Origin of the sequence: Methylobacterium gossipiicola, from assembly GCF_900113485.1 — a bacterium.
Taxonomy (GTDB): domain Bacteria; phylum Pseudomonadota; class Alphaproteobacteria; order Rhizobiales; family Beijerinckiaceae; genus Methylobacterium; species Methylobacterium gossipiicola.
This window is the reverse complement of record NZ_FOPM01000002.1, coordinates 57,672-111,826: the sequence shown is the minus strand read 5'-3', so window position 1 is coordinate 111,826 and position 54,155 is coordinate 57,672. Positions and strand designations below refer to the sequence as shown.

At 69.2% G+C, this 54,155-nt stretch carries 58 protein-coding genes (1 of these 58 only partly in view); 36 read left to right on the top strand and 22 right to left on the bottom strand.

Annotated features, from left to right (window positions below):
* Positions 1-339 precede the first annotated feature (339 nt).
* The 4 genes from queE to BM249_RS02065 all read left to right on the top strand — a co-directional run bounded on the left by queE (position 340) and on the right by BM249_RS02065 (position 3,887).
* On the top strand, positions 340-978 hold the full coding sequence (gene queE / locus BM249_RS02080) for a 7-carboxy-7-deazaguanine synthase (RefSeq protein ID WP_091968497.1): 639 nt from the start codon (positions 340-342) through the stop codon (positions 976-978).
* A 5-nt stretch (positions 979-983) separates the two neighbouring features.
* Positions 984-1,367 carry a 6-carboxytetrahydropterin synthase QueD gene (queD, locus tag BM249_RS02075; RefSeq protein ID WP_091968495.1) on the top strand — a complete coding sequence of 128 codons (384 nt, stop codon included), beginning with the start codon at positions 984-986 and terminating at the stop codon, positions 1,365-1,367.
* Complete coding sequence (gene queC / locus BM249_RS02070) at positions 1,364-2,071, top strand: 7-cyano-7-deazaguanine synthase QueC (RefSeq protein WP_091968493.1); 708 nt, start codon at positions 1,364-1,366, stop codon at positions 2,069-2,071. Before queD ends, queC begins: the two co-directional genes overlap by 4 nt.
* Before the next feature lie 139 nt (positions 2,072-2,210).
* Positions 2,211-3,887, top strand: a complete 1,677-nt coding sequence (locus BM249_RS02065) for a methyl-accepting chemotaxis protein (RefSeq protein WP_091968491.1) — start codon at positions 2,211-2,213, stop codon at positions 3,885-3,887.
* Between the two features lie 94 nt (positions 3,888-3,981).
* Here BM249_RS02065 and BM249_RS02060 read toward each other — a convergent pair whose 3' ends face one another.
* The 3 genes from BM249_RS02060 to BM249_RS02050 are packed head-to-tail and all read right to left on the bottom strand — an operon-like array spanning position 3,982 to position 7,357.
* A complete protein-coding gene (locus BM249_RS02060) occupies positions 3,982-4,452 on the bottom strand; it encodes a secondary thiamine-phosphate synthase enzyme YjbQ (protein ID WP_091968489.1) in 471 nt (156 codons plus the stop codon).
* The gene (locus tag BM249_RS02055) at positions 4,449-6,320 is read right to left on the bottom strand and encodes a cisplatin damage response ATP-dependent DNA ligase (protein WP_091968487.1); all 1,872 of its coding nucleotides are present in this window, start codon (positions 6,318-6,320) and stop codon (positions 4,449-4,451) included. The genes BM249_RS02060 and BM249_RS02055 overlap by 4 nt, the downstream gene beginning before the upstream one ends.
* On the bottom strand, positions 6,317-7,357 hold the full coding sequence (locus BM249_RS02050; RefSeq protein WP_091968830.1) for a ligase-associated DNA damage response exonuclease: 1,041 nt from the start codon (positions 7,355-7,357) through the stop codon (positions 6,317-6,319). Before BM249_RS02050 ends, BM249_RS02055 begins: the two co-directional genes overlap by 4 nt.
* A gap of 50 nt (positions 7,358-7,407) precedes the next feature.
* Between BM249_RS02050 and BM249_RS02045 the strand changes: the two genes are divergently transcribed.
* Complete coding sequence (locus tag BM249_RS02045) at positions 7,408-8,397, top strand: class I SAM-dependent DNA methyltransferase (RefSeq protein ID WP_091968485.1); 990 nt, start codon at positions 7,408-7,410, stop codon at positions 8,395-8,397.
* A 143-nt stretch (positions 8,398-8,540) separates the two neighbouring features.
* On the top strand, positions 8,541-9,278 hold the full coding sequence (locus tag BM249_RS02040; protein ID WP_091968483.1) for a YoaK family protein: 738 nt from the start codon (positions 8,541-8,543) through the stop codon (positions 9,276-9,278).
* A gap of 125 nt (positions 9,279-9,403) precedes the next feature.
* On the opposite strand, the gene arfB is transcribed toward BM249_RS02040, so the two are convergent.
* Positions 9,404-9,826 carry an alternative ribosome rescue aminoacyl-tRNA hydrolase ArfB gene (gene arfB / locus BM249_RS02035; protein ID WP_091968482.1) on the bottom strand — a complete coding sequence of 141 codons (423 nt, stop codon included), beginning with the start codon at positions 9,824-9,826 and terminating at the stop codon, positions 9,404-9,406.
* A gap of 15 nt (positions 9,827-9,841) precedes the next feature.
* The gene (locus BM249_RS02030) at positions 9,842-10,117 is read right to left on the bottom strand and encodes a BolA family protein (RefSeq protein ID WP_091968480.1); all 276 of its coding nucleotides are present in this window, start codon (positions 10,115-10,117) and stop codon (positions 9,842-9,844) included.
* Between the two features lie 148 nt (positions 10,118-10,265).
* On the opposite strand from BM249_RS02030, the gene BM249_RS02025 reads away from it, so the two are divergent.
* The 4 genes from BM249_RS02025 (at position 10,266) to cobT (ending at position 14,559) form a co-directional block, all read left to right on the top strand.
* Positions 10,266-10,916, top strand: coding sequence for a J domain-containing protein (locus BM249_RS02025; protein WP_091968478.1), 651 nt, complete (start codon positions 10,266-10,268; stop codon positions 10,914-10,916).
* A gap of 233 nt (positions 10,917-11,149) precedes the next feature.
* Positions 11,150-12,133, top strand: coding sequence for a cobaltochelatase subunit CobS (gene cobS / locus BM249_RS02020; protein WP_091968476.1), 984 nt, complete (start codon positions 11,150-11,152; stop codon positions 12,131-12,133).
* Between the two features lie 22 nt (positions 12,134-12,155).
* Positions 12,156-12,647 carry a DUF29 domain-containing protein gene (locus BM249_RS02015; protein ID WP_091968474.1) on the top strand — a complete coding sequence of 164 codons (492 nt, stop codon included), beginning with the start codon at positions 12,156-12,158 and terminating at the stop codon, positions 12,645-12,647.
* Between the two features lie 7 nt (positions 12,648-12,654).
* Positions 12,655-14,559, top strand: a complete 1,905-nt coding sequence (gene cobT, locus BM249_RS02010) for a cobaltochelatase subunit CobT (RefSeq protein ID WP_091968472.1) — start codon at positions 12,655-12,657, stop codon at positions 14,557-14,559.
* Positions 14,560-14,656: 97 nt separating this feature from the next.
* Here cobT and BM249_RS02005 read toward each other — a convergent pair whose 3' ends face one another.
* The 7 genes from BM249_RS02005 to BM249_RS01975 all read right to left on the bottom strand — a co-directional run bounded on the left by BM249_RS02005 (position 14,657) and on the right by BM249_RS01975 (position 19,750).
* Complete coding sequence (locus tag BM249_RS02005) at positions 14,657-15,208, bottom strand: TetR/AcrR family transcriptional regulator (RefSeq protein ID WP_091968471.1); 552 nt, start codon at positions 15,206-15,208, stop codon at positions 14,657-14,659.
* On the bottom strand, positions 15,205-15,678 hold the full coding sequence (locus tag BM249_RS02000; protein WP_091968469.1) for a nuclear transport factor 2 family protein: 474 nt from the start codon (positions 15,676-15,678) through the stop codon (positions 15,205-15,207). The genes BM249_RS02005 and BM249_RS02000 overlap by 4 nt, the downstream gene beginning before the upstream one ends.
* Before the next feature lie 89 nt (positions 15,679-15,767).
* Positions 15,768-16,088 (bottom strand): HPr family phosphocarrier protein, encoded by a 321-nt coding sequence (locus BM249_RS01995; RefSeq protein ID WP_091968467.1) that lies wholly within the window; start codon positions 16,086-16,088, stop codon positions 15,768-15,770.
* A gap of 120 nt (positions 16,089-16,208) precedes the next feature.
* Entirely contained in the window at positions 16,209-16,610 is a 402-nt protein-coding gene (locus tag BM249_RS01990) for a PTS sugar transporter subunit IIA (protein WP_091968465.1), read from the bottom strand.
* 125 nt (positions 16,611-16,735) lie between these two features.
* The gene (locus tag BM249_RS01985) at positions 16,736-17,230 is read right to left on the bottom strand and encodes an HPr kinase/phosphorylase (RefSeq protein WP_091968463.1); all 495 of its coding nucleotides are present in this window, start codon (positions 17,228-17,230) and stop codon (positions 16,736-16,738) included.
* Between the two features lie 4 nt (positions 17,231-17,234).
* Positions 17,235-18,953, bottom strand: coding sequence for a sensor histidine kinase (locus BM249_RS01980; RefSeq protein WP_244528535.1), 1,719 nt, complete (start codon positions 18,951-18,953; stop codon positions 17,235-17,237).
* Between the two features lie 86 nt (positions 18,954-19,039).
* The gene (locus BM249_RS01975) at positions 19,040-19,750 is read right to left on the bottom strand and encodes a response regulator transcription factor (RefSeq protein WP_091968459.1); all 711 of its coding nucleotides are present in this window, start codon (positions 19,748-19,750) and stop codon (positions 19,040-19,042) included.
* Positions 19,751-20,032: 282 nt separating this feature from the next.
* On the opposite strand from BM249_RS01975, the gene BM249_RS01970 reads away from it, so the two are divergent.
* The 7 genes from BM249_RS01970 (at position 20,033) to BM249_RS01940 (ending at position 27,775) form a co-directional block, all read left to right on the top strand.
* Positions 20,033-20,824: a HugZ family pyridoxamine 5'-phosphate oxidase gene (locus BM249_RS01970; protein WP_091968457.1), complete on the top strand. Its 792-nt coding sequence runs from the start codon at positions 20,033-20,035 to the stop codon at positions 20,822-20,824.
* 99 nt (positions 20,825-20,923) lie between these two features.
* Positions 20,924-21,619, top strand: coding sequence for a hypothetical protein (locus BM249_RS01965; protein ID WP_143103666.1), 696 nt, complete (start codon positions 20,924-20,926; stop codon positions 21,617-21,619).
* A gap of 220 nt (positions 21,620-21,839) precedes the next feature.
* Positions 21,840-23,645 carry a translation elongation factor 4 gene (gene lepA / locus BM249_RS01960; RefSeq protein WP_091968453.1) on the top strand — a complete coding sequence of 602 codons (1,806 nt, stop codon included), beginning with the start codon at positions 21,840-21,842 and terminating at the stop codon, positions 23,643-23,645.
* 135 nt (positions 23,646-23,780) lie between these two features.
* Positions 23,781-24,077, top strand: coding sequence for a hypothetical protein (locus tag BM249_RS01955; RefSeq protein ID WP_091968451.1), 297 nt, complete (start codon positions 23,781-23,783; stop codon positions 24,075-24,077).
* 417 nt (positions 24,078-24,494) lie between these two features.
* Positions 24,495-25,331, top strand: a complete 837-nt coding sequence (locus tag BM249_RS01950; RefSeq protein ID WP_091968448.1) for a formate/nitrite transporter family protein — start codon at positions 24,495-24,497, stop codon at positions 25,329-25,331.
* 45 nt (positions 25,332-25,376) lie between these two features.
* A complete protein-coding gene (locus BM249_RS01945) occupies positions 25,377-27,116 on the top strand; it encodes a bifunctional protein-serine/threonine kinase/phosphatase (protein WP_091968446.1) in 1,740 nt (579 codons plus the stop codon).
* Positions 27,117-27,571: 455 nt separating this feature from the next.
* The gene (locus BM249_RS01940) at positions 27,572-27,775 is read left to right on the top strand and encodes a hypothetical protein (RefSeq protein WP_091968444.1); all 204 of its coding nucleotides are present in this window, start codon (positions 27,572-27,574) and stop codon (positions 27,773-27,775) included.
* A 57-nt stretch (positions 27,776-27,832) separates the two neighbouring features.
* Here BM249_RS01940 and BM249_RS01935 read toward each other — a convergent pair whose 3' ends face one another.
* From BM249_RS01935 to BM249_RS01920, 4 genes are all read right to left on the bottom strand, one after another.
* Positions 27,833-28,255, bottom strand: a complete 423-nt coding sequence (locus BM249_RS01935; protein WP_091968442.1) for a hypothetical protein — start codon at positions 28,253-28,255, stop codon at positions 27,833-27,835.
* A 231-nt stretch (positions 28,256-28,486) separates the two neighbouring features.
* Positions 28,487-28,864, bottom strand: coding sequence for a hypothetical protein (locus BM249_RS01930; RefSeq protein WP_091968440.1), 378 nt, complete (start codon positions 28,862-28,864; stop codon positions 28,487-28,489).
* 69 nt (positions 28,865-28,933) lie between these two features.
* Positions 28,934-30,784, bottom strand: a complete 1,851-nt coding sequence (locus tag BM249_RS01925) for a methylmalonyl-CoA mutase subunit beta (protein ID WP_091968438.1) — start codon at positions 30,782-30,784, stop codon at positions 28,934-28,936.
* Positions 30,785-30,950: 166 nt separating this feature from the next.
* Positions 30,951-31,754 carry an undecaprenyl-diphosphate phosphatase gene (locus BM249_RS01920; RefSeq protein WP_091968436.1) on the bottom strand — a complete coding sequence of 268 codons (804 nt, stop codon included), beginning with the start codon at positions 31,752-31,754 and terminating at the stop codon, positions 30,951-30,953.
* Positions 31,755-32,000: 246 nt separating this feature from the next.
* Here BM249_RS01920 and BM249_RS01915 point away from each other — a divergent pair, with 246 nt between their 5' ends.
* From BM249_RS01915 to BM249_RS01905, 3 genes are read left to right on the top strand one after another with little or no spacing between them, the layout of a single operon-like run.
* On the top strand, positions 32,001-32,693 hold the full coding sequence (locus BM249_RS01915) for a glutathione S-transferase family protein (protein ID WP_091968434.1): 693 nt from the start codon (positions 32,001-32,003) through the stop codon (positions 32,691-32,693).
* A gap of 11 nt (positions 32,694-32,704) precedes the next feature.
* Positions 32,705-33,877 (top strand): tRNA epoxyqueuosine(34) reductase QueG, encoded by a 1,173-nt coding sequence (gene queG, locus BM249_RS01910; protein ID WP_091968432.1) that lies wholly within the window; start codon positions 32,705-32,707, stop codon positions 33,875-33,877.
* Positions 33,878-33,896: 19 nt separating this feature from the next.
* Positions 33,897-34,760 (top strand): SDR family oxidoreductase, encoded by an 864-nt coding sequence (locus BM249_RS01905; protein ID WP_091968430.1) that lies wholly within the window; start codon positions 33,897-33,899, stop codon positions 34,758-34,760.
* A gap of 101 nt (positions 34,761-34,861) precedes the next feature.
* Here BM249_RS01905 and BM249_RS01900 read toward each other — a convergent pair whose 3' ends face one another.
* The 3 genes from BM249_RS01900 to BM249_RS01890 all read right to left on the bottom strand — a co-directional run bounded on the left by BM249_RS01900 (position 34,862) and on the right by BM249_RS01890 (position 37,667).
* Positions 34,862-35,980, bottom strand: a complete 1,119-nt coding sequence (locus tag BM249_RS01900; protein WP_091968428.1) for an acyltransferase family protein — start codon at positions 35,978-35,980, stop codon at positions 34,862-34,864.
* Positions 35,981-36,048: 68 nt separating this feature from the next.
* Positions 36,049-37,077, bottom strand: coding sequence for a l-ornithine N(alpha)-acyltransferase (gene olsB, locus BM249_RS01895; protein WP_091968426.1), 1,029 nt, complete (start codon positions 37,075-37,077; stop codon positions 36,049-36,051).
* Positions 37,078-37,277: 200 nt separating this feature from the next.
* The gene (locus BM249_RS01890; RefSeq protein ID WP_091968424.1) at positions 37,278-37,667 is read right to left on the bottom strand and encodes a DUF2267 domain-containing protein; all 390 of its coding nucleotides are present in this window, start codon (positions 37,665-37,667) and stop codon (positions 37,278-37,280) included.
* Between the two features lie 165 nt (positions 37,668-37,832).
* Between BM249_RS01890 and BM249_RS01885 the strand changes: the two genes are divergently transcribed.
* The 15 genes from BM249_RS01885 (at position 37,833) to BM249_RS01815 (ending at position 51,518) form a co-directional block, all read left to right on the top strand.
* The gene (locus BM249_RS01885) at positions 37,833-39,368 is read left to right on the top strand and encodes a helicase HerA-like domain-containing protein (RefSeq protein ID WP_091968422.1); all 1,536 of its coding nucleotides are present in this window, start codon (positions 37,833-37,835) and stop codon (positions 39,366-39,368) included.
* A 217-nt stretch (positions 39,369-39,585) separates the two neighbouring features.
* On the top strand, positions 39,586-39,900 hold the full coding sequence (rplU, locus tag BM249_RS01880) for a 50S ribosomal protein L21 (RefSeq protein ID WP_091968419.1): 315 nt from the start codon (positions 39,586-39,588) through the stop codon (positions 39,898-39,900).
* Between the two features lie 38 nt (positions 39,901-39,938).
* Positions 39,939-40,205: a 50S ribosomal protein L27 gene (gene rpmA / locus BM249_RS01875; protein WP_091968416.1), complete on the top strand. Its 267-nt coding sequence runs from the start codon at positions 39,939-39,941 to the stop codon at positions 40,203-40,205.
* A 150-nt stretch (positions 40,206-40,355) separates the two neighbouring features.
* Positions 40,356-40,847: a hypothetical protein gene (locus BM249_RS01870; protein WP_143103665.1), complete on the top strand. Its 492-nt coding sequence runs from the start codon at positions 40,356-40,358 to the stop codon at positions 40,845-40,847.
* 81 nt (positions 40,848-40,928) lie between these two features.
* Positions 40,929-41,963, top strand: coding sequence for a GTPase ObgE (gene obgE / locus BM249_RS01865; protein ID WP_091968412.1), 1,035 nt, complete (start codon positions 40,929-40,931; stop codon positions 41,961-41,963).
* Between the two features lie 26 nt (positions 41,964-41,989).
* A complete protein-coding gene (proB, locus tag BM249_RS01860) occupies positions 41,990-43,108 on the top strand; it encodes a glutamate 5-kinase (protein ID WP_091968410.1) in 1,119 nt (372 codons plus the stop codon).
* Between the two features lie 96 nt (positions 43,109-43,204).
* Positions 43,205-44,500: a glutamate-5-semialdehyde dehydrogenase gene (locus BM249_RS01855; protein WP_091968829.1), complete on the top strand. Its 1,296-nt coding sequence runs from the start codon at positions 43,205-43,207 to the stop codon at positions 44,498-44,500.
* Between the two features lie 33 nt (positions 44,501-44,533).
* Positions 44,534-45,145: a nicotinate-nucleotide adenylyltransferase gene (locus tag BM249_RS01850; RefSeq protein WP_091968407.1), complete on the top strand. Its 612-nt coding sequence runs from the start codon at positions 44,534-44,536 to the stop codon at positions 45,143-45,145.
* Between the two features lie 73 nt (positions 45,146-45,218).
* Positions 45,219-45,662, top strand: a complete 444-nt coding sequence (rsfS, locus tag BM249_RS01845) for a ribosome silencing factor (RefSeq protein WP_091968405.1) — start codon at positions 45,219-45,221, stop codon at positions 45,660-45,662.
* 21 nt (positions 45,663-45,683) lie between these two features.
* Positions 45,684-46,181 (top strand): 23S rRNA (pseudouridine(1915)-N(3))-methyltransferase RlmH, encoded by a 498-nt coding sequence (gene rlmH, locus BM249_RS01840; protein ID WP_091968402.1) that lies wholly within the window; start codon positions 45,684-45,686, stop codon positions 46,179-46,181.
* On the top strand, positions 46,181-47,560 hold the full coding sequence (locus BM249_RS01835) for a murein hydrolase activator EnvC family protein (protein ID WP_091968399.1): 1,380 nt from the start codon (positions 46,181-46,183) through the stop codon (positions 47,558-47,560). The genes rlmH and BM249_RS01835 overlap by 1 nt, the downstream gene beginning before the upstream one ends.
* On the top strand, positions 47,560-48,879 hold the full coding sequence (locus BM249_RS01830; RefSeq protein ID WP_091968397.1) for a S41 family peptidase: 1,320 nt from the start codon (positions 47,560-47,562) through the stop codon (positions 48,877-48,879). Before BM249_RS01835 ends, BM249_RS01830 begins: the two co-directional genes overlap by 1 nt.
* Before the next feature lie 123 nt (positions 48,880-49,002).
* On the top strand, positions 49,003-50,223 hold the full coding sequence (locus tag BM249_RS01825; RefSeq protein WP_091968395.1) for a divergent polysaccharide deacetylase family protein: 1,221 nt from the start codon (positions 49,003-49,005) through the stop codon (positions 50,221-50,223).
* Positions 50,224-50,288: 65 nt separating this feature from the next.
* A complete protein-coding gene (locus BM249_RS01820; protein WP_091968392.1) occupies positions 50,289-50,846 on the top strand; it encodes an RNA pyrophosphohydrolase in 558 nt (185 codons plus the stop codon).
* 42 nt (positions 50,847-50,888) lie between these two features.
* Positions 50,889-51,518 (top strand): DUF2939 domain-containing protein, encoded by a 630-nt coding sequence (locus tag BM249_RS01815; RefSeq protein WP_091968390.1) that lies wholly within the window; start codon positions 50,889-50,891, stop codon positions 51,516-51,518.
* Here BM249_RS01815 and BM249_RS01810 read toward each other — a convergent pair.
* The 3 genes from BM249_RS01810 to BM249_RS01800 all read right to left on the bottom strand — a co-directional run bounded on the left by BM249_RS01810 (position 51,515) and on the right by BM249_RS01800 (position 53,575).
* Entirely contained in the window at positions 51,515-52,618 is a 1,104-nt protein-coding gene (locus BM249_RS01810; RefSeq protein WP_091968388.1) for an ROK family protein, read from the bottom strand. The two genes, BM249_RS01815 and BM249_RS01810, sit on opposite strands and share 4 nt — an antisense overlap.
* 143 nt (positions 52,619-52,761) lie before the next feature.
* Entirely contained in the window at positions 52,762-53,118 is a 357-nt protein-coding gene (locus BM249_RS01805; protein ID WP_091968385.1) for a photosystem reaction center subunit H, read from the bottom strand.
* A 22-nt stretch (positions 53,119-53,140) separates the two neighbouring features.
* The gene (locus BM249_RS01800) at positions 53,141-53,575 is read right to left on the bottom strand and encodes a response regulator (RefSeq protein ID WP_091968383.1); all 435 of its coding nucleotides are present in this window, start codon (positions 53,573-53,575) and stop codon (positions 53,141-53,143) included.
* 168 nt (positions 53,576-53,743) lie between these two features.
* Between BM249_RS01800 and BM249_RS01795 the strand changes: the two genes are divergently transcribed.
* Positions 53,744-54,155, top strand: the 5' portion of a protein-coding gene (locus BM249_RS01795) for a YoaK family protein (protein ID WP_091968381.1). Its footprint extends 254 nt past the window's final position; 412 of the gene's 666 nt are visible here — the first part of the coding sequence; its start codon is at positions 53,744-53,746; the stop codon falls past the right edge of the window.

The following is a 54,155-nucleotide window of genomic DNA, read 5'->3' as shown; positions in this document are numbered from 1 at the left end:
AGAGAATTAGGGCAACGGCTAAGCTTCGGCGAGACGGGCGTGCGACCGTCGACGATCTGTGGCGCACAAACCCCGTTTCCGTGGCGAGAGCATGGCGGCGGGCGCCCCGCTCCGCGTTTCGGCATGCCCCGTGTCCGTTTCGGGGTGTAGCCTCGCGGACGCGGCGGGCTTATGGGCTGGGCGGAACGTTCGAATGATCCCTTTTCGGATGATCCCCGCGGTCTGTCACGGGCGCGGGTCCTTCTTCTGACAGGGGGGGCCCGCCGCATCTCCTCGAGGCGAGGCGATCGCGCGGACATCGTAGAATTCAGTCCCGCCTGGCGGGCGCCCCGGAACAGCATGGCTTACGCGGTCAAGGAACTCTTCCACACGCTCCAGGGGGAGGGGGCGCAGGCGGGCCGCGCGGCGGTGTTCTGTCGCTTCGCCGGCTGCAACCTGTGGTCCGGTCGCGAGGAGGATCGCGCCACGGCGGCCTGCCGGTTCTGCGATACGGATTTTGTCGGCCTCGACGGCGAGGGCGGCGGCCGGTTCGCCACCCCGGAGGATCTGGCCGAGGCCATCGCGGCAGCCTGGGAGGGCGGGCCGCGCAATCACTACGTGGTGTTCACCGGCGGCGAGCCCCTGCTTCAACTCGATCCTGCCCTGATCGCGGCTGTGCATGCCCGAGGCTTCGAGATCGCGGTGGAGACCAACGGCACGCTTGCCGCCCCCGAGGGGATCGACTGGATCTGTGTCAGTCCGAAGGCCGGCAACCCCCTGGTGCAGATCACCGGCCACGAGCTGAAGCTCGTCTATCCGCAGGTCGAAGCCGAGGCCGATCCGGCGCGCTTCGCCGATCTCGCCTTTCGGCACCATTGGCTCCAGCCCATGGACGGGCCGGAGCGCCTCGCCAACACGCAAGCGGCCGTGGCCTATTGCCGGAGTGACGCGCGCTGGCGGCTCTCGCTCCAGACCCACAAGATCATCGGAATCCCGTAACGCCCATGAAGATCACCCAAGCCTTCACCTTCGAGGCGGCGCATCGCCTGCCGAACGTACCCGAGACCCATCGCTGCCATCGCATGCATGGGCATTCCTATCGGGTCGAACTCACCCTCACGGGCGCCGTCGATCCGCAGACCGGATGGGTGGTGGATTTCTTCGACGTCGAGCACGCCTTTGCCCCCGTGCTGCTTCAGCTCGACCATTACTGCCTCAACGACATTCCGGGCCTCGAGAACCCCACGGCCGAGCATATCGCCGCCTGGGTCTGGACCCGTATCAAGGGGGCACTGCCGGCGCTGTCCTCCGTGAAGGTCTACGAGACGCCCATGTCCTGGGCCGAATACGAGGGTGAGGGGGCGCCGAAGGGCGGCGGGCACCCGTGAGCGACAACCGCGCCCTGGTGCTGTTCTCCGGCGGGCAGGATTCGGCCACTTGCCTCGCCTGGGCCCTCGATCGCTTCGCCAAAGTCGAGACCCTCGGGTTCGATTATGGTCAGCGCCACCGCATCGAACTCAACGGCCGCGCCGCCCTGCGGGCCGGCATGACGGCCCTGAACCCGGCCTGGGGCCGGCGCCTCGGTCCCGATCACACCCTCGACCTCGCGGCCCTCGGCGCCGTTTCCGACACGGCGCTTACCCGCGACACGCAGATCGCCTTCGCGGCGGACGGCCTGCCCAACACCTTCGTGCCGGGCCGCAACCTCCTGTTCCTCACCTTCGCGGCGGCCCTGGCCTATCGCCGGGGCCTACGCCACATCGTCGGCGGCATGTGCGAGACGGATTATTCGGGCTATCCCGATTGCCGCGACGACACCATCAAGGCGCTCCAAGTGGCGCTCAATCTCGGCATGGACCGCCGCTTCGTCCTCCACACCCCTCTCATGTGGATCGACAAGGCCAACACGTGGCGCCTCGCGGAGGAGCTCGGCGGGCGCCCCCTCGTCGATCTCATCGTGGAAGCGAGCCACACCTGCTACCTCGGCGAGCGCGGCGCGCGGCATGCCTGGGGCTATGGTTGCGGCGCGTGCCCGGCCTGTGAATTGCGGGCCAAGGGATATTCGGCGTTCGTGGCGGACACCACGGGTTGAGGAGGGTTCGAACATCGCGGGTGCGCGAGGGACTCACTCGCGTAGAGAGAGCATTTTAACCGCCGGGGTGGACACTCGCCGGATCGCAGGCTGGCGGGCGCATTCTTGCCCCCGAGGTGATGCGGACGAGATGCCACCGATGTTCAAGCTCAATCTGCCCCGCAAGCTGTACCTGCTCGTCGCCGTGGCGGGGCTCTGCTTCCTCGCCCTGGGCGGGCTTGTGCTGGACTACCAGTACAAGGCCATGCTGGAGCAGCGCCTGGCGCGCGTTGGCGTTCTCACCGACGCGGCCATGGGCGTGATCGGCCGTTATCAAAACCTCGCCGCGAAGGGCGAGATGACCGAAGCGGCCGCCCGCGCCGCCGCCCTCGGCGACATCGCGGCCATGCGCTACGGCACCGACGGCTATTTCTTCGTCCTCGACGAGAACGCCGTCTTCCTCAGCCATCCGACCCCCAGCATGATCGGCCGCGATTACAGCCAGCAGGCCGACGCCGATGGCTTCCGGTTCATCGCCGACGTGCTGCCTCGGGCGCGCCGCGACGGGCAGGCGAATGTCCGTTACGTTTGGGTCAAGGCCGGTGAGACGGCGCCGAGCCCGAAGGTCAGCGTCTTCCGCTACGACAAGTCCTGGGGGCTCTTCGTCGCGACGGGCCTCCACATCAGTGACCTGACCACCATGGTCTGGGTTCAGGCCGGGCGTCTCGCGATCTTCGGAGCGCTGATTCTGCTCGTCCTCGGCGGCGTCTCGTTCCTCATCATCCGCTCCATCCTGCGGCCGATGGATCGTCTGAACCAGGCCATGGGCGCCCTCGCGACCGGGCGGACCGACCTCGAACTCCCCGAGGCGGAGCGCTCCGATGAGGTCGGCGCCATGGCGCGTGCGGTCCTGGTGTTTCGCGACAACGCCATCGCCCGTGAGCAATTGCAGGGCGAACAAGAGGCGGAGCGGGCCCGAACCCAGCGCCGGGCCGAGGCCCTCGGCGGTCTGATCCAGGGGTTCGAGGAATCCATCACCCATGTGGTGGCGGGGATCGGCGGAGCCGCGACGCAATTGGAGACCACCGCCCGGACGATGACCGCGACGGCGACGCAGACGGCGGCCAAATCCTCCACCGTGGCGACGGCAGCCGAAGCGGCGGCCTCGAACGTCAATACCGTCGCGGCCGCCGCCGAGGAACTCGGTTCTTCCGTGTCGGAGATCGGCCGTCAGGTCGACGGTTCGGCCAATCTCGCGGGCCTTGCCGTGCGCGAAGCCGCCCAGACCGGTTTGCTGGTTCGGGAACTGAGCGCCGCGGCGTCGCGGATCGGCGACGTGGTGGCGATGATTTCGTCCATCGCCGGCCAGACGAATCTGCTGGCCCTCAACGCAACCATCGAGGCGGCGCGGGCCGGTGAGGCGGGCCGGGGCTTCGCCGTGGTGGCGGCCGAGGTGAAGGAGCTCGCCACCCAGACGGCGCGGGCGACACAGGAGATCGGCGAGCAGATCACCCGCATCCAGACTTCGACGGAGCAGGCCGTGACGGCCATTGGGACGATCACCACGCGCATCGAAGAGATCAGCGGCGTCGCCACCTCCATCGCGGCCGCCGTCGAGCAGCAGGGTGCGGCGACCCAGGAAATCGTCCGCAACGTGGCTCAGGCCGCGACGGGCACGGGTGATGTGACCGCCAACATCGCCGGCGTGGCCGACACCGCCGAGACCACGGGCGCCGCCGCCGGACAGGTGCTTACTTCCGCCTCCGACCTCGCGCGCCAATCCGCGACGCTTCAGGGTGAGGTGGTCCGTTTCCTCGCCACGGTCCGGGCGGCCTGAGAGTCGCAACGCCATGGTGTCCCCGATTTCCGATCATGGGACGCCGATAATTTTCACATGAAACACTTCGTTCAGCATAAGCGCCGCCGGGCGGCTATGCGCCCACCACTGCCAGGACGACCTCCCGCCGATGCGGGCGGTCGCGGTGCTCCATGAGGTAGATCCCCTGCCAGGTTCCGAGGGCGAGGCGCCCGCCGACGAGGGGGATGGACAGGCTCGAATCGGTCAGCAGGGTGCGAATATGGGCCGGCATGTCATCCGGGCCCTCGATCCCGTGGACATAGGCGCCGTGGCGGGGGGCGAGGCCGTCGAGCGCCGTCATCAGGTCGGTGCGGACATCCGGATCGGCGTTCTCCTGAATGGTCAGGGAGGCCGAGGTGTGCCGGCAGAACACCGTCAGCACGCCTTCCGTCACCCCGCTGCGCGCCGCGAACGCGGCGACAACGCGGGTGAGGTCGGTGAAGCCGGGGCCCGGCGTCGCCACCGTGAGGCGGGCGCTCGCCTGTCGGGCGACGGGGCCGGACTGAAAATTGTCGAGGCTGCCGATCTTCGCGTCGCGCGTCATGCCGGGTCTCCCAAGGTGGCACCCGGCGCGATCTCCCGCTCCCCTCGGGCCAGGATAGTCTCCAGCGCCGCGATGCCATCGGCCTCCGCCGCCGGCTTGTCCCAGCGGATGCGGTGGACACGGGGGAAGCGCAGGGCGACGCCGGACTTGTGCCGCGTCGAGCGCTGCACGCCCTCGAAGGCGATCTCCAGCACCAGCCCCTCGTCGGGGCCGTAAGCGACCTCGCGCACAGGGCCGAAGCGCTTGGTGGTGTGGTTCCGGACGTAGCGGTCGAGCTTCTGCAACTCGGCGTCGGTGAAGCCATGATAGGCCTTGCCCACGGGCACGAGTTCGGGGCTCCCGTCCTCGCGTTCGCGCCAGACCCCGAAGGTGTAGTCCGAGTAGAACGACGAGCGCTTCCCGTGGCCGCGCTGGGCGTACATCATCACGGCATCGACGAGGTGGGGCTCGCGCTTCCACTTCCACCACGGCCCCTTGGGGCGGCCGGGGAGATACGGGCTGTCGCGGCGCTTGAGCATCACGCCCTCGATGGCGTCGGCGTCCTCCCCCGCGCCCACGGCGGCGGGATCGGCGCGGGCCTCGGCGAGGTCGTCCCAGGTCGTGAAGGGAACGACGGGCGAGAGGTCGATTCGGGCATGGTCGAGGGCGCCGACGAAGGTCTCAAGCCGCGCCCGCCGCGCGTCGAAGGGCAGGGCGCGCAGGTCCTCGCCCTCGGCCGTGAGGAGGTCGTAGGCCCGGACATGGGCGGGAAACTCCTCCAGCAGCTTTCCCGTCACCGCCTTGCGGTTGAGCCGCTGCTGCAGGACGTTGAAACTCTGCACGCGGGCGTCCCGCAGGATCAGCAACTCGCCGTCCAGCGTCCCGTCGAACGTGATGGCCTCGGCGAGATCCGGGAACGCGTGGGTGATGTCCTCGCCCGTGCGCGAATAGACGCGCGCCACCTGGGTGCCCGCCTCGTCGCGGCCCCCTGAGAGTTGGACGCGGATGCCGTCCCATTTCCACTCGCCCGAGAACGCCGCCGGGTCGAGCTTGTCGAAGTCCCCGGCCTCGTCGATGGGGTGGGACAGCATCGGCGGCCGGAACGGCGCCGGGTTGCGGGTGGTGGGGCGTTCCCCCCGGCCCTCGACCCAGGCGAACAGGTCGCGATAGGGCGGCACCATCCCGTGCCACACCTCCTCGACGGCATCGGCCTCGTGGCCACCGAGCGCCCCCACGGCCGTCTTGGCGAGGCGTGCCGAGACGCCGACCCGCAGGGACCCGGTGATGAGCTTCAGAAGCGCCCAGCGCCCGGTCTCGTCGAGGGCATCGAGCCACCCGGCGATGTGGCCGGGGAGATCGGCCTTGCGGATGGTCGCGAGGGTTTCGACCACATCCGCCAGGGTCGGGATGTGGGGCGGCGGGTTGTTGTGGCCGAGGGACGGCGGCGGACGCTTCGAAGCGGGCTCTTCCGTGCCGGGAGACGCGACGGTCTCCCTCTCCTGGAAGGAGAGGGCTGGGGTGAGGTGTGTGACCCCTCCGGATGCGGCACCCACCTCACCCTGTCCCTCTCCTTTCAGGAGAGGGGACCCGCCCTGCCCACCCGCATCTCCATTCGTCGGCGCCGGCCAGATCAGCGCCGTGGTCTCGGCGAGATCGCCGACGTAGTTGTGCGACAGGGCGAACAGCACCGGATCGACCCGCGCCTCCACCAGACCCCGGATCATCGCGGGCTTGGCTTCGCGAAAGGTGAGGTTGCCCGTCATGGCCGCGAGGGCGTAGCCGCGCTCCGGATCGGGGGCCTTGGCGAAATAATCCTGCAGCAGGCGCAGCTTGGCGTTGCGGCGCGGCTCGTAGGCGAGGCGGTCGAGGAGGTGGGCGAAGTCGTTCATGCCGCGGCCTCCTCGGCGGCCGGCTCCGCCTCGCCGTCATCGCCGTAGCCGAGGAGATGCAGGGGCTTGGCCTTGATGCCTTGCGTCCCGCACCAATGCACCAGGGCGTCCTCCTGCCCGTGCGTGACCCAGACCTCGCCGGCGCCGGTGTCTCGGATGGTGCGGCACAGGTCGGGCCAATCGGAATGGTCCGAGATACAGAGCGGAAGTTCCGCGCCCTTCTGGCGGGCGCGCGCCCGCACCCGCATCCAGCCCGACGCGAAGGAGGCCACGGGATCGGGGAATTTGCGCGACCACACGTCCTGGATGGCGGAGGGCGGGCACAGCACGATGGCACCGTGGAGTTTTGCCCGTTCCGTCGGGATCACCTTGGGGGTCTCGCCGAGCGGGACCCCCTCGCGCTTGTAGAGCTCCGTCAGCTTCTCCATGGCGCCGTGGAGGTAGATCGGCCGGTCGTAGCCGGCCTTCCGCAGCAGGGCCATCACCCGTTGGGCCTTGCCGAGCGCGTAGGCGCCGACGATGTGGGCGCGTTCGGGGAACAGGGCGACCGAATCGAGGAGCTTCTGAACCTCGTCGCCCGTGTCGGGCATCCGGAACACCGGCAGGCCGAAGGTCGCCTCGGTGATGAACACGTCGCATGGCACCACCTCGAACGGTAGGCAGGTCGGGTCGGGCGCGCGCTTGTAATCGCCCGAGACCACGACGCGCACGCCCCGCGCCTCGATGGCGATCTGGGCCGAGCCGAGGACGTGGCCGGCGGGGGCGAAGCGCACGGTGACGTCGCCGATGCGGATGGCCTCGCCGAGCGTGGCTTCCTGCCGGCTTCGACAAAAATCCTCGCCGTAGCGCACGGCCATGATCCGCAGGGTCTGGCCCGTGGCGAGCACGTGCCCGTGGCCCGCGCGGGCATGGTCGGCGTGGCCGTGGGTGATCAGGGCCCGGGGCACCGGCCAGGTCGGATCGACGTGGAAGCCGCCCAGGGGGCAGTACAGGCCCTCGCGGGTGAGGGTGAGGAGATCGCTGGCGCTGAAGGTCATCGACGCGGCATATAGGGCGCCCACGTTCCGAACGAAGCCGCACACCTGCGATGTCGCGCCTCCTGTCCCTGTCGCGTTCCTCCGGCTCCGGCGATCTCCTGGCCGACAGGCGCTACGCTTATGCGCAAGCCTGTCTCGCGGAGGGCGAGACCCAAGCGGCCGTCGAGATGGCCGAGCAGGCCCTGGAGATCGCGCCGCGTTACGCCCCGGCTTGGTTCCTCCTCGGACAGGCGCGGGAGGCGCGCCATCGCGCCGGGGGCGATCCGGCCGACCACCACGGCGCCCTGCGCGCCTACGCGGCGGCCCTCGACCTCGACCCCGACGACGCCCAGGGCGCCCGGATGGCGCTAGCGCGGAACGGCGCGGGCGAAGTCCCGGGGGCGATCTCGCCGACCTATATCCGCGCCCTGTTCGACGCCTACGCCCCGCGCTTCGAGCGCCACCTCGTGGACGATCTCGGCTACCGGGCGCCCGAACAGATCGTGGCGGCCCTCGACGCCCTGCCGGAGGGATCGGGCGCCTACGACCATGTGTTGGATCTCGGCTGCGGCACCGGCCTCGTGGCGGCGGCCCTCGGCCCCCGCGCCCGACGCCTCACGGGCATCGACCTCTCGCCACTGATGTTGGCGGAAGCCGCGAAGGGCAACCGCTACGCCCGCCTCGTGGAGGGCGATCTCGTCGCGCGCCTCGCAGACGAACCGGCGGCGAGCGCCGACCTCGTCACCGCCGCCGACGTGATGATCTATGTCGGCGCCCTCACGGGCGTCGTGGACGGCGCGGCGCGGGTGCTGCGCCCCGGCGGGCACCTCGCCTTCAGCGTCCAGAGTCACACGGGCGACGGCCTCATCCTCGGGACGGATGCCCGCTACGCCCACGGCGATGCCCTGGTGCGGGACGCAGTGGCGCGGGCCGGTCTGACACTCCTGTGCCTCGAATCGGCGACCCTGCGGCACGAGGCGGGCCGAGCGGTGCCGGGGCGGATCGTCGTCGCCCGAAAGCCACTGTCGAAACCGTGTCCGGATTTCATCCCGGCCGACTGAACCGGAACGTCGCACAGGTGTTGCATGGCACGTCGCGGGACCAATCCGCGATGCCCACGCACCCGTTCGCGAGCCCCGCGCGTAAGGGGTTGGGCGCGACTCGACCTGGGCGGTTTGGCCCGGGTCCGATCTTTGGAGACCTCATGGCAGACCCGCAGAACAAGGCTTTTCCCGCCAGCTCGCGAACACGCATCCCGTTCGCCCTCGCCCTTTCGGCCGTGGCAGGCTGCGCCGATTCCATCGGCTTCCTCGAATTCTCGCAGCTGTTCATGTCGTTCATGAGCGGGAACACGACGCGGTTCGGCGTCTCCGTGAGTCTGTTCGATTGGGAGAGCGCGTCGCGCGTCGCCTCCGTCATCATCCTGTTCTGCTTCGGCGCCTTCGCCGGCACTCTCATCGCCGCCTGGGTCGGGCGCTGGCGCCTTTCGGTCCTGCTGCTGCTCCAGGCGGTGCTGCTCACCGTTGGGCTCATGGTGCCGCACGGCACCTTCGCGTTCCCGCTTCACGCCTATCCCATCGTCATCGCGCTGGGGCTCCAGAACGCCACCCTGCAGGACGAGGGCGGCCGCAGCCTCGCGCTGACCTACGTCACCGGCGCCGTGGTGCGCTTCGGGACCGGTCTCGCGAATCTGCTCCTCGGCGTCGTGGCGCCGTCGTTCTGGATTCAGGCACCCCTGTGGGCGGCCCTGACCGCGGGCGCGATCCTCGGCGGCGTGCTGCAGCAGCGCTATGGTGAGGATGCGTTCCTGTTCCCGGCGGCCGTCGCGGCGCTGCTCGCGGTGATTGCCCTTGTCCTCACCATCGCCAAGCCCGGCAGCCGTTACGTCAGTGGCTACGTCGAGCACCATCCGCCGGACGGCGCGGCCGCTCCGAAGCTGTGACCCCAGCCTGGGTTCACGGGGCTAACCCTTCGCGGGGCCGGGGCAGAGCCCCGTGAAGACGGTGTCGGGCTCCGCCCGACACCCGCCGAAGGGCCGAGCCGTTTGGGCGTCCGGGATTTTGGACGTCACCCGTCGCCGCGGTCGCCCCGCATCCGCTTGACGTCGCCGCGCTTCGATTTTTCGTCGAGGCGCCGCTTCTTCGAGGCCAGGGTCGGGCGCGTCGCCCGGCGCGGAGTCGGCGGCACGGCGGCTTCCGCCACCAGGGCGGCGAGGCGCTCGCGGGCATCGGCCCGGTTGCGGTCCTGCGTCCGGAACTGCTGCGCCGAGATGACGATGACCCCGTCGAGGGTCAGGCGCTTGCCGGCCAGACGCATCAGCCGGATCGCCACGGCGTTGGGCAGGGACGGTGAGCGCCGCGCGTCGAAGCGCAACTGCACGGCGGTGGACAGCTTGTTGACGTTCTGCCCACCCGGCCCAGAGGCGCGAACGAAGGTCTCGTCCAGCTCCGCCTCGTCGATGGCGATCTCGGGCGTGCACTGAAGCGCCATGGCCACGGGCTCCGGTCAGCCGGCCTCGGCCGGCGTCCTGGCACGGACCGCGAGGGCGTGGAGCCCGCGCTTGAACGCCGGCTCGAGGGCGCCGTTGACGAGGCGGTGACGCTCCACCCGGCTCTTGCCGTCGAAGGCCGCCGAGACGACATCCACCCGGAAATGCGTTTCCCCTTCCGGCCGCGCCCCGGCATGGCCGGCATGGAGGTGGGATTCGTCGATCACGTCGAGATGCGTCGGCGCGAACGTGGCCCGCAGGGCCTCGTCGATCCAGTTTCTCAACCCCGTCATGGTGTGGTCTCCCAGCCCGTTCCCGGGACGTGTCTGTGGCGCCGTGTTCGAGGTCGGGACGCGGGTCCCGTCAACCCCCGCCCATCGCATGCGGCATCAGGCCCGATGCTCTTGTGTCTGCGATCCGCCCTCTCATAATCGCCCGATCATGGATCTCAACTCGCCCCTGTTCGACAGCATCCGCATCAAGCCCACCTGCGACGACCCCAAGAAGGCGTCGGGCAAGGGGTCGGGACAGGCGTCCGTGCAGGTCTGCGAAACGCCCGGCTGCCAGAATCCCGGCCTCCACCGCGCTCCGAAGGGCCGCAAGGCGGAAGGGCAGTACTGGCACTTCTGCATCGACCACGTGAAGGCCTACAACGCCACCTACAACTACTTCGACGGCATGAACGACGCCGCCGTGCAGGCTTTCCAGAAGGACGCCATCATCGGCCACCGCCCGACCTGGGCCATGGGCGTGAACCCCGCCACGGCGGCGGGGAAACCGAAGCCCGAGGCGACGCGCGACTGGGCCTATGTCGATCCCCTCGACATCCTGCGGGCCGAGGGCGTCGGCGAGACCGCCCGGCGCAAGCGCGAGCCGGAGGTCCGCCGCCCGCGCCATTCGGCGGCCACCCTCAAGGCCCTCGATGTCCTTGGGTTGGACGAGAACGCCGACGCGGCCGCCATCAAGGCGCAGTACAAGGTGCTGGTGAAGCGCTTCCATCCGGACGCGAATGGCGGCGACCGCTCGTTCGAGGAGCGCCTGCGCGACATCATCCGAGCCCACGATGCCCTGCGCGCCGCCGGCCTGTGCTGAGCCGAGCGGAAATCCCGCGTTGATTCGCGCCGCCGGCCCGGAGGGGGCGGCAATCGGCGCGCGGGCGCCCTATATCGTGCGTTCTCACGCCCGCTATCCTGCATCTCCCCCTTGGCGTCTCCCAGCGCAGTCCCCTAGATGACGCGACGAACGCGGCCCGAACCGCGACGCCCTCTCGCCCGACACAGCCCCGCGCGGTCCGGCCCGGCCGGCCCCGCCCCGACGAGGTCCTTATGCTCTCTGACGTCTCGCCCAGCTCGCAGCCCGACCGGACCGTTTCCGTGCGCGAGGTCTTCGGCATCGACCTCGACCTCATGGTGCCTGCCTTCTCGAAGACCGATGAGCATGTGCCGACCCTCGACCCGGACTACATCTTCGATCGCGAGACCACTCTGGCGATCCTGGCGGGCTTCGCCCGCAACCGCCGCGTCATGGTCACGGGCTATCACGGCACCGGCAAGTCGACCCATATCGAGCAGGTCGCCGCCCGCCTGAACTGGCCCTGCATCCGCATCAACCTCGACAGCCACGTCTCGCGTATCGACCTCGTCGGCAAGGACGCCATCGTTCTTCAGGACGGCAAGCAGGTCACGGCCTTCCAGGACGGCATCCTGCCCTGGGCGCTCCAGAACAACGTCGCGCTGGTGTTCGACGAGTACGATGCCGGCCGCCCCGACGTGATGTTCGTGATCCAGCGGGTGCTGGAGCTCTCGGGCCGTCTCACCCTCCTCGACCAGAAGCGGGTGATCTCGCCCCATCCGGCCTTCCGCCTGTTCGCCACCGCCAACACGGTGGGCCTCGGCGATACCTCGGGCCTCTATCACGGCACCCAGCAGATCAACCAGGGCCAGATGGACCGCTGGTCCATCGTCACGACGCTCAACTACCTGCCCCACGACCGCGAGGTCGATATCGTGCTCTCGAAGGCGCAGCACTACCAGCGCGACGGCGGCCGCGAGATCGTGAGCAAGATGGTGCGTGTGGCAGACCTCACCCGCAACGCCTTCATGAACGGCGATCTCTCGACCGTCATGAGCCCCCGCACGGTCATCACCTGGGCCGAGAACGCCGACATCTTCCAGGATATCGGCTTCGCCTTCCGGGTGACGTTCCTGAACAAGTGCGACGAGCTCGAGCGCACCCTGGTGGCGGAATTCTACCAGCGCGCCTTCGGCAAGGATCTGCCGGAGAGCGCCGCCAACGTGGCCCTGAGCTAGGGATCTCTCGACGGAGAACGCAATGGGCGAGCCGGCTCTGAAGGGCGAACCGGGGGAGGGCGGGGCATCCCGCCCTGCTCCGACGCGCTACGGAGACGACCTCTACGGTTGGGTCGAAGAACAGGTCGCGCTGCTGCGCGAGGGCGCCATCGCGTCCCTCGACCTGACCAACATCGCCGAGGAATTGAGCGACGTGGGAGCGGAGCAGTACAACAAGCTCGAAGGGGCTTTGGAAGTTCTCCTCCTTCACATGCTCAAGTGGGATCACCAGGCCGCCAAGCGCTCGCGAAGCTGGGCTCTCAGCATCGAGGAGCATCGCCTCCGCGCGGAGAAGCAGCTCCGGAAGAACCCGAGTCTCAGATCGCGCCTGGACGAGGCGATCGAGGACGGGTTCCGGTTGGGACGCCTCCGGGCGGCGCGCGAGATGCGCGTCTCCGCCAAATCCCTGCCGGTCGCTTGTCCGTACGACTGGACCACCATCATGACCCGCCCGTTCGCACTAGACGGTGACTGATCCAAGCATGTCGATCTCCAACCGCAAATCCGGCGACCGTCGCGAGCCCGTCGCCGAGCCCCTGAAGCGTTCGGTGGCCGGGTGCCTGCGCGCCGTCGCCCGGCGCGCCGAGGTCGAGGTGGTCTATGCCAGCGACCGGCCGGCCCTCACCGGCGACAAGGCGCGTCTGCCCGAGCCGCCGCGCAAGCTGACGGCGGCCGATGTGGCGATCCTGCGCGGCAACGCCGATTCCATGGCGCTTCGTCTCGGCTGCCACGATGTGGCCGTCCATCGCCGCCTCGCGCCGGAGAATTCCGGGGCACGGGCGGTGTTCGATGCCGTGGAACAGGCCCGCGTCGAGGCCATCGGCGCGCGCCGGATGCAGGGCGTGGCCGACAACCTTTCGGCCATGCTGGAGGACCGCTATCACCGCGGCGGCAAGTACGAGGCGATCACCGACCGGGCCGACGCCCCCATGGAGGACGCCGTCGCCCTCATGGTGCGCGAGCGCCTGACCGGGCAGGCCCCGCCGCCGGCGGCGCAGAAGATCGTCGACCTGTGGCGCGCCCATGTCGAGGAGAAGGCCGGGCCGAATCTCGACGGGCTGCTGGGCGCCATCGAGAACCAGCGCACCTTCGCGCGCTCCGTGCGCGACCTCCTCACCTCCCTCGATATGGCCGACGAGACGCCGTTCGATCCCGAGGACGACGACAACGACGAGGATGAGGGCGAGGCCCAGGACGACGAGCAGAGCCCGAGCGAAGGCGAGGCCGAGGAGCAATCCCAGGGGGATCGTTCCGAGATGGAGGTATCGGAGGAAGCCTCCGACGATCTCCAGGAGGGGGCGACGGAATCCGCCGACGCGCCCTCAGGCGAATTGCCGGAGGAGGCCGAGGACGCCGAATCCGAGGAGGCGTCCGAGGCGTGGCGCCCACCGACCAACCGGGGCAACGAGGCCCGCGGCCCGGACTACAAGGTATTCAATCCGCGCTTCGACGAGGTGATCCACGCCGAGGAACTCTGCGACGCCGAGGAACTCGCGCGCCTGCGCAGCTACCTCGACAAGCAGCTCGCCCATCTCCAGGGCGTGGTCGGGCGCCTCGCCAACCGGCTGCAGCGCCGCCTGCTGGCCCAGCAGAACCGCGCCTGGGATTTCGACCTCGAAGAAGGCCAGCTCGATCCCGCCCGCCTCGTGCGCGTGGTCACCGATCCGTTCCAGCCCCTCTCCTTCAAGCAGGAGAAGGACACGAACTTTCGCGATACGGTGGTGACCCTGCTCCTCGACAATTCCGGCTCCATGCGCGGCCGGCCGATCACGGTGGCGGCCACCTGCGCCGATATCCTGGCGCGGACGCTGGAGCGCTGCGGCGTCAAGGTCGAGATTCTGGGCTTTACCACCCGGGCCTGGAAGGGCGGCCAGTCGCGGGAAGCCTGGCTGGCTGCGGGCAAGCCGACCACGCCGGGTCGCCTCAACGACCTGCGCCACATCGTCTACAAGTCCGCCGACGCCCCGTGGCGCCGGGCGCGAAAGAACCTCGGCCTGATGATGCGCGAGGGCCTGCTCAAGGAGAACATCGACGGCGAGGCCCTCGACTGGGCGCACAAGCGCCTCGTCGCCCGGCCCGAGCAGCGCAAGATCCTGATGGTGATCTCCGATGGCGCGCCCGTGGACGATTCGACCCTGTCGGTCAATCCGGGCAACTATTTGGAGCGCCACCTGCGCTGGATGATCGAGGACATCGAGACCCGGTCTCCCGTTGAACTCCTCGCCATCGGCATCGGCCACGACGTCACCCGCTATTACCGCCGCGCCGTCACCATCATCGACGCCGAGGAACTCGGCGGCGTCATGACGGAAAAGCTCGCCGAATTGTTCGAGGAAGATGCCCGTGGCGGTGGCACCGCGCGCAGGTCGGCGGGCGGACGGCGCTAGGGTTCGATAGCCCATCGGCCGTCCATTCAAACGCGCGTCACCCTCTCCCCACAGGCGGGGACAGGTGGGCGCGCACGCATGGTTCGCGGTTCCCCGATCAGCCGTTCAACCGCGTCTCCAAACGCGCGAGCAGACGCCCGAACACCATCGGATCGTCCAGGGCGCGGGCGAGGACGAGGCCGCCCTGAATCGCCAGGACCGTGTCCTCGGCGAGGGCCGCCGCGTCGTCGCGGCCGGCGCGGCGCAGGGCATCGGCCAGGGCGTCCCGCCACGCCCTGAAGTAATCGGCGATGCGCGTGGCGAAGCGGTCGCGGTCGTCCGACAGGGCGAAGGCGCCGACGAGACAGGCGCGCCGGCCCGATTGGAAATAGCCTTTCACGGCATGAAACATCCGGCCGATGGCCGCGTGGGGGTCGGGCTCCTCCCGCAGGGGCGCGTAGAGTTCCGCCTCGAACCAAGCTCCGATGGCATCGAGCACTGCCTCCGCCATCTCGGCCTTGCCGCCTGGGAAGGCGTGATAGAGGCTGCCTTTGCCGAGACCGGCGCGGGCACAGAGGAGCGCCAGGCTCGCCCCCGCATAGCCGTGCTCGCGAAACACTTCTGCGAGGGCCGGGATCGCGGCCTCTCGCACCCCGGCCGGCTTCGTCACAGGCCGAGGTCGGTGAGACCGGGATGATCGTCGGGGCGCGGGCCCGGCGCGTCCCAGCGGAACAGGCGCTCGCCCTCGCGAATCGCGACATCGTTGATGCTGGCGTGGCGGGTCCGCATCAGGCCGTTGCCGTCGAATTCCCAGTTCTCGTTGCCATAGGCCCGGAACCATGCGCCGTCCGCATCGTGGAACTCGTAGGCGAAACGCACGGCGATGCGATCCTCGGTGAACGCCCACAATTCCTTGATCAGGCGGTATTCGTGTTCGCGGGCCCACTTGTCCGTGAGGAACGCCACGATGGCGGGGCGGCCGGTGAGGAAGGTCGAGCGGTTCCGCCAACGGCTGTCGGGCGTGTAGGCCAACGCGACCTTCTGGGGATCGCGGCCGTTCCAGCCGTTCTCGGCGGCGCGGACCTTTTGGATCGCGGTCTCGCGGGTGAAGGGCGGCAGGGGCGGACGGACGTCGGACATGCGGGCTCCTACGCGCCCCGGATTTGGGCGCTGTACCGATCGGTACAGAGGGCGGCCGGCACGGTCAATCGTCCGGTTCGGACGCGGTCCTACTCGTCTTCGCCGAACTTATTCGCCAGGAGGTCGGTGATGGCCTGGAGGCTGGCTTCGGCGTCAGGACCCGAGACCACCACCGCAATGGAGGTGCCCTGAGCGGCGCCGAGGGTCAGCAGGCCCATGATCGAACGGCCGCCCACGCTCTCGCCCGCGCGGGTGACGGTAACGGTGGCGTCGTAGCGCTCCACCGTCTGGACGAATTTCGCCGACGCCCGGGCGTGCAGGCCGCGCCGGTTGACGATGGGCAGTACCCGCAAGAGCCCGCCCTCGGGAACCGGCGGAAGAGTCTCGTCGGAATCGTCGTCGTCGATCATGCGCGTCCGCCATCCCCGAACCGGCCGTCGGTGCCTTACGGCCCCCACCTCCATGGCGTGTAAGCCGTCGCGGCGGCGTTAGGAAGGTGTGAGCGCCCTCACATCCCGGTCACCGGCCGGTCACTTGCCCGCCAGGACCCGCGAGGCGACGTTGATGTACTTGCGGCCCGCCTCCTGGGCATGCAGCACGGCGTCCGCGAGGGGTTCGGCGTCGCGCACGCTGGCGAGCTTGATCAGCATCGGCAGGTTGATGCCCGCCACCACCTCGACTTGGCCGCCGTTCATACAGGAGAGGGCGAGATTCGAGGGCGTGCCGCCGAACATATCGGTGAGCACCACGACGCCCTCGCCGGAATTCACCCGACCGACGGCGTTCATGATGTCGAGCCGCCGCAATTCCATGTCGTCCTCGGGGCCGATCGTGATCGTCTCGATCTGCTTCTGCGGCCCGACGACGTGTTCAAGGGCAGCCTTGAACTCCGTCGCGAGCAGCCCGTGGGTGACGAGCACCATTCCAATCATCGACGCGGATTCCAACGCCCTGTGAGCGGAGCCGCCATCTTGTGCACCGCAAGGTCGAGCGCAAGACGATCGGGACATTTTATGGGCCCGCACGTCTTGATCATGCCACGATGGTGGCCCCCGCGCTACGGTCGCTCGGCCTCCGGCAGCGCGAGAATCCCCCGGTGCGCCCCCCCGGCCACGCCGCCCAGGGCATCGAGGACGAGGCGAGGCCCGAGGCCGGCGCGCAGCATCCGCCGGTCGAGGACGAGGCGCGGCACGGCAAGGCCGAGGAGGAGGGCGGGGTCTGGTGTGTCGGGCAGGCGCGGGCGACGCGCCACGAGATCGACCACGAGGCGGACCGGCGCCGCTTCCACCACCGCGAGGGCGCGACAGAGGCCGAGGCCGCGCACTTCCAGGGTGCCGCCGAGGGCCGGATGCGACCGGGCGATGAGGTCCGTGCCCTCCCGCGCGAGGCGGATGCGGTCGTCGCCCACCAGGGCCGCCGGCAGGGCGAGGGTGTCCGCCCGGTCGAGGAGCAGAAGGGCGAGGGTCGATTTGCCGGCCCCGGAATCCCCCCGGAGGATGACGCCCGCTCCCACGAGCGAGACGGCCGTGGCGTGGATCGTCTCCCACGGCACCCGTTCAGCGCGCCGCCGGCAGACGCACGATGAAACGGGCACCGCGCACGGTGGGCTCGCCGTCCTCGTCGGCGGGTCCGGGGCGGTTCTCGGCCCGGATGGTGCCGCGATGGGCCTGGACGATCTGGCGCGAGATCGAGAGGCCGAGGCCGGAATTCTGGCCGAAGCCCTGTTCCGGCCGGTCGGTGTAGAACCGCTCGAAGATCCGCTCCAGGGCGTGTTCGGGGATGCCCGGCCCCTCGTCTTCCACCACGAGTTCGACATCGCCCCGCACCCGGCGCAGGGCGACCCGGACCTTGGCGTCGGGCGGCGAGAACGAGCGGGCGTTGTCGAGGAGATTGTTGACCACCTGACCGAGGCGGCTGTCGTGTCCGAAGATCGTGAACGGCGCCTCGATCTCGGCGATCGGCTGCGCGATGTCGAGGAGGATCGGGGCGTCCTTCGGACGCCGCCGTTCGTTGGCCACCGACACCACGGTGGTCATGAGCTTGTGCATGTCGACCTTGCGCGCCTCGGCGCGGGCCAACTCCGCGTCGAGGCGGGAGGCGTCGGAGATATCCGAGATGAGACGGTCGAGGCGCTTCACATCGTGCTGGATGATCTGGAGCAGGCGCCCGCGCGAGTCGTCGGATTTCGCCAGCGGCAAGGTCTCGACGGCGCTGCGCAGGGACGTGAGGGGGTTCTTCAATTCGTGGGAGACGTCGGCCGCGAAGCTCTCGATGGCGTCGATGCGCCGGTAGAGGGCCTGGGTCATGTCACGCAGCGCCCCCGAGAGGTGGCCGATCTCGTCCGTACGCCCGGTGAAATCCGGAATTTCCTCGCGGGACTTGATGCCCAATCGCACCTTCTCGGCGGCGTCGGCGAGGCGCCGCACCGGCCCCGCGATGGTGCCGGCGAGCAGGATCGACAGCACCAGCATCACGATGGCGGCGATGAGGAACACCTGCAGCAGGCCGAAGCGCTCCGAGGCGATGACCCGGTCGATGTCGCCGCCCTGCGTCGAGAGCAGCAGGGCGCCGCGCACGACGTTGCCGCGCTGGATCGGCACCGCCACGGACACGATGGTCTCGCCGGCCTCGTTGCGGCGCACGATGGTGCCGCGCGAGCCCCCGAGCGCCACCTGCACCTCCTTGAGGCCGTGGCCGCTCGTCGGGCCGACCTCTTCGGCCGGGATCGGGCGCGGGCTGCCGAAGAGGCGGCTCTGCACGAAGTCGAAGGCTTGCTCCAGAGGAGTGCGCCTGCGCTCGCGCAAGGTCGTGTCGCCGCGGCCGCTGTCACTCCGCGCCGACAGGGTACGGGAATCGAACAGCAGGCCGCCATCGCCGTCATAGACCCGGGCACGGTTGCCGGTCGGGGTGATGAGACGGCGCAGGAGCGGCGCCACCCGCTCGGGGTTGAGGGAGAAGGCGAGCGGCGAGGGCGTCTCGTCGGTCTCGCCCGCCTGGAGTTCGAGGAGCTTGTCGGGGTCGATGCGGATCGCCCCGGTGTCGCCGGACGCCGAGGCCGAGGCCGCGATGGCGCCCGCGATGATCTCGCCCTGGATCAGCAGGCTCTGCACCCGGGCCTGGATCAGTCCCTGGCGGAACTGGTTGAGGTAGAGAAAGCCGAACAGCAGGGCGAACAGCCCCACGAGGTTGAGCACGACGATGCGCCGCGTCAGGCTCGACGAGGCGCGTTGGCCGATGGCGTTCCACAGGGTGCGCGGCCAATCGAGCACGCGCAAGGGTCGGTCTTCGGCTGGATCTGAGGTCGCCACGTCGGTCCGGTTCGGTGGGGGCTGCGAAAGGGGGCGGGCCGCTCGGCGGCGGTTCAGCCTTCCTTGAAGCGATAGCCGACGCCGTAGAGCGTTTCGATCATGTCGAAGCTTGCATCCGTCACCTTGAATTTCTTGCGCAGGCGCTTGATGTGGCTGTCGATGGTGCGGTCGTCGACATAGACCTGATCGTCATAGGCCGCGTCCATGAGGGCGTTGCGGCTCTTCACGACGCCGGGCCGGTGGGCCAGCGCCTGCAGGATCAGGAATTCCGTCACCGTGAGGGTCACGGGCTCGCCCTTCCAGGTGCAGGTGTGGCGCTCGGGATCCATCATCAGCAGGCCGCGCTCGAGGGAGCGGGCTGCGGCGTCGGCCTCGCGGGTGACGGCGCCCGGCCCGTCCTTCGGGGCGAAGCGGCGCAGGACGGCCTTCACACGCTCCACGAGCAGGCGCTGCGAGAACGGTTTGTGGATGAAATCGTCGGCGCCCATCTTGAGGCCGAACAATTCATCGATCTCCTCGTCCTTCGAGGTGAGGAAGATCACCGGCAGGTCCGATTTCTGCCGCAGACGCCTGAGAAGCTCCATCCCGTCCATGCGCGGCATCTTGATGTCGAAGATCGCGAGATCGGGCGGCGAGTGCTTCAGGCCGTCCAGCGCCGAGGCGCCGTCGGTGTAGGTCTGGATGCGGTACCCTTCCGTTTCCAACGCGATGGATACGGAGGTGAGGATGTTTCGGTCGTCGTCCACGAGGGCGATGGTCGGCATGCGCGTTCCTAAGGCTCCGATACGGGCCGAGGCGGCCGCTCGCGCGCCCGCTCCGTCCGCAATCCACCCCGCGAGCGGGGCCGGCGAAAACGCGCTGGCGGCCTGCCGTGGGGGCGGGTCGCTTTCGCGCGGAGAGTCAGGCTGTGTAAAGGGTCCCCGGATAAAAAGCGAGCGGGGACGCATTGCGGCTTGACTGAGGCCAACGGGCCGCACTCGGGCGGACTCGCGAAACTGCCCGTTTCCTCGCTATCATGGGATAAACGACAGCCAGGAGGGGGGATCATGGACGCGGAAGCGGAGACGACAGGCGCGCGGCGCGGACCGGCGGCGCCGCTTCCGGCGGCTGAAGCGGGGTTCGACGCCATCGGGCTCGCCCGCCACCTCCTGCGCACGATCCGGTCGGGGGCGCTGGCCACCCTCGATCCCCAGGACGGCACGCCGTTCGTCTCCCTTGTGACCGTCGCGACAGACACGGACGGCACGCCCCTGATGCTGCTGTCCCGGCTCTCGGCCCACACCCGCAACCTGCTTGCCGATCCCCGCGCCTCCCTGCTGTTCAGTGCCGGTGGCAAGGGCGATCCCCTGGCGCATCCGCGCCTGACCGTAACGGGGCGGGCGATCCAGAGCGCCGAGCCGCGCCACCGCGCTCGCTTCCTCGCCCGCCACCCCAAGGCGGCGCTTTACGCGGATTTTCCCGATTTCGGTTTCTTCGCCCTGGAGCCGGGCGCCGGACATCTCAACGGCGGTTTCGCCAAGGCGGCGGTCTTGAGAACCGACGAACTGCGTCTCGATCTCGCCGGGGCCGAGGCCCTGGTCGCGGGCGAGGCCGGCGCCGTGGAGCACATGAACGCCGACCACCTCGACGCCCTGGCGCTCTACGCCGCCGGCACGGGCGCCGAGCCCGGTCCATGGCGTCTCACAGGCCTCGACCCGGAAGGGATGGATCTCCTCGCCGCCGACCGCACGGCGCGCGTGCTCTATCCGGAGCCGGTGCGGGAGATGGGGGCGCTGCGCAAGGTTCTCGTCGCCATGGCGGCGCGGGCGCGGGCGGGTGAGGGATCGGATCCGGCCTGAGGGCTTCGACGCCGACAGGGGCATGGTTGACGCTTCGGTAAGCCGGTGCGTGTACGGCGGTGGGTGTCCAATCCTCACGGGTGCCTGACGATGACGACGGTGACCGCAGCTTCCACACCGTCCGCCAGCCGCGCCGCGCCGGCCGCGAACCCCGCCGTCAAGGCGGGAAAGCAAGCCCAGCCGGCCGGTGCCGCCGTGACCGTCGATGTCGGCGCCGCCGCGCGCCGGCAACTCGCTGGCTTGGTGGCGTCCGCGCCCGCATCCGCGACCAATGTGATCGGCCAGGCCGACGACAACGCCGTCAAATCCTTCGACGCGATGGTCGCCGGCCGCACCAAGGCCCTGAGCGAGACCCTGAGCGACCGGTTCACCCGCTTGGGGATTCCCCTGGACGAGCCCATCACCCTGAAGCTCGACACCGTCGGCAATGTCACGACCGACAGTCCCTACAGGAAGAAGATCGAGAAGCTGTTCGAGGAAGATCCGGAACTGGTGAAGAGCTTCAAGGACGTCGCCTCGCTCCATTCGATGCGGGCGGCGCGGAAGGCCCTCGATGCCTTCCAGGAGGCACGCCGCGCCGCCAAGGACGACGACGCCCGCGATGCCGCCCAGGGCCTCTACACGGCCCGGATGATGCAGTCGCAGGCCCTGTCGGGGATCATGACCCTCGATGACGGGACGCTTCGCTCCGCGAGCATGGATTTCGTGACGAAGTCCATCGGTGAGATCGAGCCGCCGAAGGCCAGCGTGAAGGCCGAACAGGCCGCCGCCCGCCGGCTGTCGCTGACGGTGTAGACTCTCACGGCGTCGCTCCGGGGATTATCGATCCCGAGCGGCGGCGCGGCGGTCGTTCCGCCAGAGGCGTTCAGCCTTCGGCGCCGTGCCCGACCCCCGCGCTTGGCGCCGGGGGCCCGCACTGCTATCTCGCGGGCGAACCGTCTTTTCACCCGTCAGAACCGTGCACCGCGTCCGCCCTCGAAGCGGCGGGCCGCGCGCGCCGGAGATCACAGCCTCGATGACCACGTCTCCCATCGACTCCATCCGCAACTTCTCCATCGTCGCGCATATCGATCACGGCAAATCGACGCTGGCCGACCGTCTGATCCAGACCACCGGCACCGTGGCCCTACGCGACATGAGCGAGCAGATGCTCGATTCCATGGACATCGAGAAGGAGCGCGGCATCACCATCAAGGCGCAGACCGTGCGCCTCGAATACAAGGCCCAGGACGGCAAGACCTACATCCTCAACCTCATGGACACCCCCGGCCACGTCGATTTCGCGTACGAGGTCTCGCGGTCGCTCGCCGCCTGCGAGGGCTCGCTGCTGGTGGTGGACGCGTCCCAGGGCGTCGAGGCGCAGACCCTGGCCAACGTCTATCAGGCGCTGGACGCCAACCACGAGATCGTGCCCGTCCTCAACAAGATCGACCTGCCGGCCGCCGAGCCCGAGCGCATCCGCGCCCAGATCGAGGAGGTGATCGGCATCGACGCCTCCGACGCCGTGGCGATCTCGGCCAAAAGCGGCCTCAATATCGAGGCGGTGCTAGAGGCCATCGTCACCCGCCTGCCGCCGCCCAAGGGCGACCGCGACGCGCCCCTGAAAGCCCTCCTCGTCGATTCCTGGTACGACGTCTATCTCGGCGTCGTGGTGCTGGTGCGCATCGTCGACGGCGTGCTGAAGAAGGGCATGAACATCCGCATGATGGGGGCGGATGCCGTGCATGGCGTCGACCGCATCGGCGTGTTCCGGCCGAAGATGCAGGATATCGGCGAGCTCGGCCCCGGCGAGGTCGGGTTCTTCACCGGCTCCATCAAGGAAGTGGCCGCCACCCGCGTGGGCGACACCCTCACGGAGGACAAGCGTCCCTGCCAGGAGATGCTGGCGGGCTTCAAGGACGTGCAGTCCGTGGTGTTCTGCGGGCTCTTCCCCGTCGATGCGGCCGAGTTCGAGACCCTGCGCAGCGCCATGAGCAAGCTGCGCCTCAACGATGCGAGCTTCTCCTACGAGATGGAGACCAGCGCGGCGCTGGGCTTCGGCTTCCGTTGCGGCTTCCTCGGCCTCCTGCACCTCGAGATCATCCAGGAGCGCCTGGAGCGCGAGTTCAACCTCGACCTCATCTCGACGGCCCCCTCCGTGGTCTACCGCCTGCAGATGTCGGACGGGACGATCAAGGAGCTGCACAACCCGGCCGACATGCCGGACGTGATGAAGATTGCGGCCATCGAGGAGCCGTGGATCCGCGCCACGGTGCTGACCCCGGACGAGTATCTCGGCGGCGTGCTGAAGCTGTGCCAGGACCGGCGCGGCATCCAGGTCGATCTCAACTACGTCGGCAAGCGCGCCATGGTGGTGTACGATCTGCCGCTCAACGAAGTGGTGTTCGACTTCTACGACCGCCTGAAGTCGATCTCCAAGGGCTACGCCTCGTTCGACTACCACATCTCCGACTATCGCGAGGGCGACCTCGTGAAGATGTCGATCCTCGTCAACGCCGAGCCCGTGGACGCCCTGTCGATGCTCGTCCACCGCTCCCGCGCCGAGCATCGCGGCCGCGCCATGTGCGAGAAGCTCAAGGATCTCATCCCCCGCCACCTGTTCCAGATCCCGGTCCAGGCAGCTCTGGGCGGCAAGATCATCGCCCGCGAGACCATCAAGGCCCTCTCCAAGGACGTGACCGCCAAGTGCTACGGCGGCGACATCTCGCGCAAGCGCAAGCTCCTCGACAAGCAGAAGGAGGGCAAGAAGAAGATGCGCCAGTTCGGCAAGGTCGAGATCCCGCAGGAGGCGTTCATCGCCGCCCTGAAGATGGACGATTGAAGCTTGGCGTTTACGGGAAGACGTTCCGTGCGGACGGTCAGATCTTTTGATCGCGATTGGCCCGAAATAGCATTGAACGACATCCCGTCCCGATGCGTTGACCCCGCAACACAGACACACCGGAGGCAACGCACCATGCGCAAGACCACCCTGACCCTCGCGACCACCCTCGTCCTCTCCCTCACGGGCGCGGCCTTCGCCCAGGCCCCGGCCGGTGGCGGCAGTGCCACGGGCAACATGAACAACCCCGGCAGCGTGAAGAGCAACGGCGAGAAGATGAACGAGATGACCACCGGCTCCACCATGAAGGGCACGGCGGGCGCGCCCGGCGCGGTCGGCGGTTCGGGCAACATGGGCGGCGGCACCGGGGCGAGCTCCAACACCGGCGTCGGTCTCGGCGCGGCGGGCAACACACAGGCGCCGCGCCAGTAATTCCTTTCGTCAGCGCGGATCGAAGGGCCGGGGTTTCCCCGGCCCTTTTCGTTTGAGCTCAGGCCTTCATCCGCGAGGCGAGGTGGAGGGACGCCACCAAACCCGATGTCGAGGAGCACCCTGGACCAGAGCTGGGACCCGCCTCAACCGCCCGTTCGGCGGCGGTCTCGACCCGGAGGGTTCGTTCGGGCCTGCAACCCCTCCGCGACTGAGCCACGGCGAGAGCCGCCCGCGACGACGGCGCCACGTCCCTCATTCCCAAAAGGCACGGGTCTTGCTGATTGGTTCGGCGATGGGTGGCGTGCGCAAAGCGGACGTCCCCGGCTGCGAGCCGCGCAACGAGGCGCGGCCGGAGGTGGGGCCTCGGCTCCGGCTCCGGCGAGCTCCGCAGAGGCTCCAACCCGTAAAGGACCCGACATGGCTTACCTCGCCCCTGCTGAGTTCGTCACCAAGATGGTGGATGCAGGCGAATCCAAGATCTTCATGTCGACCCGCGACACGGTCATCCGCGCCTACATGGCCGGCGCGATCCTGGCCCTCGCCGCCGTCTTCGCCGTCTCCATCACCCAGCAGACGGGCATTCCCATCCTCGGGGCCGCCCTGTTCCCCGTCGGCTTCTGTATGCTCTACCTCCTGGGGTTCGACCTCCTCACGGGGGTATTTGTCCTGGCGCCCCTCGCCCTCCTCGATCGTCGGCCGGGCGTGACCTGGAGCGGGGTGATGCGCAATTGGGGGCTCGTTTTCCTCGGCAACTTCCTCGGCGCCCTGACGGTGGCCTTCATGATGGGCTTCGTGTTCACCTTCGGCTTCACGGCGCCGCCCGAGAAGGTCGGTGAGTTCATCGCCCATATCGGCGAGAAGCGCACCGTGGGTTATGCCTCGCACGGCGTCGGCGGCTGGTTCACGATCTTCCTCCGCGGCATGCTGTGCAACTGGATGGTCTCCACCGGCGTCGTCGGCGCCATGATCTCGACCACGGTCAGCGGCAAGGTGATCGCCATGTGGATGCCGATCATGCTGTTCTTCTACATGACCTTCGAGCATTCGGTGGTGAACATGTTCCTGTTCCCCTTCGGCCTGCTCATGGGTGGTCAGTTCTCGGTGGCCGACTACTTCTTCTGGAACGAGATCCCCACCGTTCTCGGCAACCTCATCGGTGGCCTCGCCTTCACCGGCCTGACCCTGTACACGACCCATGTCCGCACGGCCCCGAAGCGCGCCGCCGTCGTCATGGAGCGCCGTCAGGCCGCCTGATCGCTGCCTCGGGCGGTCGGGTCTCCCGACCGCCGGAAATCATCCATGCCCGCGACCCTGACGCTCTCCCTCGGCCAGCACAGCGAGCGCGGGCGCAAGGACACCAACCAGGACTTTCACGGCGCCCGCCTCCCCGAGGGCGCCGCCCTGGCCCTGCGGGGCTGCGCCCTCGCCATCGCGGACGGCATCGGCAGCAGCCCCGTCAGCCATGTCGCCAGCGAGATGGCGGTCCGGAGCTTCCTGTCGGATTACTACGAGACTCCGGATTCGTGGTCGGTGAAGACGGCGGCGAGCCGCGTCGTCGCCGCGACCAATTCCTGGCTCCATGCCGAGACCCGGCGCAACCGCCACCTCCACGATCCCGAGGGTGGGCAGGACCGGGGCTATGTCACCACCTTCAGCGCCCTCGTGCTGCGGTCGCGCACCGCCCACATCTTCCATGTCGGGGATGCCCGCATCGGCCGTGTGGTCCAACGCTCCCTCGAAGCCCTGACCGAGGACCACCGCGTCGTCCTGTCGGCGAGCGAATCCTATCTCGGGCGTGCCCTGGGGGCCGCCGCCCATGTCGAGATCGACCACACCACCGTCGCCCTCGAAGCCGGCGATGTCTTCGTGCTGACGACGGACGGCGTGCATGAATCCGTGGCCCCGGAGGCCATCGTCGCCGAGATCACCCGGCACGGTGACGATCTCGACGGTGCTGCCCGAGAAATCGCCCGTCTTGCCTACGAGAACGGCAGCGGCGACAATCTCACCGTTCAGATCGTACGCGTCGATGCCTTGCCGGACGGCAACCCCGAGGAGATCACGGGCCGCCTCGACGCCCTGCCGCCGGCGCCCCTCCTCGAACCGCCGACCGCGTTCGACGGCTATCGCGTGCTACGCACCCTGCATGCGAGCCACCGCAGTCACGTCTACCTTGCCGTCGATGACGACACCGAGCGCCGGGTCGCCCTCAAGGTCCCGTCGACGGATCTTCATGTCGATCCGGCCGGCCTGCAGCGGCTCATGATGGAGGAGTGGATCGCCCGGCGCATCGACAGCCCGCACGTGCTGAGCGCACCGCCCCGGACACGGCGGCGGAGCCACCTCTACACGGTGATGGACTACGTCGAGGGCCGGACCCTGGCGCAATGGCTGCGCGACAATCCGGAGCCGGACCTCGAGACGATCCGGGACATCGTCGCCCAGATCGCCGCCGGCCTGCGTGCCTTCCATCGCCGCGAGATGGTGCACCGGGACCTGCGCCCCCACAACGTTCTCATCGATGCCGCCGGCACCGTCCGGATCATCGATTTCGGCGCCACCCGCATCGCCGGCCTCGCGGAGGACGACCCGAGCATCGACGCCACGGTGCAGGGCACCGTTCAGTACACGGCCCCCGAATGCCTCGCGGGCTGGCCTGCGACGCCACAGGCGGACATCTTCTCCTTGGGTGTCATCGCCTACCAGATGCTCACCGGACGCCTGCCCTATGGCACCCAGGCGGCGCAGGCCTTCAGCGAGGCCCGCGCCCGTCGGCTCCATTACGTCTCGGTCGCGGCGGCGCGTGTCGGCGTGCCGACCTTCGTCGATGCTGCCCTGCGCAAGGCGGTGCATCCCAATCCCGCCCAGCGCTACGATGTCCTCTCGGCCTTCGTCCACGACCTGCGCCACCCGAACCCCTCCCTGCCGGGCCTCCGGCGGGCGGCGCTCCTCGAGCGCGATCCGGTGCTGTTCTGGAAACTCGTCTCCCTCGCCCTCGCGGTGACGGTGGCCGTCCTGCTCGCGCGCGGGGCACGATGATCGAGCGCCCATGTGGCGCGCCGAGCTAAGCGCATCCTTTTGACCGCACGCACATGGGGACGGGTTTCGAGAAAGCAGCCGCGATGATGGAGCAAGCCGATGCGGGCGAGGCCGCGTTCCGATCCGGCGAGATCGCCAGGGTGGGAGGTCGTGAGCCTGCGCCGACCAATCGGGGGGCAATGGGTCGGCGCAGGCGGTCCGGCACCGAATGCCTTCAGTGCGGATAAGCCACCGTCGCATCGCCCACGGCTGGGAGCATTCACCTAAATGGATTTCAGCACGATTTTCGTGCGCAGAGGTTGGAATTTTGGTCTGGGCGCCGGATCGTTTCGGGTGATGTCGTGGAAGGGGCCAAAGAAATCGCCTCGCGGAGTCGGGAGATTCTGCCGCAGGCTCTTTGCTGCGTCCCCGACGTTGCCTGCTGCCGACACACGTCACCGCAAGCGGAAGTTCCCATGGCAGCCAAAGACACCGCCACCACCTACACCCTCAAACAGGCCATCGCCGCCAAGGTGGACGATCACGTGGAGATCGCCGTCGAGGCCGAGGACGGCACCCGGTTCAAGATCGTCGCCACGGCCGAGCAGCTCGACGTGCTGACGGGCGATCTCGAATCGATCCTCGACGCCGACGATGCCGCCGCCGAAGCGGCGGAGTAAGCGACGGCAGGCGCCGGCCGGTGGACGATCCATCCATCGGCCGGCGTCGGCGCGGGATCACTCGGCCGGAGGCGCCGTCTCGGTCCGGTCGGCGGCCGGCTCGGCGCTGGCAACATCGTGGCGCTGGAGCAGCGGTTGCAGGCGCCCGGCGAGTTGTTCGCCGAGGTGGCGGGCATAGGCGGTGCGGAAGTAGCGCCCACCGGTCCCGCGTCCGTGCAGGTCGTCATAGGCTCGCACCATGGCGTCCACCTCCGGGCGGCACAGGAAGCCCGTCACCCCGGCGGCCTCGTACCAGCGCCCGGCCCGGGCATGTTTCGTGGCGGTGGGGTTGGCCAGGATCGTCTCGGCGAAGCAGGCCGTGGCCGCGGATTCCAGCGGCGCCATCACCGGATGCGGCCGGCCCGGTGTCCGGCCGGCGGCCTGAGCCTCGGCGCCGAGACTGGCGATAACCACGATCGCACCGAGCAGCCCATTCTTCATCGCCTGACGCTCCGATCGAATCCGCTTCGAATCTGAACGAGTATTCAGCGAGAAATCCGGCGGGAACAGGGCTGCGAGGGCGCGGTGCGTGGTTTCACCGCTCCTGTGCCCGCCGCATCACAACCGGGGCGGGCTCGCCCCGATCGACTTTGGGCTGGCGGGGTTCGGTAGTCCTCGGGTGCCCCACGGGCCTGCCCATCCGGGCACCGCGTTCATCGCGCGGATGCCGTATCAGCCCCGCCGCTCGGCGTTCCAGCGTCCGCTGCAGCCGATGAGGCCCGTGGTGTTCCAGGTACCGGCGCCCGTGCCCTGACGGGCGAGGCGGCCCACCACGTCGGCCTGGTCGGAGCCCCGGTTGATGACGGCCCGCACGGCGCCGTTGCCGGCCACCCGGCCGTTGATCCGAAAATCACCCCCCGCATAGGTCGCGACGCCCTTCCGAATCTGGACGCCGTAGCGATAGCTCCGGTCACACGGTCCATCGAGGGTCACCACTTCGATGGTCCAGCTGCCGTCGTAGCGATGCGGAACCTGAACCTTCTCGGTTACGGCGAGGGCCTGACTGGACAGACCCGCGAGGGCGACGGCGGCAAGGAGTTGAAGACGCATGGAGTTCCGATCCGATCGAGCTGCGGCGACGCTTCGCAAACGCGCCGCCTCTCGCTTCGGTTGCGGAACTCAGACCGCCGCCGCCTGTGCCTCTCCGAGGAGGGCCAGCAGGTCGCCCCCGGCGAACAGGAAGTCGTGGACGCCCACCCGCTTCAGGGTGTCGCCGAGCTCGCCCGGCTTGCCCGCCAGATAGATCCGCGTCGCCCCCGCCGCCTTCAGGGCCTCGGTCGCCGCCACGGCCTTCTCGGCGTAGACCGCGTCCGACGAGCACAGGCAGGCGATGCGGGCGCCCGACTCCGTGAAGGCCCGCGCCAGGGCATCTGACTCGTCGAACCCGGCTTCGTTCACCGCCTCGATGCCCCCCGCCGCGAAGGCGTTGGCCGCGAAGGTGGAGCGGGCATTGAAGACCGCGACGGCGCCGAGATTGGCCAGGAACACGAGCGGCCGCCGCCCGGTGGCGTCGAGATGGGCGTCGGAGCTGTCGCGCAGGGCCTCGTAGGGTTCCGCCAGACGCCGCGACGGCAGGGGCTCGCAGGCGAGGGGAGCGCCGGTGCCGAACCGAGGGGGCGCCGCCTCGGCCGGGGGCAGGTCGAGGACCGTCACCGGCTTCTCGGCGAGGAACGGGAATTCGCTCGCCCCGGTCAGGGGTTCGCGGCGGGTGGCGACGTTGCGCGCGCGTGTCGTCCGAATCTTTTCGATCCGGCCCTGAAGGGCGGCCGCCTGGAGGCTCGCCACGATGCCGCCCTCGGCCTCGATGGCCTGGAACGCGCTCCAGGCGGCTTGCGTCAACTCATCCGTCAGGGCCTCGAAGCTGCCGGCGCCCGCCGCCGGATCGGCGACCCGGGCGAGGTTCGATTCCTCGATGAGGACGATCTGGCTGTTGCGCACCACCCGGCGGGCGAAGGCATCGGGCAGGCCCAAGGCCGCCGTGTAGGGCAGGGCGGTGACGCTGTCGGCCCCGCCGAGCCCCGCCGAACCCGCCGCCAGGGTGGTGCGCAGGATATTCACGAACGGATCGCGTCGGCTCATCATCCGCCAGGCCGTCTCGGCATGGACTCGCAGGGGCTTCGCATCGAGGCCGCAGGCCGCCTCGATCCGCGCCCAGAGCCGGCGCAGGGCACGGAACTTGGCGATGGTGAGGAACTCGTCGGCATCGGCGACGAGCAGCACCGCGATGGCGTCGCGGGCACGCTCAACGCTGTGGCCTCCGGCCTCCAGAGCCCGCAGGTAGGCCACCGCCGTGGCGAGGACGGCGGCGAGTTCCTGCGCCTCGCTCGCGCCTGCCTCGTGGTAGGGGCGCCCGTCGGCGAGGCAGAGGCGTCCGGTGAAGCCGGCGGCCTCGAAGGTCGCCAGGGTTTCGGCGAGGTCCTTGGCGAAACCGTCGCCGACGCGGCCCGTCGCCGCGAGGGTGCCGATGGGATCGAGGCCGAGGTCGATGTCGAGGTCGCCCAGGGCGTCGCCCCGTTGCGCCGCGAGATCCTTGAGGAGATGGGCGGCCTCGACGCCCCGTCCGCCGGCATCGAGGCGAAGGCTGATGAGGGGCAGCATCACACCCGCGAGCGCCGCGTCGAGGTCGGCAACGGTCGTGGCGTCGAGGCCGAAGCCCCGGGCGGCCGGAGCCCCGGAGAAGACCAGGGTCAGGGCGTCGGCCCCGCCTTCGAGATCCGACAAAGCGAGGGTTTGGGCGGCGTCGGCCTGCGGATGGTCGACCCGCTGGGCGATGCGCCACGGACCCGCCGCGCGCATGGGCTGGGTGACGGGACCGGCCGGCTCGTAGAGGGGCTCGATGCGGATGCCGTCGGCGGTCTTCGAGACCAGCCGCCTCTCGAAATCCCCGCCCTTCAGAACCCCCTCGACAAGGCCGAGCCAGCGCTCGCGGGTCGCGGGCGGAAACAGGTCGGCGAGGGGACGGTTTTCCATGCTTCGGGCCTTCGGATCGGGGCGCCGGCCGCGCGGGGCCGGGCTCTGCACACTCTCCCGACAGCCCTTGCACGGTGAGGCTTGCCGAAGCAATCGCCCCCGATCCTGGATACTGAATTCGTCCGCCGCGTTCGCGGGGCCCGCGCCTCCCGCTGCCCCGTCGGCCCTATCCGAAGACGATCAGACCGAAGAACCCCAGGGACCCGACGATGATGCGCCACCAGGCGAACAGCCGGAACCCGTGGGCGGACACGTAATCGAGCACCGTGCGGACCACGAACAGGGCCGAGAGGAACGCCACGATGAAGCCGATCACGATGAGGCCGGTGTCGTCCTTTGAGAGGTTCTTGTAATTGTCGAGGAGGTCCTTGGCGAAGGCGCCCGCCATGGTGGGGATCGCGAGATAGAACGAGAACTCCGTGGCGGAGCGCTTATCCGCGCCCATGAGCATGGCGCCCACGATCGTGGCGCCCGAGCGCGACACGCCGGGGATCATGGCGATGCACTGGAACAGGCCGATCTTGAAATCCATCGGCAGGGAGAAGTCGAACACGTCGCGCTTCTTCACCTCGAGATCGGTCTCGTCGAGGACGAGGAGGACGAGGCCGCCGGCGACCAGGGTCGCGCAGACGATCCACGGGTTGAAGAGGTAGTACTTGATGTACTTCGAGAACAGGCCGCCGACGATCGCCGCCGGCAGGAACGCGATGAGGATGCCGAGGACGAAGCGCCGGGCGTTGGGATCGTTCGGCAACGCCTTGGCGATCCCGAGGAGGCGGCCGAAATACACCGCCAGGATCGCCAGGATGGCGCCGAGCTGGATCAGCACCTCGAAGGTGTTGTTGGGCGATTCGAACCCGATGAAGTGGCCGACGAGGAGCTGGTGCCCCGTGGAGGAGACCGGAATGAACTCCGTCGCCCCCTCGACGACGGCGAGGACGACCGCCTTCACGATGCTGGCCGCATCCATCATGGTATCGCCTCGTCTCGGATGTTGAAGACATGTTTCGCGGCACGACGCAGCGCGTGCCGCCCGCCGTGGTCGATCCTCGGGCGGGGCCAGCTTTCGACCCTCGCGGTTGACGGACGGTTACCGTCTTTAATCCAGCGTGTTAATGAGGCGGCAACGATCGAGCAATAAGTCTCGATAGGCGACCCTCTGCGAGGGGCCCGATACGGCTCGTCCCCGGCAGCTTCCCCCGTCCGAACGGCCTCGATGGCGACGCTTCACCATTCCCCCTTCTGCCCCCATTCGCGCTTCATCCGCCTCGTCCTCGCCGAGATGGGGATGGAGCCCTCCCTGCTGGAGGAACGCCCGTGGGAGCGGCGCGACGCCTTCCTGATCATCAACCCGGCCGGCACCACGCCGGTGCTGGTGGAGCAATCGGGGCTGGCGGTGCCGGGGGCCGGGATCATCGCGGAATATCTCGACGAGACGCGGGGGCTCGGGCTCAGCGGTCGGCGCCTCCTGCCCGAGACCACGGCGGCCCGGGTCGAGGTCCGGCGGCTCCTCGACTGGTTCCTCGTGAAGTTCGACGCGGAGGTGACGGGCTACCTCGTCACGGAAAAGATCTTCAAGCGGTTCATGAACAGCGCCGCCGGGGGCGGCCCGCCGGACATGAACGCCATCCGGGCGGCGCGCACGAACGTGCGCTATCACCTGAAATACATCGGTTACCTCATGTCCCGGCGCAAATGGATCGCGGGTGACCATCTGACCTATGCGGATCTCGCCGCCGCCGCCCACCTGTCCTGCGTGGACTACCTCGGCGACGTGCCCTGGGACGAGGACGAGACGGCGCGGGACTGGTACGCCCGGGTGAAGTCGCGCCCTTGCTTCCGGACCCTCCTGGCGGACCGGGTGCCCGGCATGGCCCCGGCGGACCACTACGCGGACCTCGACTTCTGACCGAACCTTCCATGAAAGGCCGCCCACCGAAGAAGGTCTGGGCGGGAGCCGAACTGCGCCGGGCCGTGGAGGCCCGCGCCCGCCATCTCGGCTTCGACAGCCTCCGGATCACCCGCCCCGATGCGGTGCCGGCTCTGATGCAGCGCCTGCCGGCTTGGCTCGCGGCCGGACACCACGGCGGCATGGCGTGGATGCAGGACCGGGCCGACCAGCGCGCCGATCCGGCGACGCTGTGGCCGGGGGTGCGCAGCGTCATCGTGCTCGCCATGAGCTACACGCCGGAGGAGAGCCCCCTCGACGTCCTGACCCGGCGGGACCGGGGCGCCATCGCCGCCTATGCCCAGCGGCGCGATTATCACGAGGTGATGAAGGGCAAGCTCAAGGAACTCGGCGGCTACCTTTCGGCCAAGGGCGACGTGCGCGTGAAGGTGTTCGTCGACACGGCGCCCGTGATGGAGAAGCCGCTGGCCGAAGCGGCCGGTCTCGGCTGGCAGGGCAAGCACACGGTCCTGATCTCCCGCACGCACGGCAATTGGCTGCTGCTCGGGGCCATCTACACCTCCGCCGCGTTCGACGCGGACACGCCCGAGGCGGACCATTGCGGCTCGTGCCGGCGCTGCCTCGACATCTGCCCGACGAATGCCTTTCCGGCGCCCTATCGCCTCGATGCACGGCGCTGCATCTCCTACCTCACCATCGAGCATCAGGGGCCGATCCCCCGCGAGTTCCGCGCGGCCATCGGCAACCGCATCTTCGGCTGCGATGATTGTCTGGCCGTCTGCCCCTGGAACAAGTTCGCCGAACGAGCGGGGGAGGCCCGGCTGGCCGCGCGGGACGACCTTGCGGCGCCGCCCCTCGCGGAGCTTGCCCGCCTCGACGATGCGGCGTTCCGGGTGCGCTTCGCCGGGACGCCGATCAAGCGGACGGGCCGCGACAATATCCTGCGCAACGTGCTCATCGCCATCGGCAATTCCGGATCGGCCGCCCTCGCTGAGGAGGCGGTGCGGTGCCTGACCGATCCCTCGCCCGTCGTGCGCGGGGCCGCCGTCTGGGCGATCGGCCGCCTCTTCGGCGCCGCCGATCTCCACACCATTTTCGCGCGGGCCGGCACCGACGAGGCGGATGACGCGGTCCGAGGGGAATGGCAGAACGCCCTGGCGCAGCAGGCGCAGAACCACCCTTGAGGCAGGACATCCAACGCCCATGAATCTCTTCGTGTTCGGCCTCGGCTTCACCGCGCGTCGGTTCGTCGAACGGGCCTCCGGGCGATTCGCGCAGGTCCGCGCCACGGTCACCGATCCGGCGCGGATCGGAGCTGGCCTCGACGGCGTCGCCCTGCGGACCTTTGGGCCGGATGGGGACGATGCGCGCATCGCCGCCGACCTTGCCGAGACGGACGTGCTCCTGATCTCGGCCCCCCCCGTCGGCGACGGCGACACGGTTCTGGCCCACTACGCCGAGGCCATCCGGGCGAGCCGCGTCGGCTGGATCGGCTACCTCTCGACCATCGGCGTCTACGGCGACCAGCAGGGCGCCTGGATCGACGAGACGACGGAGCCCCGTCCCACGAGCCGCCGCTCGCAGGGCCGGCTCGCCGTCGAGAACGCCTGGCTCGCCCTCGGGCGGGAGACGGGTAAGCCCGTGCAGGTGTTTCGCCTGTCCGGCATCTACGGGCCGGGCCGCAACCCCATCGTGAAGCTGCGCGAGGGCAAGTCCCAGCGCATCATCAAGGCGGGTCAGGTGTTCAACCGCATCCACGTGGACGACATCGCCACCACGCTGCTGGCCTCCCTCGACCGGCCCCGGGCCGGGGCGATCTACAACGTCACCGACGACGCGCCGACGCCGCCCCAGGTGGTGACCGAGCACGCCGCCGCCCTGACCGGCCTGCCCCTGCCGCCCGAGGTCGATTTCGAGACCGCCGATCTCAGCCCGATGGCGCGCAGCTTCTACGGCGAGAACAAGCGCGTGCGGAACCGGCTCGTCCGCGAGGAGCTCGGCGTCGATCTGGCGTACCCGACCTATCGCGAAGGGCTGGCGGCGCTGGTGGCGGACGCGCGGATCTAGTGCATCGATCCAGACGGAGGCTTCAGCCGTGCCTGGGAAAATTGATGCAACAACAAAAGCCTGGTGCTCTGGCGCAGGAACGAAGTGATTGCGTCACAGCACTAGGCGCGCTCGAGGGCCGATCGGCCCCAGCCCAGGCGGCCGAGGAGGTGGAACAGGGCGGTCCGCACCGGTTTCGGGCGCTCCAGAACCCGCGCGACGGCGATGGCCAGGGCTTGAGCGGCGCCCCAGGCGACCAGCAGGGTCGCGCCGTCGCCGATCCACCCCGGCATCCAGGCAAGGTGGGTCCGCAGGGAGAACACCAGCACCAGGACCGGCATGTGCACCACGTAGAGGGTGTAGGAGAACGTCGCCGCACCTTCGAAGGCCGCGAAGACCCGCGCGACGGGCGTGGATTCGGTTGCGAGCGCCAGCAGGCCCAGCGCCAGGGGAAGGCCGAGAACGGCCTGATAGGCCAGGAACGGCCCCCATGCGCTCATGGCATCGACGAAATCCGGCCGGGCGACGAAGGCGAGGGGGGCTGCCAGGGCCAAGGCGGCGATCGGCCAGAGCGCGGGGGACGTGGCCAGCCGATGCAGGCCCGGATGCCCACCGAGGAGCGCCGATGCGGCGCCGGCCCCGAACAACGCCAGGGATTGGAGGTAGAAGAACCGGTTCGCCGTCGCGAACACGAGGCCGGCCGCCAGGGCGAAACCCAGAGCGCGCGCGGCCCCGCGTCCGACGACACCGAGGGCGACGAAGGCCGCGACGGCGTAGAGATAGGCTTCCTGGCGCAGGGACCAGAGCGGATTGTCGATGACGAAGGTCGCGTCCGTGGGGGCGAAGGTCAGGGTGATGCCGCGCAGGAATGCGAGGAGCCCCATGGTGTAGGGCTCGCCGCTGCGGGTGAGCAGGGTCACGCCGGCTTGGCCGAGGGCGCCGACCGCGAAGGTGAGGCCGATGGCGAAGACGAGGGGCGGGGCGATGCGGGCCACCCGGTGGACCGCGTAGGCCACGAGGAAGCGCCCGTCGCGCCGGGCCGACCGGCTCAGGCTCGTGGCGATGACGAAGCCGCTGAGCACGAAGAACAGCATCACCGAAGCCCGGCCGATCCAGCCGGTGATCCCGGCGCCGGTTCCGTGGGCTGGAAGGAACGCCATCTCGAGGGCATGGGTGATCACCACGGCCTGCGCTGCCAGGCCCCGCACGCCGTCGAGCGCCTCGTATCGATAACCCCGCATCGCCTTGCCCCCGCCACGGACGAGCCTTTGGCGAGGGGATGCGGCGCCCGCGTGGCGGAGGCGGCGCGTCAGGCGGCCTTTCGGTCCGCCGCCGGTCCGAAATGATCGATGTAGCGGGCCGCGATGGCGGAGACCGGGAGAATCACGAACACGTCCGTGGTGCCGAACTGGCGATCCACCACGGCGCCGTCGCCGAAGGTGGCGCCGACCCGCAGGTAGCCCTTGATGAGCGGCGGCAGGGCCTGGAGGGCGGCCTTGGGGTCCACGGCTTCGCGGGACAGACGGTCCATGGCGACGTGGCGCTCCGGCAGCGCCTTCGCGCGCCACCCCTCCGGCGCGCGGGCATGGTGGTGGAGGAAGCTCAAGGGCAGGGCGAGGCGTTCGGGGTCCGTCCCCTCCAGGCTGGCGCAGCCGAGCATGGCGTCGATGCGGTGATGCTGAACGTAGGCCCAGATCCCGGCCCAGAGCAGTTCCACCGTGCGCTTCGTCCGGTAGGGCTTCAGGACGCAGGAACGGCCGAGTTCGAGGAATCGCTTGCCCGGATGGGCGGCAAGGAGGGGGGCAATGTCGTATTCCCCCGCCGTGTAGAAGCCGAAATGCCGGTCGGCCGTGTCCTGCCGCAGGAGGCGGTAGGTCCCCACCACCTTCGGGCGCGGGCGCCGGAACGGTGTCTCGTCCGTGGCGGCGTGGTCGATGACGAGGAGATGGTCGCAGACGCTGTCATAGGCGTCGATGTCGCGACGCGACAGCAGCGACAGGCCCGTGGCCACGGCCTGCATCTCCTCGAAGAACACGCGGTAGCGCAGGCGCTGCGCCCGTCTGATCTCTGAGACGGAGGTGGCCAAGCGGACTTCGAGGTTGCCGATGCGGCCGAGGCTCGGATCGAGGCCGGGGGCCGGCAGCGGCTTCTTCAGGCGCGGCTTGAACTTGATCGGCGCGGCACCGGGTGGAACGAGCGTGCGCCCCTGGAAACCCGGCAGCACCGTGAGACCGGCCTCGGCCCCCTTGCGCTTGAGGCGGGTGAAAGGCGCGTGGACATGGGTTTCCCAGCCGGCCAGCCAAGCTGTGGACGCCTCACGCGCGAAGTTCGGGACCATGGTCGCATCCGCCTGTCGGGACCGCGAGGCGGGCTCACCCCGGAGCCCACGGCCTCGCGCCTTCGGGACGCCACATCACCACGCGGCGCGCACGCTTTTATGACAGGGGTTTTCCTTGCCCGACAAGGCGTTGATGCCCTTAGCCGGATGACCTTCGGCGGCCGTCGAACGGGTAGCCGCCGAAGGATGTCGCCGGGCGATCAGACGAACTGGTTCAGCCCGGGGATCGAGCCGACGATGGGACCCATCACGTCCTCTCCGGCCTTCTCGCGGCCATAGGCGAACAGTTCGCGCCCGAGCGGCTGCATCTGTCCCATGGGGACGCCCGCCGCCATGAGCTTCTGGCCGAGCGCCATCACGCCGCCGCCCATCATGCCGCCGAGCATACCCATGAGGCCGCCGCCGCCGCCTTCGCCCGCGTTGGAAGCCGCGATGGCGGTCTCGGAGCCCGGCAGGGCGGCGAGAAGCTGGCTGACCTCGGTGGCGGGGCCTTCCTTCTGGAGGAAAGCCAGGATGTGGCCGATGGCCGTCTGAGCCGTCGTGGCGTCCAGACCCGTCGCCGTGGTGACGCGGGCAATCAATTCTTCCATCTCGGGTCGCTCCAGGGGGTTCGAATTGCTGTCTGTCCGGCCTTGCCGCGCGTAAAGCAAGGGCGTCCCGACACGTCGGGCGCGGACGCTGGAAAATGCCGCGCCCCGGCGGCATAACCGGCGGGAGCGGTGCGACGCGCGGCGCGGTGCGGGGGCTTAGCGATCATGCAGGGCGACGGTACGATTCTGGTCGGCAAGTCCCGCGTCGCGGGCGGCGGCATGAAGCCGGAGGCCCTGACCCTGCGACTCGCCAATCGCCACGGCCTCGTGGCCGGCGCCACCGGTACCGGCAAGACCGTGACCCTGCAGGTGATGGCCGAGGGCTTCTCCAACGCGGGCGTCCCGGTCTTCGCCGCGGACATCAAGGGCGACCTGTCGGGGCTCGCGGCGGCGGGTGAATCCAAGCCCGTCTTCGTCAAGCGGGCCGAGGAGCTGGGCCTCCCCTATGAGCCGGATCGGTTTCCGGTCGTATTCTGGGACCTGTTCGGTGACCAGGGCCATCCGATCCGCGCCACGGTGATCGAGATGGGCCCCCTGGTTCTGGCCCGGCTCCTCGAACTCAACGACACCCAGGAGGGCGTGCTCAACATCGCCTTCCGGGTCGCCGACGACAACCAATGGCCGGTCCTCGACCTCAAGGACCTGCGCGCCCTGCTGCTCTATCTCTCCGAAAACCTGAAGGCGATCTCGGGTCAGTACGGTAACGTCTCGGCGGCGAGCATCGGGGCGATCCAGCGCCAGTTGCTGATGCTGGAGGGGCAGGGGGGCGACCGGTTCTTCGGCGAGCCGGCCCTCGACCTCAACGATTTCATGCGGACCGACCGCGAGGGGCGCGGCATCGTCAACATCCTGGCGGCCGACAAGCTCATGCAGCGGCCCCGGCTCTACGCCGCCTTCCTGCTGTGGATGCTGTCGGAGCTGTTCGAGCAGCTGCCGGAGGTGGGCGACCTCGACAAGCCGAAGCTGGTGTTCTTCTTCGATGAGGCGCATCTGCTGTTCGACGATGCCCCGAAGGCGTTGCTCGGGGCCATCGAGCAGGTGGTGCGCCTGATTCGCTCGAAGGGGGTCGGCGTCTACTTCGTGACTCAGAACCCCCTCGACGTGCCAGAATCGGTGCTCGGCCAGCTCGGCAACCGGGTGCAGCACGCCCTGCGGGCCTTCAGCCCGCGGGATCAGCGTGCCGTCAAGGCGGCTGCCGAGACCTTCCGACAGAATCCCCGCTTCGACGTCGGGGAGGCCATCACCGAACTCGGGGTCGGCGAAGCCCTGATGAGCTTCCTCGAACCGAAGGGCACGCCGTCGGTCGTCGAGCGCGCCCTCGTCGCCCCGCCCCAGGGGCGCGTCGGCCCCATCACCCCGGCCGAGCGGGCGGCCCTGATGGCGAACAGTCCCGTGCGGGGCAAGTACGACACGGCCGTGGACAACGAGAGCGCCTACGAGATCCTGGCCAAGCGCAAGGGCTTGGACGCCGCCCCCGCCGAGGCCGCGCAGCAATCGGAGGGTGGATTGTCCGGCATGCTCGGGAATCTCCTGGGCGGCGTGTTCGGGTCGAAGCCACCCACGAAGGGCGGTCGGCGTCCGCCCCCGAGTCTGGCCGAACAGGTTCTGGGCAACGCGGCGCGGTCCATGGCCCGCAAGGTCGGGACGGAAGTGGGCGACGCGATCCTCCGAAACATTCTCGGCGGCCTGACGAAGCGGTGACGGGGCTTCGCCCTGGCCCTCCGGACTGTCATTGCATTGACAAATCATGGTCGCCGCGCCTATGCAGCGGCGCTAGGCGCGGCTTCCTCGACGAAGTCCGCGCGTTTCGCGTTCGCGCCCGGTCTCGACTCGGTGTCGCGGATGACCTGAACAAGAAGACGGTCCAGGCTTACCCGACGGGCGGGCTGGAGGCCGGCAGAGAACACGAGAGAGAACGATGTTCGCAGTCATCAAGACGGGCGGCAAGCAGTATCGCGTTGCCGCCAACGACACCATCACGATCGCCAGCCTTGAGGGCGAAGCCGGTTCCAGCGTCACCTTCGGGGACGTGCTCCTGTTCGCCGACGGCGCCGGCGCCACCCAGATCGGCGCGCCGCTGCTCTCGGGCATCAGCGTCACGGGCGAGATCGTCAGCCATGGCCGCGACGCGAAGGTCATCGCCTTCAAGAAGCGCCGTCGCCAGAATTCGCGTCGCAAGCGGGGCCACCGCCAGCACCACACCGTGGTGCGCATCACCGGCATCAGCGCCTGACGGCGGAACCGTTTTTCGAGATTTTGGAGTAAGCCCCAATGGCCCACAAAAAAGCAGGCGGCTCGTCCCGCAACGGCCGCGATTCCGCCGGCCAGCGCCTCGGCGTCAAGAAGTTCGGTTCGGAAGCCGTCATCGCCGGCAACATCATCGTGCGCCAGCGCGGCACCAAGTGGCATCCCGGCGCCAATGTCGGCATGGGCACGGATCACACCCTGTTCGCCAAGACCGATGGCCGCGTGCTGTTCATGACGAAGCGCGGCCGCGCGTTCGTCACGGTGGTTCCGGTGCAGGAAGCCGCCGAGTAAGGAATCTGTCTTGATCGTCTGGATGTCCGGACGATCGGGATGCGTTTCGAGGGAGGATGGTCCGCCGTCCTCCCTTTCGTCGTCTGGTCCGGCTTTCCGCATGGCCGGAATGCGTCGGAGGCCGGGCGCGGCGCCGTCCGGGATGAGGCGATGAAGCGAATCCTCGCCGTTTCCGTCATCACGGGGCTGTCGGCGGCCCTCGTGGCGGCCTGGCTGATTCGGAAACCCAATCCGGAGCCCGTATCCGTGGTGGCCGCGCTCAAGCCGGCGAAGCCGACGCTGTATTGCGAATTCTACAACTTCGTCGGTCGTTCACCGAAGGTTGGGTTCACGTTCGCGCTTTCGGGAGCGGCAGCCGCTCCCAGGGTCACGCAGCTGAACCAGATCGAGAGCGACGGCACGCGCACGGCCTTCGAGTCCGAAGGAATCGCCGCTCCCCTCTGGACCTTCGAGGCCGGGGCGCCGCCGACCCTGGTTTCTCCGGGGGAGGCGATCCGCATCCTCCTCTACGGATACGAGGGCACCGAATCGGCCAAGGCCCAGTTCGGCGAGGTCAGATCCGCGAGCGCATGGTTCGAGGCGGGACTTCGGAGTATCCAGTACCTGAATCTCGACGGAAAATGCCGTCGCAGCGGCGCCTGACGCCAGCACCGGCATCCCGCCGGAACCGACCCGCGAGATCGTTTCGCGCGTCCGATCCGATTGAGTGAGACGAGCAGTTCCGTGAAATTCCTCGACGAAGCCAAGGTCTACGTACGGTCCGGTGACGGCGGAGCCGGTTGCGTCGCCTTCCGCCGCGAAAAGTTCATCGAGTTCGGTGGTCCCAACGGCGGCGACGGTGGCCGAGGCGGCGACGTCTGGGTCGAATGCGTCGACGGGCTCAACACCCTCATCGACTACCGCTACCAGCAGCACTTCAAGGCCAGGAAGGGCGAGCACGGCATGGGCTCGAACCGCCACGGGGCCAACGGCGCCGACGTGGTGCTGAAGGTCCCGGCCGGTACCGAGATCCTAGCCGAGGATGGCGAGACCCTGATCGCCGACATGACCCATGTCGGCCAGCGCGTGCGCCTCGCCAAGGGCGGCAATGGCGGCTTCGGCAACGCCTACTTCACCACCTCGACCAACCGTGCACCGAAGCATGCCAATCCCGGCCAGGAGGGGCACGAGCAATGGGTGTGGCTGCGCCTGAAGCTCATCGCCGATGCCGGCCTCGTCGGCCTGCCCAATGCCGGCAAGTCGACCTTCCTGGCGACCGTGACGGCGGCCAAGCCCAAGATCGCCGATTATCCCTTCACCACCCTGCATCCGGGGCTGGGCGTGGTGCGGTCCGACGAGCGCGAGTTCGTCCTGGCCGACATTCCCGGCCTCATCGAGGGCGCCCATGACGGCGTCGGTCTCGGCGACCGCTTCCTCGCCCATGTCGAGCGCTGCCGCGTGCTGCTGCACCTCGTCGAGGCCACGAACGAACATGCGGGCAAGACCTACAAGCTCGTGCGCAAGGAACTCGAAGCCTATGGCGGCGGCCTGGCCGACAAGCCCGAGATCGTCGCCCTGTCGAAGGCTGACATCGTCGATCCCGAAACCCTGAAGGAGCAGGTGGCGCGCCTCAAACGCGCCTCGGGCACGAAGCCCCTCGTCCTCTCCGCCGCCACGGGCCTCGGCGTCCAGGATGCCCTGCGGGCCATCACCCGCACCATCGGGGACGCCAAGCTCGCGGAAGCCGAGGCCGAACCGACCGAGGCCTGGCAGCCGTGAGCGTGGGGCCGACGGTGTCCGGGTCCATGCCCGACCTCCACGATTTCCGCCGCATCGTCATCAAGGTCGGCTCCGCCCTCCTCGTCGACCGGGGGCGCGGGCGCCTGCGCCATGCCTGGCTCGCGGCCCTGGCCGAGGATATCGCCGATCTGCATGCCGGCGGGGCCGATGTGCTCGTGGTCTCCTCGGGCTCCATCGCCCTCGGACGGACCGTGCTCGGCTATCCACCCGGTACCCTGCGCCTCGAGGAGAGCCAGGCGGCGGCCGCCGTGGGGCAGATCGCCCTGGCGCGGTACTGGTCGGAGGCCCTCGGGCATCACGGCATCGCGGCCGGCCAGATCCTGGTGACGCCGCAGGATACGGAGGAGCGCCGCCGCTACCTCAACGCCCGCGCGACGGTGCTGAAGCTCCTCGAAGTCCGGGCCGTGCCCGTGGTCAACGAGAACGACACGGTGGCGACGAGCGAGATCCGCTACGGCGACAACGATCGTCTCGCGGCCCGCGTCGCCACCATGATCGGCGCCGACGTGCTGGTGCTGTTCTCCGATATCGACGGCCTCTACACGGCGCCGCCCCACACCGATCCGAACGCCCGGCATCTGCCGGTCATCGAGCGCATCACGCCGGAGATCGAGGCCATGGCCGGGGGACCGGCCTCGGAGCTGTCGCGCGGCGGCATGCGCACGAAGGTCGAGGCCGCCAAGATCGCGGCCAGCGGCGGCACCCACATGGTCATCGCCGATGGCCGCGAGAAGAATCCCCTGCAGGCGATCCTGAAGGGCGGGCGCTGCAGTTGGTTCCTCTCCGGCTCCAACCCCGTCGCGGCGCGCAAGGCCTGGATCGCCGGCTCCCTCGAACCGCGCGGCATCCTCACCGTCGACGACGGCGCCGCACGGGCGCTCCAGGGCGGCGCCAGCCTGCTGCCCGTGGGCGTCACCGGCATTCATGGCGGCTTCGGGCGCGGCGATGCCGTCGTGATCCGGGATGCCGCCGGCCGCACCCTCGGTCGCGGCCTCGTCGCCTACGACAGCGATCAGGCCGCGCGGATCATCGGCCGCCCGAGCCGCGAGATCGCCGAACTCCTCACCCATCCCGGACGCGCCGAGATGGTGCACCGCGATGACCTCGCCATGGTGGGTGAATAGTCGGGTCGTCGCCGGCTACGCTTGTTACGAAGCCATCCGGCATGCGATGACCCGTAAGACAACAGGCGGGCACGAGGGCCCGCGGGGATGAAGACCGTGCCCGTTCTGAATCTGCGTTCCGAGTTCCAGGCTCCCGATCTCATGGCCGAGATGCATGCCATCGGCCAGCGCGCCCGCGCGGCCGCGCGGGGCATCGCCCTGGCGCCAGCCCAGACCAAGGACGTGGCCCTGCGCACCATCGCCGAGCGTCTTCGGGCCGCGCAAGCCGAGATTCTCGCGGAGAACGCCCTGGACGTGGAGGCGGCCCGCGCCGGTGGCCAGACCCAGGCGCTCATCGATCGGCTCACCCTCGATCCCGCCCGTCTCGGCGCCATCGCGGATGCCGTGGAAAAGATCGGTGCCCTGCCGGATCCCGTCGGGCGGCAGGTCGCCGCCTTCGAGCGGCCCAACGGCCTCGTCATCGAGCGCATCGCCGTGCCGCTCGGTGTGATTGGCGTCATCTTCGAGAGCCGCCCCAACGTCACCGCCGATGCCGGCGCCCTGTGCCTCAAGGCCGGCAACGCCGCGATCCTTCGGGCGGGGTCCGACAGTCACCGCACGGCCATGGCCATCGCCCGCGCCATGCGGGAGGGGCTGGAGGTGTCCGGACTGCCCGCCGATGCCATCCAGATCGTGCCGACCCGCGACCGCGCCGCCGTCGGCGCCATGCTGTCGGGGCTCGATGGGTGTATCGACGTCATCGTGCCGCGCGGTGGCCGCGGGCTGGTGGAGCGCGTCCACAACGAGGCCCGCGTCCCCGTCTTCGCCCATCTCGACGGCATCTGCCACGTCTACGTGGCCGCCGCCGCCGACCTCGACATGGCCCGTACCGTAGTTCTCAACAGCAAGATGCGGCGCACCGGCATCTGCGGCGCCGCCGAGACCCTGCTGGTCGACCGGGCCTGCGCCGCGACGCATCTCGCGCCCCTCGTCACCATGCTGATCGAGGCCGGCTGCGCCGTGCGCGGGGATGCGGACGTGCGGGCTGTCGATGCCCGCGTCACGCCCGCCACCGAGGCCGATTGGCGCACGGAGTACCTCGACGCCATCATCGCCGTGCGGGTGGTGGACGGCCTCGAGGCCGCCATCGCCCATATCGAGACCTACGGCTCGCATCACACGGATTCCATCGTCACGGCCGATCGGGCGGAGGCGACGCGCTTCCTGGCGGAGGTCGATTCGGCCATCGTGGTGCACAATGCCTCGACCCAGTTCGCCGATGGCGGCGAGTTCGGGTTCGGGGCCGAGATCGGCATCGCCACGGGCCGGATGCACGCGCGCGGCCCCGTCGGGGTCGAGCAGCTCACCACCTTCAAGTATCGGGTGCACGGCAGCGGGCAGACGCGTCCTTGACGCGGCGGGCGGCCCCTTTACCGTCCAAGACCGATGCGCCTTGACGTGTCGGGGCCGGTCCGGCTGCCGCCGGCTTGCCCGGGCCTGCGGGTCGGCCTCTATGGCGGCTCGTTCAACCCGGCCCATCTCGGGCATCGTCACGTCAGCCGCGTCGCCCTGCGGCGCCTGCGCCTCGACCGGGTCTGGTGGATGGTCACGCCCGGCAATCCCTTGAAGGACCGGGCCGACCTCGCCTCCATCGAGGCGCGCGTCGCCGAGGCCCAGGCCATCGCCGCCCATCCGCGCATCGTCGTCACCGCGTTCGAGGACCGGATCGGCGCCCGGTACACCCGCCAGAGCCTGCGCTACCTCGTGGCCCGGTATCCGACCGTGCGCTTCGTCTGGATCATGGGGGCCGACAGCCTCGCGACATTTCATCGCTGGGCGGGGTTTCGCGAGATCGCCGATGCGATGCCCATCGCCATCATTGATCGGCCTGGCTTCACCCTGACGGGGCCCGCCGCGCGGGCGGCGCGGGTTCTGGACCGCTGGCGCATCGCCGAAACCGATGCCGGGCTGCTGCCGGACCTCGACCCGCCGGCCTGGGTCTTCCTGCATGGCCCGCGCTCCCACCTGTCCTCCACGGCGTTGCGGGCCAGGGGGTAGGTCGCGGAAGGTGATTCACCGAAGGCGCAAACGACACGTTCCATGTCGCGCGCATTCGGAGTACGATGAGCGCATGATCATGGCTAGTGCAGGAACCGAGACGCTGAACGACGCGGTTTACCAGGGAACCCCGGGTTCCGACGAAGCGACCGACCGCAAGATCGGCAGCCTCAGGACGCTTGCCCTCGATTGCCTCGAGGACATGAAGGCCGAAGAGACCATCGAGATCGATCTCATGGGGCGGACGTCGCTGGCCGATACCATGATCATCACCTCTGGCCGGTCACAGCGCCACGTCGGTGCCATCGCGGATCGTATCCTGCAGGACATGAAGACCAAGGGCCTCGGCTCCGCCAGAGTCGAGGGGCTCCCGGCCTGCGACTGGGTGCTGATCGATGCCGGCGACATCATCGTGCATATATTCCGCCCCGAAGTGCGCGGCTTCTACAATCTCGAGAAGATGTGGGGGGCCGACCGCCCGTCCGCCGACCTGTCGGGTACCGCCGGGGCGAAGTGAGCCGGGCGGGGCACCCGTTTCGTGCGTCTCGCCGTCGTCGCCATCGGCCGCCTGAAGGCGGGTTCGGAGCGCGATCTCGCCCTGCGCTATCGGGAGCGGGCTGCGCAACTCGGGCGCGGCCTCGGCTTTCCGGCCTGCGAAATCGTTGAAATTCCCGAGAGCCGCGCGCGTCGTCCGCAGGACCGCTGCGCGGAGGAGGGCGCCGCGATCCTGGCGCACGCGACCGGCGCGGCTCTCATCGCCTACGACGAGCGCGGGCGAACCGACCTTACCAGCGAAGCCTTCGCCGACCGGGTCGCGGCCTGGCGCGATGCCGCCCGCCCGAGTCTCGCCGTCGTCATCGGCGGAGCCGACGGCCTCGACACGACGGTCCGTGCGCGCGCCGACCTCACGCTCTCCTTCGGCGCGGCGACGTTGCCGCATGGTCTTGTGCGCGTGCTGGCCTTGGAGCAGGTGTATCGGGCGCTGACGATCCTCGCCGGCCATCCTTACCACCGCGGAAATCTCGACGAACGATGATGGCGGGCAAGCCCAGCGGAACGGCATGGAAGGGGGGGCGGACGCTGTTCGCCCTCGGCCTGACCGGCCTGATCGCGGCGGTGCCCGTCCTGGCGCAGGATGCCAAGGACGCGGGCGCCAAGGACGCGGGCGTGAAGGCATCACCGGCCGAGGCGGAGGCGATCCAGAAGGCGGTCGCCGAAAAGGAGCGCCGGGCGGAGAATCTGAAACGGATCGAAGAGGCGCTCGCGGCCTCGACCGGCACGAAGGCGCAGCTGGAGGCCGAGATCGCGGCCATCGGCGACGACCGGGCGAAGTTCAACACCGCTCTCCTGGATGCCGCCCGGCAGGCCCAGGCGACGGAAGACAGGATGATCCGGCTCGAGGAGCGCCTGAAGGCCCTCGGCACGAGCGAGGCAGCCATCCGCCGGTCCCTCGATAGTCGGCGCGGCGTGATCGCCGAAATCCTGGCGGCCCTTCAACGCATGGGTCGGCGACCGCCCCCGGCGGTTCTGGTCAAGCCGGAGGACGTGCTCGCCGTCATCCGAACCTCGATGCTGCTCGGCGCCGTGGTGCCGGAACTGCGTGGCGAGGCCGAAACCCTCGCGGCCGATCTCACCGAAATGGTTCGGCTCAAGGGTCTCATCGCGGCGGATCGCGAAGGTTTGAAAAACGATCTGAACGGCTGGGCGCGCGAGCAGCTGCGCCTCAATGCCCTCATCGCCGCCCGCAAGGCACGCCTCGCCGAGGTCGAGAGCGGCCTGGTGACGGAGCGGGCGCGGACGGCGGAACTCGGTCAGCAGGCTCGCACACTCAAAGAACTCGTCGACCGCATGGAGGGCGAAGTCGCCTCCGCACGGCGCGCGGCGGACGAAGCGCGCGCGGCCGAGACCCGCGAGGCCCGCGCCACGCAGGAAAAGTTCGCCGCCGCGGGGAGCCGCGATCCGGCCCGCCTCGCCCCGAAGGTCCGGTTCGTCGATACCCGTGGCGAGCTGCCCCGGCCGGTGAGCGGCACCCTCACGCGCGGCTTCAATCAGCCCGACGGAAACGGTGGCACCACCCGCGGCATTTCGCTCGTCACCCGGCCGAAAGCTGTGGTTTCCTCTCCGGCCGATGGCTGGGTTTCGTTTGCCGGCCAGTTTCGCTCGTATGGCCGACTCTTGATCATCAATGCCGGCGATGGCTACTATCTGCTGCTGGCTGGAATGGATCAGATCGACGTCGAGGTCGGCCAGTTCGTCCTGGCGGGCGAGCCCGTTGCGGCCATGGGTGACGGCGGCGCGGGAGCGGCCCCGGCCGGTGGCGATCCCATGTTATACGTCGAGTTCAGAAAAGACGGCGGCTCCATCGATCCGGAGCCTTGGTGGGCCAAAAGCCCCAGCGAGAAGGTTCGCGGATAATGCGCAAGGTTTCCCTCATTCTCCTCGGCGCGTTCCTGGGCGTCGGGTCCTCCGTGGTCGCGACCCAGACCCGTCTGCTCTCCGGGACCAGCGCCGTCGCGGCGTCCGCGGAGACCTATCGCCAGCTCAGCCTGTTCGGCGACGTGTTCGAGAAGGTCCGCACCGACTACGTGGAGAAGCCCGACGAGGCCAAGCTCATCGAGGCGGCCGTGAACGGCATGCTCACCTCCCTCGATCCGCATTCGAGCTACATGGACGCGAAGAGCTTCCGGGACATGCAGGTGCAGACCCGTGGCGAGTTCGGCGGCCTCGGCATCGAGGTCACCATGGAAGACGGCCTCATCAAGGTCGTGACCCCCATCGACGACACCCCCGCCTCGAAGGCCGGGATCCTCTCCAACGACATCATCACGCAGATCGACGAGGATCAGGTCCAGGGCCTCACCCTGAACCAGGCCGTGGACAAGATGCGCGGCCCGGTGAATTCCCCGGTCAAGCTCAAGATCAGCCGCAAGGAGTCGAAGGACCCCATCGAGGTCGTGCTCAATCGCGACGTGATCAAGATCAAGCCCGTGCGCTCGCGCGCCGAGGGCGGCGATATCGGCTACGTCCGCCTGACCCAATTCAACGAGCAGACCTATGACGGCCTGCGCTCGGCCATCGACAAGCTCAACAGCGAGATCGGTGCCGACAAGCTCAAGGGCTACGTCCTCGATCTGCGCAACAATCCGGGCGGCCTCCTCGATCAGGCCGTGATGGTCTCGGACGCCTTCCTCGACCGCGGCGAGATCGTCTCGACCCGTGGCCGCAACCCCGACGAGACCCAGCGCTTCTCGGCCAAGGCCGGCGATCTGACCAAGGGCAAGCCCATCGTCGTGCTGGTCAACGGCGGATCGGCCTCGGCTTCCGAGATCGTGGCCGGCGCCCTGCAGGACCACAAGCGCGCGACGGTGCTCGGCACCCGCTCGTTCGGCAAGGGCTCGGTTCAGTCGATCATTCCCCTCGGCGGCAGTGGCGCCCTGCGCCTGACCACGGCGCGCTACTACACGCCGTCGGGCCGCTCGATCCAGGCCAAGGGCATCGAGCCGGATCAAGAGGTCCTGCAGGAGGTCCCGGACGAGCTGAAGGGCAAGGACGAGACGAAGGGCGAGGCCGGTCTCAAGGGCCATCTGAAGCAGAAGGACGTGGAGGAGCGCGGCGGCTCCTCGGCCTACGTCCCGCCGGACCCGGCCAAGGACAAGCAGCTCATCGCCGCCTTCGACTTCCTGCGTGGCATCCAGAAGGGCGCCTCCAACACCAAGGCCCCTATGCCGAACTGAGCCGAACCCGTTCCGTCTTAGGGACGTATTAACCACATTGGCCCTCAATATCGGTTCAGAACCGGTATCGGGGGCCGCTTTCGTTAGTGTCGCCGATCCCGCCCCGAACTCTGAGGGAAACGGCTGAGCGTGGCCTCCGACGATATCCTGACCCAGCCGCTCGGCATCAAGCGCACGCCCCGCGAGCGGTTTGCCGCCCTCTCGGCCCTGCGCCCGACCACCCGGATCGTGGGCGGCGCCCTCGCCCTCGGCCTCGTCGCGGGCGTGAGCGCCCTCGCGATCATGGGGGACCCCCATGGGGGCGAGCCGGTGGCCGTCGCCGCCATCACCCTGCGCGAGCCGGAGCCCGCGGCACCCGTGGCCGAGAAGGCCCCGGAGAAGACCCCCGAGAAACTCACCGCCGGACAGCGTTCCGCCGATGCCGTCGAAACGGCGTCGGGCGTCACCGTCGTGCGTGCGGGCGGCGCTCAGGCCCCGGGCGACGCCGTGGTGATCCGCGTGCCCGATGCCGGGCCGCCCAAGCTCGCCGCCCTCGATCCGCGTCTGGCGGAGCGCGGTCGCTACGGAAACCTGCCGCGCCTCGGCGAAGGCCGAACCCGGGTCCTCGACGTCTACGCCCGGCCGGACCCCGGCGTGACCGGTCCGCGCATCGCCATCCTACTGACGGGCCTCGGCATCGGCCAGACGGCGACGGCGAGCGCCATCACCAAGCTCCCGCCCGAGGTCAGCTTCGCCTTCGCGCCCTACGCCAGCGATCTGGAGCGCACCGTCGCCCGCGCCCGCGAAGCCGGCCACGAGGCCCTGCTCCAGGTCCCCATGGAGCCGTTCGACTATCCCGACAGCGATCCGGGGCCGCAGACCCTGCTGGCCGCCGCCCGCCTGCCGGAGAACCTCGATCGGCTGTCCTGGGCCATGAGCCGGTTCGCGGGCTACATCGCCGTCGTCAACTACATGGGCGCCAAGCTCACGAGCAATGCCGCCGCCTTCGAGCCGATGCTGCGCGAGATCGGCGGACGCGGCCTCGGCTACGTGGACGACGGCACGTCGCCGCGTTCCGTCGCGACGGCACTGGGCGCCAAGGTGAAGATTCCGAACGCCCAGGCCGAGATCGTCCTCGACGCGCTGCCCCGGCCGGAGGCCATCGACCGCGAACTCGCCCGGGCCGAGGCCCAGGCCCGCGCGAAGGGCCTCGTCCTCGTGTCGGCGACAGCCATGCCGATGACCATCGACCGGATCGTACGCTGGTCGCGGGACCTCGAAGCGCGGGGCATCCGCCTCGTGCCGGTCAGCGTCACCCTGCGGGGCACGCCGGGGACGACCCGGCTCAGCAGCGCCGCGCCCTGAGGCCGGATCGAGGAATCCCGAACCCTTTTGGGATCGTGCGTTGCGGTACGGGAACGGCCTGCCCTATGGTCGCGCCGATGACAGCTTCCCCGAACAGCGACGCCGCCGATCTGCCCTACCGGGCCTGTGTCGGCATCACCCTGATCGCACGCAGCGGCCTCGTGTTCATCGGGCGGCGCCGTGCCGATGCCGGGCCGGAACACGTGGCCGATGGGCGCGCCTGGCAGATGCCGCAGGGCGGCATCGATCCCGGAGAGGATCCGCGCGAAGCCGCCCTGCGCGAACTCTACGAAGAGACCAACGTGGCGCCGGCCTCCGTGCGTTTTCTCGCCGAGGCGCCGGACTGGCTTTCCTACGACCTGCCGCCGGCGGTGCTGAAGCAGGCTTGGAAGGGCCGCTATCGCGGACAGAGCCAGAAGTGGTTCGCCTTCGGCTTCCTCGGCGACGAGGGTGAAATCGACGTGGCCTCGCCCGGCGGGGGAGCCCACCCGTCCGAGTTCGACGCTTGGCGCTGGGAGCCGATGGCGGGGCTGCCCGACCTGATCGTGCCCTTCAAGCGACCGGTCTACGAGGGCGTGGTGGCGGCGTTCGGTGGTCTCACCGATTGGCACGGTCGGGCGTGATCGCCGTTTCCGTTCCGGTTCGCGTCTGAGGCTGAGCCACCCATGCGCTGGTGGTCGCTTCCCCTCATCCTGGCCCTCGGGTGGTTCGTCTTCACCCTGACGCCGTTCTGGGCACTCTACGACCTCGCCCAGGCGGTGCGAGCGCGGGATGCGGCCTATGTCGAGCGCCACGTCAATTTCCGGACGCTTCGTCTCTCGGTGATCCGGCAGATCGCCGCCGCCGCGCAGGTCCGGGGCGAGGCCGGTGCCGAACCCCGGGAGCGCCAGCGCGTCACCGATGCCCTCGTGGCCCTGGCGATCCCCATCGCCGAATCCCTGGTGACACCGAAGACCGTGGTCGATCTCCTCGACGATGGCTGGCTGGACTCCGTCGAGCCCCGCCCCCCCGAGTTGCGCACGGGCGACGTCTCCCCCGCCGCACGGGACGCACCGCCGCAGCTCGGATTGCGGATCGAGAACCTGCGGCGGCTCCTGCCGTTCTACCTTGCGTCGGAGATGCGGGGCTTTCGCACCGTGGTCATCCCGGTCCCCCCCGAGGTGGCGCGGGACCGCCGCCTGCGCCTGCGTTTGCGCCTGCGCGGCTGGACCTGGCGCCTCGTGGATATCGAGCTTCCCGAGGAGTTGCGGGAGCGGATCGCCCAGAAGGTCGCCGGAGCGGGGCGGGGACGCTAGTCCCGGTCCGCGTCCATGCCCCGGTTGGTGAAGCGGGCGTTGCCGAGGCCGGTGCCGATGGTGAGGATGCCCCACCGGGTCAGATCTGTCCGATGCGGCACCTCGCTCAAGCCCTGCACCACGGCGTCGTTGTGCATCACCACCATGGTGGCGTGGTCGCCGATCCGAGGGATCGCCGCCACGAGTCGCTCGACGAGGTTGAAGTGGTCGGCCTCCCAGTTGCCCGGCAAGTTCTGGCCGCCCCGGTCGATGGTGCCGTCCGCCGCGATCACGCCGGGGCAGCCGATGCCGATGAACGGCGCGAGGGTGAGGTTGGCGCGGCCCGCCCGGCGGATGAGGTCGGTCAGCATGGCGATGAGGCGGTCCACGGCCTCGTCGCGGCTCGGCGCCGGCTCCTCGTCGCGATGACGCCAGATCTCCGAGCGCCAGACGGCGCTGCGCGATAGGTCGGGGGCCTTGCGCAGGTTCGTCGCCACCACGCCCGCGCGGATGTTGCTGCCACCGATATCGACGGCGAGGAGGCTGTCGTAGCCGGAGAAGATCCAGGCCGGAGCGAGGTGCACGGAGCCGATGAGACCGGCCTCGTCGGGATGGTGGCGGATCGGCTCCAAGGTCAGGTCGAGGCCGCCCGCCCGCAGGATGACGCTCGCCCGCGCGATGGCGAGGTGGCCGACGCGGCTGTCGCTGAAGCCGCCGCCGACCACGATACCCTGCGTGTCGTGCCAACCTTTCTGCTTCAGGAACCGGCGCACCACGCCGGCGAGTTCCTGGGCGAACTCCTCGATGGCGCTGAACACAAGTCCAGAGGCGAGGGGGTCGTCCCCGGCCAGGGCCCGGTCGAGGCTCTTCTTGCTCAGGTCGGCGCTCGGTTTGTCCCCAAGGGGGTCTGGGCCGAGCTTGCGCAGGGTCTCACGCCACGTCTCCAGAAGCTCGCGGAACGCCTTCTTGGAGACCTTGTCGCCGACGAAGCCCCCGTCGGTCTTCAGTTCGCTGTTGTAGGCATCGACGATCACCGAGGGCAAGCGGTCGGCGGCATGCGCGATTCCCGCCTCGCGGGTTTGGGCGGTGCCGGCCTCGCGGGATTTGGTGTCCGTCGTCATGCCGTGCACTGCCCTTCGCATACGCGGATCGGCACTCGGAGGGCCGAACCGTCACGCTCGTCATCTGTCGTCACGGCGCCGGAAAGCCAGGGGACGGCCTGCAGGTTCTCGCAACCGTCGCCCTCGGCGTCGCCGATGCCGGTTCAGTTCGCCTTCGGCGCCGCTTCCGCCGGGGGGGCCTTCGGCTCGCGGCTCTCCAGCAGTTCCTCGGCCTTCTCCTCGTCGGTGTCGCCGCTGCGCTCGATGGCCTTGTCCGGATTGGCGGCGAGGGTTCGGACGATCTCGACGAGGCGTTCGCATTCCGAGCCGTAGCCGTAGGTTTCGAGCACGATGGCCGCGTCGCGCAGGGTGCGCAGGTCGCGCACCGCCTGCTTGTTGGCCGCCTCGCGCAATTGGCTCTTGGCCGCGATGGCCTCTTCGAGCTTGGCCGCCTTCACGTCGCAGGCATGTGCTGCGCCTAGGGTGACGGTCGTGAAGGCGAGGGCGAGGAGGGTGCGCATCGGCGAGGTCCGGCAGTTAGGCTCAGGCGTGGGGGCGTAGGATGTCGTTGGCCAGGGCCACGAGGGCACTGAGGCGGTAGGGTTTGGGCACGAACACCGAATCCGTCACGGCATCGCCGTGGGCGAGGTGGCCGCGTCCCCCCGAGGTGTAGACGACGGGCAGGCCGGGGCGAACCCGGCGGGCGCGATGGGCGAGGGCGAGGCCGTTCGTATTGCGAGCCAAATCGATATCGGTGAAGAGCAGATCAACGGGCTCACGGGCCAGAATACGCTCCGCCTCGTCCGCATCGGCGGCGGTGAGGACCCGGTAGCCTTCCTCCAGCAGGGCTTCCGCCGCCAGTTCGCAGACCATGATCTCGTCCTCGACGACGAGCACGGTCTCGGCGAGGCCGCAGCCGTCGAAGGTCGGGAGGGTGAAGGCGGGGAGGGCCGGGGTGGCGCAGGCGAATGGGATCATGACGCAACTCCTACTCACCCGGCGGGGGACGAACGGTCCCGTGCCGGATCCCTGCTTCAACGGGCCGTGGCGGCGGGGCGTTCGTGCCCGTTCGCTCCAATTGCGCGGGTTTGGTGAGCAAAGCTTTAACTCTGCCGGGACGAGGATGAATCCGAGAGAGCGCTCGCGATGACCCGCCCCTGGCAACTCGGCTTCGGCCTGATCCTCACGGCGCTCGCCGGCTACGTCGATGCCCTCGGCTTCATACGGCTGGGCGGCCTCTACACCTCGTTCATGAGTGGCAACACCACCCAGTTCGCCGTCGCCCTCGGGCACGATCAACTGCATCATGCCCTGTTGCCCGGCCTGCTCATCCTGTGTTTCATCCTCGGCTGTGTCTGCGGCGCCGCCTTCTCGGCCCTCACGCCGGCGCGCTGGAGCACCCCCGTGGTCCTCGGCTTCGAGACGGCCGTGATCGCCGCCGCCTTCGAGGCCGCCGTCGCCGCGCCGGATTCAGGGCTCGCCTCCCTCATGCTCGCCCTGGCCATGGGGGCGCAGAACGCCGTCCTGTCCCACGTCCAGGGCTTTCGCGCCGGCACCA

What these genes read in the sequence shown, in the direction of transcription:
- cobS (WP_091968476.1), top strand. Translation starts at nt 11,150, where the DNA reads ATGCTCTCTGACGTCTCGCCCAGCTCGCAGCCCGACCGGACCGTTTCC.
- BM249_RS02065 (WP_091968491.1), top strand. Translation starts at nt 2,211, where the DNA reads ATGTTCAAGCTCAATCTGCCCCGCAAGCTGTACCTGCTCGTCGCCGTG.
- lepA (WP_091968453.1), top strand. Translation starts at nt 21,840, where the DNA reads ATGACCACGTCTCCCATCGACTCCATCCGCAACTTCTCCATCGTCGCG.
- BM249_RS02055 (WP_091968487.1), bottom strand. Translation starts at nt 6,320, where the DNA reads ATGAACGACTTCGCCCACCTCCTCGACCGCCTCGCCTACGAGCCGCGC.
- BM249_RS01885 (WP_091968422.1), top strand. Translation starts at nt 37,833, where the DNA reads ATGCAGGGCGACGGTACGATTCTGGTCGGCAAGTCCCGCGTCGCGGGC.
- BM249_RS01940 (WP_091968444.1), top strand. Translation starts at nt 27,572, where the DNA reads ATGGCAGCCAAAGACACCGCCACCACCTACACCCTCAAACAGGCCATC.
- BM249_RS01870 (WP_143103665.1), top strand. Translation starts at nt 40,356, where the DNA reads ATGAAGCGAATCCTCGCCGTTTCCGTCATCACGGGGCTGTCGGCGGCC.
- BM249_RS02025 (WP_091968478.1), top strand. Translation starts at nt 10,266, where the DNA reads ATGGATCTCAACTCGCCCCTGTTCGACAGCATCCGCATCAAGCCCACC.
- BM249_RS01805 (WP_091968385.1), bottom strand. Translation starts at nt 53,118, where the DNA reads ATGCGCACCCTCCTCGCCCTCGCCTTCACGACCGTCACCCTAGGCGCA.
- BM249_RS01955 (WP_091968451.1), top strand. Translation starts at nt 23,781, where the DNA reads ATGCGCAAGACCACCCTGACCCTCGCGACCACCCTCGTCCTCTCCCTC.
- BM249_RS01900 (WP_091968428.1), bottom strand. Translation starts at nt 35,980, where the DNA reads ATGCGGGGTTATCGATACGAGGCGCTCGACGGCGTGCGGGGCCTGGCA.
- rpmA (WP_091968416.1), top strand. Translation starts at nt 39,939, where the DNA reads ATGGCCCACAAAAAAGCAGGCGGCTCGTCCCGCAACGGCCGCGATTCC.
- BM249_RS01915 (WP_091968434.1), top strand. Translation starts at nt 32,001, where the DNA reads ATGGCGACGCTTCACCATTCCCCCTTCTGCCCCCATTCGCGCTTCATC.
- BM249_RS01990 (WP_091968465.1), bottom strand. Translation starts at nt 16,610, where the DNA reads ATGATTGGAATGGTGCTCGTCACCCACGGGCTGCTCGCGACGGAGTTC.
- BM249_RS02015 (WP_091968474.1), top strand. Translation starts at nt 12,156, where the DNA reads ATGGGCGAGCCGGCTCTGAAGGGCGAACCGGGGGAGGGCGGGGCATCC.
- BM249_RS01890 (WP_091968424.1), bottom strand. Translation starts at nt 37,667, where the DNA reads ATGGAAGAATTGATTGCCCGCGTCACCACGGCGACGGGTCTGGACGCC.
- queG (WP_091968432.1), top strand. Translation starts at nt 32,705, where the DNA reads ATGAAAGGCCGCCCACCGAAGAAGGTCTGGGCGGGAGCCGAACTGCGC.
- BM249_RS01945 (WP_091968446.1), top strand. Translation starts at nt 25,377, where the DNA reads ATGCCCGCGACCCTGACGCTCTCCCTCGGCCAGCACAGCGAGCGCGGG.
- BM249_RS01925 (WP_091968438.1), bottom strand. Translation starts at nt 30,784, where the DNA reads ATGGAAAACCGTCCCCTCGCCGACCTGTTTCCGCCCGCGACCCGCGAG.
- BM249_RS01975 (WP_091968459.1), bottom strand. Translation starts at nt 19,750, where the DNA reads ATGCCGACCATCGCCCTCGTGGACGACGACCGAAACATCCTCACCTCC.
- rplU (WP_091968419.1), top strand. Translation starts at nt 39,586, where the DNA reads ATGTTCGCAGTCATCAAGACGGGCGGCAAGCAGTATCGCGTTGCCGCC.
- BM249_RS02040 (WP_091968483.1), top strand. Translation starts at nt 8,541, where the DNA reads ATGGCAGACCCGCAGAACAAGGCTTTTCCCGCCAGCTCGCGAACACGC.
- BM249_RS01950 (WP_091968448.1), top strand. Translation starts at nt 24,495, where the DNA reads ATGGCTTACCTCGCCCCTGCTGAGTTCGTCACCAAGATGGTGGATGCA.
- BM249_RS01935 (WP_091968442.1), bottom strand. Translation starts at nt 28,255, where the DNA reads ATGAAGAATGGGCTGCTCGGTGCGATCGTGGTTATCGCCAGTCTCGGC.
- BM249_RS01830 (WP_091968397.1), top strand. Translation starts at nt 47,560, where the DNA reads ATGCGCAAGGTTTCCCTCATTCTCCTCGGCGCGTTCCTGGGCGTCGGG.
- queD (WP_091968495.1), top strand. Translation starts at nt 984, where the DNA reads ATGAAGATCACCCAAGCCTTCACCTTCGAGGCGGCGCATCGCCTGCCG.
- BM249_RS02030 (WP_091968480.1), bottom strand. Translation starts at nt 10,117, where the DNA reads ATGACGGGGTTGAGAAACTGGATCGACGAGGCCCTGCGGGCCACGTTC.
- arfB (WP_091968482.1), bottom strand. Translation starts at nt 9,826, where the DNA reads ATGGCGCTTCAGTGCACGCCCGAGATCGCCATCGACGAGGCGGAGCTG.
- BM249_RS01970 (WP_091968457.1), top strand. Translation starts at nt 20,033, where the DNA reads ATGGACGCGGAAGCGGAGACGACAGGCGCGCGGCGCGGACCGGCGGCG.
- queE (WP_091968497.1), top strand. Translation starts at nt 340, where the DNA reads ATGGCTTACGCGGTCAAGGAACTCTTCCACACGCTCCAGGGGGAGGGG.
- BM249_RS01800 (WP_091968383.1), bottom strand. Translation starts at nt 53,575, where the DNA reads ATGATCCCATTCGCCTGCGCCACCCCGGCCCTCCCCGCCTTCACCCTC.
- BM249_RS01850 (WP_091968407.1), top strand. Translation starts at nt 44,534, where the DNA reads ATGCGCCTTGACGTGTCGGGGCCGGTCCGGCTGCCGCCGGCTTGCCCG.
- cobT (WP_091968472.1), top strand. Translation starts at nt 12,655, where the DNA reads ATGTCGATCTCCAACCGCAAATCCGGCGACCGTCGCGAGCCCGTCGCC.
- olsB (WP_091968426.1), bottom strand. Translation starts at nt 37,077, where the DNA reads ATGGTCCCGAACTTCGCGCGTGAGGCGTCCACAGCTTGGCTGGCCGGC.
- BM249_RS01920 (WP_091968436.1), bottom strand. Translation starts at nt 31,754, where the DNA reads ATGGATGCGGCCAGCATCGTGAAGGCGGTCGTCCTCGCCGTCGTCGAG.
- proB (WP_091968410.1), top strand. Translation starts at nt 41,990, where the DNA reads ATGCCCGACCTCCACGATTTCCGCCGCATCGTCATCAAGGTCGGCTCC.
- BM249_RS02060 (WP_091968489.1), bottom strand. Translation starts at nt 4,452, where the DNA reads ATGACGCGCGACGCGAAGATCGGCAGCCTCGACAATTTTCAGTCCGGC.
- BM249_RS01835 (WP_091968399.1), top strand. Translation starts at nt 46,181, where the DNA reads ATGGCGGGCAAGCCCAGCGGAACGGCATGGAAGGGGGGGCGGACGCTG.
- BM249_RS02045 (WP_091968485.1), top strand. Translation starts at nt 7,408, where the DNA reads ATGTCGCGCCTCCTGTCCCTGTCGCGTTCCTCCGGCTCCGGCGATCTC.
- BM249_RS02050 (WP_091968830.1), bottom strand. Translation starts at nt 7,357, where the DNA reads ATGACCTTCAGCGCCAGCGATCTCCTCACCCTCACCCGCGAGGGCCTG.
- BM249_RS02000 (WP_091968469.1), bottom strand. Translation starts at nt 15,678, where the DNA reads ATGTCCGACGTCCGTCCGCCCCTGCCGCCCTTCACCCGCGAGACCGCG.
- BM249_RS01810 (WP_091968388.1), bottom strand. Translation starts at nt 52,618, where the DNA reads ATGACGACGGACACCAAATCCCGCGAGGCCGGCACCGCCCAAACCCGC.
- BM249_RS01995 (WP_091968467.1), bottom strand. Translation starts at nt 16,088, where the DNA reads ATGATCGACGACGACGATTCCGACGAGACTCTTCCGCCGGTTCCCGAG.
- BM249_RS01905 (WP_091968430.1), top strand. Translation starts at nt 33,897, where the DNA reads ATGAATCTCTTCGTGTTCGGCCTCGGCTTCACCGCGCGTCGGTTCGTC.
- BM249_RS01815 (WP_091968390.1), top strand. Translation starts at nt 50,889, where the DNA reads ATGCGCTGGTGGTCGCTTCCCCTCATCCTGGCCCTCGGGTGGTTCGTC.
- rsfS (WP_091968405.1), top strand. Translation starts at nt 45,219, where the DNA reads ATGATCATGGCTAGTGCAGGAACCGAGACGCTGAACGACGCGGTTTAC.
- BM249_RS01820 (WP_091968392.1), top strand. Translation starts at nt 50,289, where the DNA reads ATGGTCGCGCCGATGACAGCTTCCCCGAACAGCGACGCCGCCGATCTG.
- BM249_RS01930 (WP_091968440.1), bottom strand. Translation starts at nt 28,864, where the DNA reads ATGCGTCTTCAACTCCTTGCCGCCGTCGCCCTCGCGGGTCTGTCCAGT.